General features: G+C 63.2%; 54 protein-coding genes (2 of these 54 running past the window's edge). 16 read left to right on the plus strand and 38 right to left on the minus strand.

Annotated features, from left to right (window positions below):
* Both GJ699_RS05230 and GJ699_RS05235 read right to left on the minus strand, forming a co-directional pair.
* Positions 1–97: the 5' end (the start) of a DUF2271 domain-containing protein gene (locus GJ699_RS05230; RefSeq protein WP_154373773.1), read on the minus strand. 413 nt of this gene lie to the left of the window's left edge; the window shows 97 of its 510 coding nt (coding positions 1–97); the start codon lies at positions 95–97; its stop codon lies off the left edge, out of view.
* Between the two features lie 18 nt (positions 98–115).
* Positions 116–763 carry a PepSY-associated TM helix domain-containing protein gene (locus GJ699_RS05235; RefSeq protein WP_371867462.1) on the minus strand — a complete coding sequence of 216 codons (648 nt, stop codon included), beginning with the start codon at positions 761–763 and terminating at the stop codon, positions 116–118.
* Positions 764–915: 152 nt separating this feature from the next.
* Between GJ699_RS05235 and GJ699_RS05240 the strand changes: the two genes are divergently transcribed.
* Entirely contained in the window at positions 916–1,350 is a 435-nt protein-coding gene (locus tag GJ699_RS05240; RefSeq protein ID WP_154373776.1) for a pyridoxamine 5'-phosphate oxidase family protein, read from the plus strand.
* 15 nt (positions 1,351–1,365) lie between these two features.
* On the opposite strand, the gene GJ699_RS05245 is transcribed toward GJ699_RS05240, so the two are convergent.
* From GJ699_RS05245 to GJ699_RS05270, 6 genes are all read right to left on the minus strand, one after another.
* Complete coding sequence (locus GJ699_RS05245; protein WP_154373778.1) at positions 1,366–1,761, minus strand: KGG domain-containing protein; 396 nt, start codon at positions 1,759–1,761, stop codon at positions 1,366–1,368.
* A gap of 144 nt (positions 1,762–1,905) precedes the next feature.
* Positions 1,906–2,553: a ligase-associated DNA damage response endonuclease PdeM gene (gene pdeM / locus GJ699_RS05250; RefSeq protein WP_154373780.1), complete on the minus strand. Its 648-nt coding sequence runs from the start codon at positions 2,551–2,553 to the stop codon at positions 1,906–1,908.
* The gene (locus GJ699_RS05255; RefSeq protein ID WP_154373782.1) at positions 2,550–4,949 is read right to left on the minus strand and encodes a ligase-associated DNA damage response DEXH box helicase; all 2,400 of its coding nucleotides are present in this window, start codon (positions 4,947–4,949) and stop codon (positions 2,550–2,552) included. Before GJ699_RS05255 ends, pdeM begins: the two co-directional genes overlap by 4 nt.
* Complete coding sequence (locus tag GJ699_RS05260) at positions 4,946–6,565, minus strand: ATP-dependent DNA ligase (RefSeq protein ID WP_154373784.1); 1,620 nt, start codon at positions 6,563–6,565, stop codon at positions 4,946–4,948. Before GJ699_RS05260 ends, GJ699_RS05255 begins: the two co-directional genes overlap by 4 nt.
* On the minus strand, positions 6,558–7,559 hold the full coding sequence (locus tag GJ699_RS05265) for a ligase-associated DNA damage response exonuclease (RefSeq protein WP_195763463.1): 1,002 nt from the start codon (positions 7,557–7,559) through the stop codon (positions 6,558–6,560). The genes GJ699_RS05260 and GJ699_RS05265 overlap by 8 nt, the downstream gene beginning before the upstream one ends.
* A gap of 75 nt (positions 7,560–7,634) precedes the next feature.
* The gene (locus GJ699_RS05270; protein WP_154373786.1) at positions 7,635–7,817 is read right to left on the minus strand and encodes a hypothetical protein; all 183 of its coding nucleotides are present in this window, start codon (positions 7,815–7,817) and stop codon (positions 7,635–7,637) included.
* A gap of 167 nt (positions 7,818–7,984) precedes the next feature.
* Between GJ699_RS05270 and msrC the strand changes: the two genes are divergently transcribed.
* Entirely contained in the window at positions 7,985–8,488 is a 504-nt protein-coding gene (gene msrC, locus GJ699_RS05275) for a free L-methionine (R)-S-oxide reductase MsrC (RefSeq protein ID WP_154373788.1), read from the plus strand.
* 53 nt (positions 8,489–8,541) lie between these two features.
* On the opposite strand, the gene GJ699_RS05280 is transcribed toward msrC, so the two are convergent.
* The 4 genes from GJ699_RS05280 to GJ699_RS05295 are packed head-to-tail and all read right to left on the minus strand — an operon-like array spanning position 8,542 to position 11,573.
* Positions 8,542–9,798 carry an RNA polymerase sigma factor gene (locus GJ699_RS05280; RefSeq protein ID WP_154374137.1) on the minus strand — a complete coding sequence of 419 codons (1,257 nt, stop codon included), beginning with the start codon at positions 9,796–9,798 and terminating at the stop codon, positions 8,542–8,544.
* A 31-nt stretch (positions 9,799–9,829) separates the two neighbouring features.
* Positions 9,830–10,642, minus strand: a complete 813-nt coding sequence (locus GJ699_RS05285) for a YciI family protein (RefSeq protein ID WP_154373790.1) — start codon at positions 10,640–10,642, stop codon at positions 9,830–9,832.
* Between the two features lie 37 nt (positions 10,643–10,679).
* Complete coding sequence (locus GJ699_RS05290) at positions 10,680–11,093, minus strand: YciI family protein (RefSeq protein WP_154373792.1); 414 nt, start codon at positions 11,091–11,093, stop codon at positions 10,680–10,682.
* 9 nt (positions 11,094–11,102) lie between these two features.
* Positions 11,103–11,573, minus strand: coding sequence for a VOC family protein (locus GJ699_RS05295; RefSeq protein WP_154373794.1), 471 nt, complete (start codon positions 11,571–11,573; stop codon positions 11,103–11,105).
* Positions 11,574–11,906: 333 nt separating this feature from the next.
* Between GJ699_RS05295 and GJ699_RS05300 the strand changes: the two genes are divergently transcribed.
* From GJ699_RS05300 to GJ699_RS05315, 4 genes are all read left to right on the plus strand, one after another.
* Positions 11,907–15,128: an efflux RND transporter permease subunit gene (locus tag GJ699_RS05300; protein WP_371867463.1), complete on the plus strand. Its 3,222-nt coding sequence runs from the start codon at positions 11,907–11,909 to the stop codon at positions 15,126–15,128.
* A complete protein-coding gene (locus GJ699_RS05305; RefSeq protein WP_154373798.1) occupies positions 15,121–16,278 on the plus strand; it encodes an efflux RND transporter periplasmic adaptor subunit in 1,158 nt (385 codons plus the stop codon). Before GJ699_RS05300 ends, GJ699_RS05305 begins: the two co-directional genes overlap by 8 nt.
* Entirely contained in the window at positions 16,275–17,690 is a 1,416-nt protein-coding gene (locus GJ699_RS05310) for an efflux transporter outer membrane subunit (RefSeq protein ID WP_371867464.1), read from the plus strand. The genes GJ699_RS05305 and GJ699_RS05310 overlap by 4 nt, the downstream gene beginning before the upstream one ends.
* 72 nt (positions 17,691–17,762) lie before the next feature.
* Entirely contained in the window at positions 17,763–18,251 is a 489-nt protein-coding gene (locus GJ699_RS05315) for a Dps family protein (RefSeq protein ID WP_371867465.1), read from the plus strand.
* 17 nt (positions 18,252–18,268) lie between these two features.
* Here the strand turns inward: GJ699_RS05315 and GJ699_RS05320 are convergent, their stop codons facing one another.
* Both GJ699_RS05320 and GJ699_RS05325 read right to left on the minus strand, forming a co-directional pair.
* Positions 18,269–19,843, minus strand: coding sequence for a sensor domain-containing diguanylate cyclase (locus GJ699_RS05320; protein WP_154373800.1), 1,575 nt, complete (start codon positions 19,841–19,843; stop codon positions 18,269–18,271).
* Positions 19,844–19,929: 86 nt separating this feature from the next.
* Entirely contained in the window at positions 19,930–21,645 is a 1,716-nt protein-coding gene (locus GJ699_RS05325; protein WP_308495502.1) for a methyl-accepting chemotaxis protein, read from the minus strand.
* 244 nt (positions 21,646–21,889) lie between these two features.
* Between GJ699_RS05325 and GJ699_RS05330 the strand changes: the two genes are divergently transcribed.
* Positions 21,890–23,128, plus strand: a complete 1,239-nt coding sequence (locus GJ699_RS05330) for an MFS transporter (RefSeq protein ID WP_154373804.1) — start codon at positions 21,890–21,892, stop codon at positions 23,126–23,128.
* A 274-nt stretch (positions 23,129–23,402) separates the two neighbouring features.
* Here the strand turns inward: GJ699_RS05330 and GJ699_RS05335 are convergent, their stop codons facing one another.
* Positions 23,403–23,888, minus strand: coding sequence for an IQM protein middle domain-containing protein (locus GJ699_RS05335; protein WP_154373806.1), 486 nt, complete (start codon positions 23,886–23,888; stop codon positions 23,403–23,405).
* A 223-nt stretch (positions 23,889–24,111) separates the two neighbouring features.
* Here GJ699_RS05335 and GJ699_RS05340 point away from each other — a divergent pair, with 223 nt between their 5' ends.
* Positions 24,112–25,731, plus strand: a complete 1,620-nt coding sequence (locus GJ699_RS05340; protein ID WP_154373808.1) for a diguanylate cyclase domain-containing protein — start codon at positions 24,112–24,114, stop codon at positions 25,729–25,731.
* A gap of 12 nt (positions 25,732–25,743) precedes the next feature.
* On the opposite strand, the gene GJ699_RS05345 is transcribed toward GJ699_RS05340, so the two are convergent.
* The 8 genes from GJ699_RS05345 to GJ699_RS05380 form a co-directional block, all read right to left on the minus strand.
* Positions 25,744–27,447: a subtype B tannase gene (locus tag GJ699_RS05345; RefSeq protein WP_229261949.1), complete on the minus strand. Its 1,704-nt coding sequence runs from the start codon at positions 27,445–27,447 to the stop codon at positions 25,744–25,746.
* Between the two features lie 137 nt (positions 27,448–27,584).
* Positions 27,585–28,604, minus strand: coding sequence for a glycoside hydrolase family 53 protein (locus tag GJ699_RS05350; RefSeq protein WP_229261950.1), 1,020 nt, complete (start codon positions 28,602–28,604; stop codon positions 27,585–27,587).
* Positions 28,605–28,679: 75 nt separating this feature from the next.
* A complete protein-coding gene (locus GJ699_RS05355) occupies positions 28,680–30,203 on the minus strand; it encodes an HAL/PAL/TAL family ammonia-lyase (RefSeq protein WP_154373812.1) in 1,524 nt (507 codons plus the stop codon).
* The gene (locus GJ699_RS05360; RefSeq protein ID WP_154373814.1) at positions 30,200–30,940 is read right to left on the minus strand and encodes an ABC transporter permease; all 741 of its coding nucleotides are present in this window, start codon (positions 30,938–30,940) and stop codon (positions 30,200–30,202) included. The genes GJ699_RS05355 and GJ699_RS05360 overlap by 4 nt, the downstream gene beginning before the upstream one ends.
* Positions 30,937–31,920 (minus strand): ABC transporter ATP-binding protein, encoded by a 984-nt coding sequence (locus GJ699_RS05365; protein WP_154373816.1) that lies wholly within the window; start codon positions 31,918–31,920, stop codon positions 30,937–30,939. The genes GJ699_RS05360 and GJ699_RS05365 overlap by 4 nt, the downstream gene beginning before the upstream one ends.
* Positions 31,917–33,065, minus strand: coding sequence for an ABC transporter permease (locus GJ699_RS05370; RefSeq protein WP_154373818.1), 1,149 nt, complete (start codon positions 33,063–33,065; stop codon positions 31,917–31,919). Before GJ699_RS05370 ends, GJ699_RS05365 begins: the two co-directional genes overlap by 4 nt.
* Complete coding sequence (locus GJ699_RS05375; RefSeq protein WP_154373820.1) at positions 33,062–33,994, minus strand: glycine betaine ABC transporter substrate-binding protein; 933 nt, start codon at positions 33,992–33,994, stop codon at positions 33,062–33,064. Before GJ699_RS05375 ends, GJ699_RS05370 begins: the two co-directional genes overlap by 4 nt.
* A 1-nt stretch (position 33,995) precedes the next feature.
* Entirely contained in the window at positions 33,996–36,248 is a 2,253-nt protein-coding gene (locus GJ699_RS05380) for a TonB-dependent receptor (protein WP_154373822.1), read from the minus strand.
* A 141-nt stretch (positions 36,249–36,389) separates the two neighbouring features.
* Here GJ699_RS05380 and GJ699_RS05385 point away from each other — a divergent pair, with 141 nt between their 5' ends.
* Together GJ699_RS05385 and GJ699_RS05390 are read left to right on the plus strand one after the other, a co-directional pair.
* Complete coding sequence (locus GJ699_RS05385) at positions 36,390–37,244, plus strand: ion transporter (RefSeq protein ID WP_154373824.1); 855 nt, start codon at positions 36,390–36,392, stop codon at positions 37,242–37,244.
* Positions 37,245–37,488: 244 nt separating this feature from the next.
* Positions 37,489–37,824 (plus strand): helix-turn-helix domain-containing protein, encoded by a 336-nt coding sequence (locus tag GJ699_RS05390; RefSeq protein ID WP_154373826.1) that lies wholly within the window; start codon positions 37,489–37,491, stop codon positions 37,822–37,824.
* A gap of 6 nt (positions 37,825–37,830) precedes the next feature.
* Here the strand turns inward: GJ699_RS05390 and GJ699_RS05395 are convergent, their stop codons facing one another.
* Positions 37,831–38,814 (minus strand): MBL fold metallo-hydrolase, encoded by a 984-nt coding sequence (locus GJ699_RS05395; protein WP_154373828.1) that lies wholly within the window; start codon positions 38,812–38,814, stop codon positions 37,831–37,833.
* Between the two features lie 63 nt (positions 38,815–38,877).
* Complete coding sequence (locus tag GJ699_RS05400; protein ID WP_154373830.1) at positions 38,878–39,870, minus strand: alcohol dehydrogenase catalytic domain-containing protein; 993 nt, start codon at positions 39,868–39,870, stop codon at positions 38,878–38,880.
* Between the two features lie 110 nt (positions 39,871–39,980).
* Between GJ699_RS05400 and GJ699_RS05405 the strand changes: the two genes are divergently transcribed.
* Positions 39,981–40,913, plus strand: coding sequence for a LysR family transcriptional regulator (locus tag GJ699_RS05405; protein WP_154373832.1), 933 nt, complete (start codon positions 39,981–39,983; stop codon positions 40,911–40,913).
* On the opposite strand, the gene GJ699_RS05410 is transcribed toward GJ699_RS05405, so the two are convergent.
* From GJ699_RS05410 to GJ699_RS05420, 3 genes are all read right to left on the minus strand, one after another.
* Positions 40,905–42,113 carry a sensor histidine kinase gene (locus GJ699_RS05410; RefSeq protein WP_154373834.1) on the minus strand — a complete coding sequence of 403 codons (1,209 nt, stop codon included), beginning with the start codon at positions 42,111–42,113 and terminating at the stop codon, positions 40,905–40,907. The two genes, GJ699_RS05405 and GJ699_RS05410, sit on opposite strands and share 9 nt — an antisense overlap.
* A 103-nt stretch (positions 42,114–42,216) precedes the next feature.
* Complete coding sequence (locus GJ699_RS05415) at positions 42,217–42,519, minus strand: hypothetical protein (RefSeq protein ID WP_154373836.1); 303 nt, start codon at positions 42,517–42,519, stop codon at positions 42,217–42,219.
* A 4-nt stretch (positions 42,520–42,523) separates the two neighbouring features.
* Positions 42,524–42,766: a hypothetical protein gene (locus GJ699_RS05420; protein ID WP_154373837.1), complete on the minus strand. Its 243-nt coding sequence runs from the start codon at positions 42,764–42,766 to the stop codon at positions 42,524–42,526.
* A gap of 143 nt (positions 42,767–42,909) precedes the next feature.
* On the opposite strand from GJ699_RS05420, the gene mutS reads away from it, so the two are divergent.
* Positions 42,910–45,591 (plus strand): DNA mismatch repair protein MutS, encoded by a 2,682-nt coding sequence (gene mutS / locus GJ699_RS05425; protein WP_154373840.1) that lies wholly within the window; start codon positions 42,910–42,912, stop codon positions 45,589–45,591.
* The gene (locus GJ699_RS05430; protein ID WP_229261951.1) at positions 45,588–46,565 is read left to right on the plus strand and encodes a hypothetical protein; all 978 of its coding nucleotides are present in this window, start codon (positions 45,588–45,590) and stop codon (positions 46,563–46,565) included. Before mutS ends, GJ699_RS05430 begins: the two co-directional genes overlap by 4 nt.
* A gap of 3 nt (positions 46,566–46,568) precedes the next feature.
* Here GJ699_RS05430 and GJ699_RS05435 read toward each other — a convergent pair whose 3' ends face one another.
* Complete coding sequence (locus GJ699_RS05435) at positions 46,569–47,114, minus strand: FKBP-type peptidyl-prolyl cis-trans isomerase (RefSeq protein WP_154373842.1); 546 nt, start codon at positions 47,112–47,114, stop codon at positions 46,569–46,571.
* Positions 47,115–47,214: 100 nt separating this feature from the next.
* Between GJ699_RS05435 and GJ699_RS05440 the strand changes: the two genes are divergently transcribed.
* The 3 genes from GJ699_RS05440 (at position 47,215) to GJ699_RS05450 (ending at position 49,343) form a co-directional block, all read left to right on the plus strand.
* On the plus strand, positions 47,215–48,336 hold the full coding sequence (locus tag GJ699_RS05440; protein WP_154373844.1) for a cupin domain-containing protein: 1,122 nt from the start codon (positions 47,215–47,217) through the stop codon (positions 48,334–48,336).
* A 16-nt stretch (positions 48,337–48,352) separates the two neighbouring features.
* A complete protein-coding gene (locus GJ699_RS05445) occupies positions 48,353–48,829 on the plus strand; it encodes a DUF7931 domain-containing protein (RefSeq protein WP_154373846.1) in 477 nt (158 codons plus the stop codon).
* A 271-nt stretch (positions 48,830–49,100) separates the two neighbouring features.
* Entirely contained in the window at positions 49,101–49,343 is a 243-nt protein-coding gene (locus GJ699_RS05450; protein WP_154373848.1) for a hypothetical protein, read from the plus strand.
* A gap of 138 nt (positions 49,344–49,481) precedes the next feature.
* Here the strand turns inward: GJ699_RS05450 and bamC are convergent, their stop codons facing one another.
* The 9 genes from bamC to GJ699_RS05495 all read right to left on the minus strand — a co-directional run.
* Positions 49,482–50,612, minus strand: a complete 1,131-nt coding sequence (bamC, locus tag GJ699_RS05455; RefSeq protein ID WP_371867473.1) for an NlpB/DapX family lipoprotein — start codon at positions 50,610–50,612, stop codon at positions 49,482–49,484.
* Between the two features lie 149 nt (positions 50,613–50,761).
* Positions 50,762–51,637: a 4-hydroxy-tetrahydrodipicolinate synthase gene (dapA, locus tag GJ699_RS05460; protein WP_154373851.1), complete on the minus strand. Its 876-nt coding sequence runs from the start codon at positions 51,635–51,637 to the stop codon at positions 50,762–50,764.
* 84 nt (positions 51,638–51,721) lie between these two features.
* Positions 51,722–52,270, minus strand: a complete 549-nt coding sequence (locus GJ699_RS05465) for a class I SAM-dependent methyltransferase (protein WP_154373853.1) — start codon at positions 52,268–52,270, stop codon at positions 51,722–51,724.
* A gap of 19 nt (positions 52,271–52,289) precedes the next feature.
* A complete protein-coding gene (locus GJ699_RS05470; RefSeq protein ID WP_154373855.1) occupies positions 52,290–53,492 on the minus strand; it encodes a tryptophan--tRNA ligase in 1,203 nt (400 codons plus the stop codon).
* 8 nt (positions 53,493–53,500) lie between these two features.
* Positions 53,501–54,175, minus strand: coding sequence for a site-2 protease family protein (locus tag GJ699_RS05475; protein WP_154373857.1), 675 nt, complete (start codon positions 54,173–54,175; stop codon positions 53,501–53,503).
* Positions 54,176–54,254: 79 nt separating this feature from the next.
* The gene (locus tag GJ699_RS05480; RefSeq protein ID WP_154373859.1) at positions 54,255–54,878 is read right to left on the minus strand and encodes an L-threonylcarbamoyladenylate synthase; all 624 of its coding nucleotides are present in this window, start codon (positions 54,876–54,878) and stop codon (positions 54,255–54,257) included.
* On the minus strand, positions 54,875–55,765 hold the full coding sequence (gene htpX, locus GJ699_RS05485; protein WP_154373860.1) for a protease HtpX: 891 nt from the start codon (positions 55,763–55,765) through the stop codon (positions 54,875–54,877). Before htpX ends, GJ699_RS05480 begins: the two co-directional genes overlap by 4 nt.
* Before the next feature lie 96 nt (positions 55,766–55,861).
* Positions 55,862–56,701 (minus strand): 3',5'-nucleoside bisphosphate phosphatase, encoded by an 840-nt coding sequence (locus GJ699_RS05490; protein WP_154373862.1) that lies wholly within the window; start codon positions 56,699–56,701, stop codon positions 55,862–55,864.
* A protein-coding gene (locus GJ699_RS05495; protein ID WP_154373864.1) for a threonine ammonia-lyase crosses the window boundary here: on the minus strand, positions 56,698–56,874 show its final stretch. The gene runs 861 nt beyond the window's last position; 177 of the gene's 1,038 nt are visible here — the last part of the coding sequence; its start codon lies beyond the right edge, outside the window; its stop codon occupies positions 56,698–56,700. The genes GJ699_RS05490 and GJ699_RS05495 overlap by 4 nt, the downstream gene beginning before the upstream one ends.

Genomic DNA, 56,874 nt, shown 5'->3' on the forward strand with positions numbered 1-56,874 from the left:
TCAACTGCGGCACGTCGAGTTTGAGGGCCAGATCGGCAGCCATGGCCGAGGCACTGGCAAGTGGCAGAGTGAGCGCGATGGAGTAGCGTAATTTCATGGAGTACCTGTCGTGAGATTAATGGATAAACAGCAGTGCAATTACTACGGGAATCAGCACACCCAGCCCCACCATCGGCCAGGTGGACGGGCGATTGGTCGCGTGGAATTTGAGGATCAGCAGGCCGGTGATGCAGAACACCAGGCACAGCACGGCAAAGATGTCGATGAACCAGTTCCAGGCCGGGCCGGTATTACGGCCCTTGTGCACATCGTTCAGCCAGGAGATCCAGCCGCGATCGGTATTCTCGAATTCGGCCGCGCCGTCTTCCAGGCCGATGCGCACCCAGGCGTCGCCGCCGGCCTTGGGCATCGGCAGATAGACTTCATCGGGCGCCCATTCGGCGTTGCGGCCGCCGGGCTGGACGTGGAAAGTGTCTGCCAGCCATTGCTCGGCCGCAGCCGGCAGCGGCTGCTTGTCGCCATCATGCTGCTCAGCGTAGCTGCGCAACTGCGCGGCCAGCGCCTGCGGCACCTGGGCCTGCTTGCGCACAATCTGGGGTTTGGCCTCGATCTGCGAGGCGTGGTTCAGCGTGATGCCGGTGATCGCGAACAAAAACATGCAGAGCAGGCACATCGCCGAGCTGACCCAATGCCACTGATGCAAATGCCGCAGCCACACAGCGCGGCTGGCATTGCGGGCAGGGTTGGCGGTGGATGCGCTCACAAGTTTTCCTTCGACGAAAAACATAAATGATAATGATTATCATTTGAAGAGTCAATCCATGTTGTGTATCTCGTATGTAAAGTTGCGCACAGTGCGTGCGCGCAGACCGGGCTAAGGTGGCGTCATCACCCGCTTTATCATGGAGGACCATCATGCCGCTGTATTCGCAGGACCAGATCAACGCCATCGCCGCCAGGATCAAGGACGTGCGTTTTGGCATGTTCACCACGCTGGGCGATGATTATGTGCCCAGCAGCCGCCCGCTGGCCGCGCAGCGGATCGACAATGAGGGCAATCTGTGGTTCCTGGTGTCGGACGAGGCGCCGTTTGTGGAGGATGTGCGGCAGCATCCGGACGTGAATGTCAGTTTTGCCAACCCTGAGCAACAGATCTACCTGTCGCTGACCGGACTGGCCTACCTGGTGCGGGACAGCCCGCATCCGACGATGCTACGGGTCAAAATTCAAACGGCGGAATATTGGGATGCGAGCACCAGCAAGATGCAGCAACTGGTGCTACTGGCGCGCTCGGCGCTGAGCGGCCGCGCGCCGGTGGAAATGGGCAGGCATACCACCATATGCCTCTAAGCGTCCAATAAAGAATCAGGACTTGGAACGCGCACCGGCGCCGCCAGAACGGCTGCCGCCGCTGCCACCACTGCTGCTGCCACTGTTATCGGCGTCCGCATCCTGCTCCGCCTCGTCCGCCTTGGCGCTGCCCTTGTTGCCGCCGGAGCCGCTACGCGAGCTGGTGCCCGGGGTGGCGCTCTGGCTGCTACGCCCCGGATCGTTCTTGTGGCTCATGCTACCGGCGCGGCGCGCTTCCTCCGACGTGAACTCGTGCGCTGTGCCTTTCTCGTGCGCGGCGCGGCCGCCCTCGGCAGCGATTTCGCGCTGCTGGTCCGGATCCATCGAGGCGAAGCCGCGTTTGCTGGTGTCGCCGCTTTGCTGGCTGCCGGACTTGCCGCCCTGCTTGTTGCCTTGATCGTTGGTTGCCATGATCGTCTCCTGAAGTTAAATAGACCTGCTTACATCACAGGAGCAGTCATCGTAGTGCACAGCCGAGGGGCACAATATAGGACATGCACAGCAAGCGGCGTAGGACGAATCCGTCGACTGGTGGCACATTGCCACCAAGTGTCGTTATGGGATGGCCAGCACCGCCTCGCCGCTGGTGACGAACAGGCGCTGGCCCGGCTGCGGCGTCACCACATGGCCACCGGTGAAGGCGCCAAACGATGGCAGCAACAGCCGGTCCGCCGCCGCCACAAAACACGGCAGCATCACCGCCTCCCATCCCGACCGCAGGTAGTAGACCGGATGCACATGCCCCGCCAGCACAAAGGCCGGCGCGGCCAGATCCGGGTGATGGCAGAACGCGAACGGCCCATAGCCATACGGCTCGTCCACCACGTCGATGCGCAGCGCCGCCGGCGGATCGCCGGCATGCACATCATGATTGCCGCGCACCAGCGTTAGTTGCAACGATGGATGACGCGCGCGCCACGCCTGCATCGCCGCCAGCGTGGCCGGCGCGCGCGCGGTCCGCGCGTGCAGAAAGTCGCCGAGAAACATGATGTGGCACACTGGGTAGCGCGCCATCAACTGGTCCAGCGCGCCCAGATTGGCGCTGGTGGTGCCGGCCGGCACCGGCACGCCCTGAGCGCGGAACGCCGCCGCCTTGCCGAAATGAATGTCGGCCACGATCAGCATCCGCTCGCGGGGCCAATACACCGCTTTCTGCGGCAACAGCAGCAGCGCTTCGCTGGCGACGGTCAACAGCTGGCTCATGGTCCAGCCGCCTTTTCCAGTGCGCGCACCAGCCGCGCCACGCGGTCCGACAGTTTCTCGGTACTGAGCTTTTCACGGAAGCGCTCCACCATCAAGGCGAAGCCAAACGGCGTGGCGCGCTTGATCGCATGGAAACGCACGCTGCGCGCCTGCAATTCCAGCAGCGTCGCGCGCAGGCGGCCGAGTTCCAGTTCCTGCTCCAGCACCTCGCGCTGTGCCTGCGTCAGCAGCAGGTTGCCGGCGTCGTGCTGGCTGAACACGGCAAAGAACAACGATGACGAAGCCTGCAACTGACGCGCACTCTTGCCCTGCCCCGGATACCCCTGGAACACCAGCCCGGCAATGCGGGCGATTTCACGGAAGCGGCGCTGCGCCAGCTCGGTCGCATTCAAGCTGGCCAGCACGTCCTCCAGCAGATGATCGGCGCTGAACAGGCCGGCATTCACCAGCGCCGACCAATCCAGCTCCTGCGCCGACAGCAGCTCGAAGCCATAATCGTTGACGGCAATCGAAAACGTCACCGGCGCCAGGCGGCCGACGCGATAGGCCAGCAGCGACGCCAGCCCCACGTGCACCGAACGCCCGGCAAACGGAAACATGAACAGATGCCGCCCCTCGCGGCTGTGCATGGTTTCGATGACGATGCTGTCTTCGGTTGGCAGCGATGACCAGCGCTGCTGGATCGCCAGCAATGGCTCGATGGCGCGCATCTCCGGGCTGTCGTAACGGCCTTGCGTGGCCCGCCGCAGCTGCTCCAGCGCCGCGTGCGCCAGTTCGGACGACATCGGCATCCGCCCGCCCTGCCAGCGCGGCACCGCGCCGCGCGCACCGGTGGCGCGGCGCACGTAGGCGGTCATTTCGTGCAGGCGCACGAATTCCAGAATGCGGCCGGCAAACAGAAAATGATCGCCCTTGCGCAGCCGCGAGAGGAACGATTCCTCCACGCTGCCCAGCCGGCCGCCGCTGACGTACTTCACCTGCAACGAGGCATCCGAGACGATGGTGCCGATGCCCATGCGATGACGCCGTCCCAGCGCCGCGTCCGGCACACGGTAGACGCCCTGCTCATCTTGCAGCACGCGCCGGTATTCCGGGTACGCCACCAGCGACTGGCCGCCGCGCGCGACGAAATCCAGCGCCCACTGCCACTCCTCGTCCGTCAGATCGCGGTAGGACCAGGCGCTGCGTACCTCGGCCAGCAGCTCGGCCGCGCGGAAGCCGCCGCCCAGCGCGATCGTCACCAGATGTTGCACCAGCACGTCCAGCGGCTTATGCGGCACCGGCCGCGCCTCGATATCGCGCGCCGCCACGGCGTGAATGGCGCCGGCCGCCTCCAGCAGTTCCAGGCTTTGCGTCGGCACCAGCGTCAGGCGCGACACCCGACCCGGCGCGTGGCCGCTGCGGCCGGCCCGTTGCAGCAAGCGCGCGATGCCCTTGGCGCTGCCGATCTGCAGCACACGTTCGACCGGTAAAAAGTCGACGCCGAGGTCCAGACTGGAGGTACACACCACCGCTTTCAGCTGCCCTTGCTTGAGCCCCTGCTCTACCCAGGCGCGCACCTCCTTGTCGAGCGAGCCATGGTGCAGTGCGATCAATCCGGCCCAATCCGGCCTCGCATCCAGCAAATGCTGATACCACAGCTCTGCCTGCGAACGGGTGTTGGTGAACACCAGCGTGCTGCCGTGCCGCTCGATTTCTGCCATCACCGGCTGCAGCATCTGCATGCCCAGATGCCCGCCCCACGGAAAGCGCGACGGATGGTCGGGAATTAAGGTATCTACCAGAATCTGCTTGCTGACGTGGCCTTCGATGATGACGCCATCCGGCGCTAGCACATCGCGCGCCTGCGCCAGATTGCCCAGCGTGGCCGACAGCCCCCACACCGGCAGCGCCGGATTCCAGCGCCGCAAGCGCGCCAGCGCCAACTGGGTCTGCACGCCGCGCTTGTTGCCGATCAGCTCGTGCCATTCGTCGATGACCACCATCGCCAGCTGCGCCATGCGGGTGGCGGCGTCCGGATGACTCAGCATCAGCGTCAGGCTTTCCGGCGTGGTGATCAGCGCGTCGGGCAGACGCTGGTTCTGGCGCGCGCGCTGGGCCGAGGTGGTATCGCCGGTGCGCGCCTCCACGCGCCATGCCGGCGCCGCTTCCTGCAGCGCGCGTAAAGTATCGGCCGCCAGCGCGCGCATCGGCGTGATCCACAGCACGCGCAGGCCGGCACGACCGCCGATAGCTGCGGCACGCTGCATGGCAGCGAACCACACCGCGTAGGTCTTGCCGGCGCCGGTGGTGGCGTGCAGCAGACCGGAGCTGCCTGCGGCGGCGGCCTCCCACACCGCGCGCTGGAATGGGAACACCGTCCAGCCGCGCGCGGCAAACCAAGCGTCGGCGTTCATGGCGCTGCCAGCAGGCTTTTCAGCGAAGCCAGCGTATCCGCATCCTCAATCGCCTTGTCCTCGCGCCGGCGCAGGATGCGCGGGAAACGCACCGCGATGCCGGACTTGTGGCGCGGCGAATTGGCTATGCCCTCAAAGCCGATTTCAAACACCATGCTCGGCGTCACGCTGCGTACCGGGCCGAATTTCTCGATCGTGGTCTTGCGGATGGCTTGATCGACCTGGGCGATTTCCGCATCGGTCAGGCCGGAATAGGCTTTGGCGAACGGCACCAGCTTGCGTTCCTCATCCCACACCGCGAACGTGTAGTCGGTGTACAGCGAGGCGCGGCGGCCATGGCCGGCCTGGGCGTAGACCAGCACCGCGTCCACGCTGTAGGGATCGATCTTCCATTTCCACCAGGTGCCCACGCTCTTGGTGCGGCCGACGCCGTAGCGCGCATCCACCGCCTTCAGCATCATGCCCTCGACGCCACGCGCGCGCGACTCGTTGCGGATTTCGGCCAGTTGCGGCCAGCTGTCCGCCACGATCAGCGGCGACAGCCGCAGCTGCTTCGCATCCGCCAGACTGGCGGCCAGCTGTTCCAGCAGCATGCGCCGTTCGGCCTGTGGCAGATCGCGCAGATCGCGGCCATCCAGCTCCAGCAGGTCGTACGCCACCAGCACCGCTGGCAACTCGGCCAGCAAGCGCGCCGACACCTGCTTGCGGCCCATGCGCTTCTGCAAATCGGCAAATGGCGCCGGCGCGGCGCCGCCGTGCCAGATCAGAATCTCGCCGTCCAACACCACGCCATCCGGCAACGGCAGCGCGGCAAGTTCCGGGAAGCGCTCGGTAATCAAATCCTCGCCGCGCGACCACAGCCAGCTCTGGCCGTCGCGCCGCACCAGCTGCGCGCGCATGCCGTCGTATTTCCATTCCGCCTGCCATTGCGCCAGATCGCCCAGCGCGGCCGGCTCACGCTCCAGCTGGTGCGCCAGGAAAAATGGATAGGGTTGACCGCCACGCTGCGCCAGCTCTTCCGGTGCATGGGCGGCGATCAATTGCTGAAAGCCTTGCGCCGTGGGGCTGACGCTGCCGTCGGTCCAACCCATCAGGCGCTGCGCGACCAGCTTGCCATCCACAGCGGCAAGCGCGCTCAGCGCCCGCGTCACCAGCAACTTCGAGACGCCGACGCGAAAGCCACCGCCGATCAGCTTTGTCAACAAAAAGCGCTCGCGCGTCTGCAATTGATTCCAGTAGTCGAACAGCGCCGCCCGCACCGCTTCCGGCGCCGCACCACGCAGCGGCGCGATGCGCAACTCGATCCAGTCCGCCAGACCGAGCGCATCCGGCTGGCCGGGTGGCGGCAGCACCAGCGCGATGGTCTCCGCCAGATCGCCCACCGCGTGATAGCACTCGTCGAACAGCCAGTCCTCCATGCCGGCGTATTCCATCGCATACTGACGCAGCAGCTTGGTCGGTACCGCCTGGCGCGGCTTGCCGCCAGCGAGGAAATACACTGCCCAGGCCGCATCGCGCGGCGCCGCCGTGGTGAAATAGGATTGCAACGCCGCCAGCTTGCGGCTGGTCGACGTGGTCTCGTCCAGCTCGGCATAGAGACGGGCAAAGTCACGCATGCTCTTCCGCCTCATCGTCGCCATACTCGGTGTCGAAGCCGCTGGCCTGCAAGCCCTGCTGCTGCAGCCAGCGCACCAGCACCGCGATCGAACCATGGGTGACGATCACGCGCTGCGCGCCAGTGGCAGTGATCGCTTCCAGCAAGCCCGGCCAGTCGGCGTGATCGGACAGCACAAAGCCGCGATCGACGCCACGCCGCCGGCGCGCGCCGCGCAGTTGCATCCAGCCGCTGGCAAAGGCATCACTGAAATCACCAAAACGTTTGATCCATGGCGAGCCGCCGGCAGAAGGCGGCGCCAGCACGATGGACTTGCCCAGCGCAGTCTTGTCGACGTCGCCCACCATCAGCGTCGGCGGTAACTGGATGCCATCGTCGCGATACACCTGATTCAGGCTCTGCACCGCGCCATGGCAAATGATGGGGCCGATCTCCGGGGCCAGCCCGCTCAACAAGCGCTGCGCCTTGCCGAAGCTATAGCCGAGCAGCACGCTGGCGCGGCCCTGCGCCGCGTTCGCGCCCCACCAGGCATTGACCTCGTCGAAAATGGTTTGCTGCGGCTGCCAGCGGTAAATCGGCAGCCCGAACGTGGATTCGGTGATGAAGGTATGACAACGCACCGGCTCGAACGGCGCACAAGTGCGGTCCGGCTCGACCTTGTAGTCGCCGGACGCCACCCACACCTCGCCGCGATATTCCATCCGCACCTGCGCCGAGCCCAGCACATGGCCGGCCGGATGCAGCGACACCGTCACGCCGTTGTGCAGCACCGTCTCGCCATAGGCCAGACCGGTGATATCCACCTCGCCCAGGCGCGACTTCAGTACATTGACACCGGCCGCCGCCGTCAGATAATGGCGATGGCCGCCGCGCGCATGGTCACCGTGCGCATGGGTGATGACGGCACGCTCCACCGGCCGCCACGGGTCGATATAAAACTGGCCGGGCACGCAATACAGCCCTTCCCTGCGGACGATCACCATATCTGCGGACATAACAACGGCTTTCGGATAGCGATAACCGATTCTGCCGCGGTACAGTGTGGGCGTCTGTCAGGCAGCGCACCCAGCTCAGCGCGGATCCACCACCTCCGCCATAAAGGCGATGTTATCGTCTTCCTCACGGTCGATATGCATGCGCTCCTCGCCGATCATCAGGAGCACGTCGACATCGACGGTGGCGGGTATGGAAGGCCCAGCTGGCCTGTTTTTTTTCTGACGCGGAGGCTCAGCGTTCTTTTTTCTGATCGACATATTTCCCCCATTTCGGTGACACGCTGCCAACCAGAGTAGCGCGCGCGTCGTCCCAGCGCTATCGGATACGGCTTACAAACGGGGTAGGACAGGATCGGAAAATCACTAGGAGCGCCACAATGCGCTACCATATAGCCCCTCTGCGCACTTTTACAGCACTCCAGATCATGACATTCACCATCAGCGACACCGTCTACGGCACCGACAGCGCCGACGCCAAACACACCATGTATAACGACCTGCTGCCACAGCTGACCGGTCTGGTACATGGCGAAACCGACCTGATCGCCAACACCGCGAACTTCAGCTCGCTGGTGTTCAACAGCATGCCCGGTCTGAACTGGGCCGGTTTCTACTTCCTCAAAGGCGATGAGCTGGTACTGGGCCCCTTCCAGGGCAAGCCAGCCTGCATCCGCATCAAAAAAGGCCGTGGCGTTTGCGGCACCACCGTGGTTGAAGGCAAGGCCATCGTCGTGCCGGACGTGCACGCCTTCCCCGGCCACATCGCCTGCGACGTCAACTCGCGATCCGAGCTGGTGGTGCCGGTGCGCGGACCGGACGGCGCCATCATCGGCGTATTCGACCTCGACAGCCCACAGCCAAACCGCTTCGACGACGTCGACGCCGAAGGCATCACCGCCCTGCTCAAAGTACTCGAAGCGACGCTGTAATTGTATCCGGGGTCAATCCTCCCAAAGCTACACGGGCTCTGCCGTAGCGTACGCTACGGCAGAGCCCGTGTAGCTTTGGGAGGATTGACCCCGGATGCGCGGGCTTGCAGCAGTTGGCGCTCGCGCTCGTTGTTGGTGAGCGCGGCGGCGCGTTCGAATTCGATGCGGGCTTCGGTGTGACGGCCCAGCTTGGCCAGCAGGTCGCCGCGCACGCTGGGCAGCAGGTGATAGTTTTTTAACGCCGGCGCGTCCAGCAGGCTGTCGACCAGCTCCAGTCCGGCCTGCGGCCCGTAGGCCATCGATAACGCCACGGCCCGATTCAATTCCACGATCGGTGACGGCGACAGCTGCGCCAGCGCGTCGTACAAGGCGGCGATGCGCTGCCAGTCGGTATCCTCGCCGCGCCGCGCCCTCGCGTGACAGGCTGCGATCGCGGCCTGTAGCGCATACGGTCCCAGGCCATCCAGCGCCATCTGTTCGGCGCGCGCCAGTGCTGCCAAGCCGCGCCGTATCAGCAGTTGATCCCAGCGTGACCGGTCCTGATCCAGCAACAGAATCGGCTCGCCTTGCGGCCCCAGCCGCGCGCGGGCACGCGAGGATTGAATTTCCATCAGCGCCACCAGCCCATGCACCTCGGACTCCTGCGGCTGCAAACCGGCCAGCACGCGCCCCAGCCGCAGCGCTTCTTCGCACAGCGCCGGCCGCATCCAGTCGGCGCCGGCGCTGGCGGCATAGCCTTCGTTATAGATCAGGTAGATGACTTGCAGTACCGAGGCCAGCCGCTCGCCCAGCTCGTGCGCGCGCGGCGCCTCGAACGGCACTTGGGCTTCGGCCAGCGTGCGCTTGGCGCGCACGATGCGCTGCGCCACGGTCTTTTCCGGCACCAGGAAGGCGCGCGCGATTTCATCGGTGCTGAGCCCGCCCAGCATGCGCAAGGTCAGCGCCACCCTGCCATCGGTGGACAACACCGGATGACAGGCCACAAACACCAGCCGCAGCAAATCGTCGCCGATATCGTTTTCCAGCGCGTCGGCCACCGCCGCGTCGAGATCCGGCGCGGCATCCTGCAACTGCAGGTCGATTTCGTAGCTGAGTTCGGATTCTTTTTGCTGATGCAGCTGGCGCCGCCGCAGCGCATCCAGCGCGCGGTTTTTGGCGACCGTGGTCAGCCACGCGGCCGGCTGCTCCGGCACGCCGCTATCCGGCCAGCGCTCCAGCGCCAGCACCATGGCGTCCTGCGCCAGTTCTTCCGCCTGGCCAACGTCGCGCAGCATGCGCGCCAGCACGGCGATGATGCGGGCGGACTCCATCCGCCACACCGCCGCCACGATTTTGTGGACGTCAGCCGCCACGGGCCGCTTTGCTGAAGGCGTTGCGCAAGCCCGCCTCCAGCATGTCGGCGCGCATCCGTTCTTCGGCCGCCACCATCTCCGGCGTGAATTCGGCATGCGCCTTGCGTTCGCACGCCTCGCGGATTTCCAGCGTCAGGTCGCCAGGCTGCGGATACGGATATGCCTTGGCCCAGGCGATGGCTTGCTCGCGCGAGGACGCCTGCAACATCCAGTAGCCAGCGATCAATTCCTTCACTTCGGTGAACGGGCCATCCACCACCGAGGTTTTCGAATTGGCGTAATGCACCCGCACCGCCGAGCCGGTGCCTTTCAAGCCTTCGCCGGCCAGCAGCACGCCCTGCTGCACGCCGGCCTCGTTGTGTTCATTCATGACATCGATGACTTCCGGCGGCGGCACCGCGTCGGACTCGGTATCGCCGTCCGAGCGCAGGAACACCACGTAACGCGTCAGTTCTTCCTTGCGCTGCGGGATGGTGCCGGCCGCCGTGCCGCGCTCGTCGAAGCCGACGCAGTTGCCGGGGCAGCCCGCATCGCGGATTTCATATACCGCGCCGCTGTCGAACAAGGGCCACCAGCGCACCTGCTCGACGATGTCGTCGCGCGACGCGGCCTCCAGCAGCACAAAGCCGGCCACCAGCTCGCGCGGCGGGAATGGCCCACGCTGCTCGGTCCAGACACCGTCACGGCGCTGCAGCCGCACCGCTTCCACGCTCGGGCGCAGAAAGGTGCCCGGCTCCAGCGCCGGCGGTTGAACTCCTCGTTCCGTGCTCTGATTGGCGCGGCGCAGTACCATGAATTCCATTACATCGTGCTCCCGACTAGGCTGAGCCAGTAAGGTATCACAAGCGCGCCCGCAAAGCCTCTTCCTGGGCCACCAATTCCGCTGTCGCCACCTCGCCGAAGTCGCTCATTTCATACACCTGGCGGATTTCGATCTCGGATGGCACGTCGAACGGGTTCGGGCAGCGCCGCATCCACTCGATCGCCTCTTCCTTCGAGGCCACCTGAATCAGCCAGAAACCGGCGATCAACTCCTTGGTTTCGGCAAACGGCCCGTCGATCACCGTGCGGCTGGCGCCGTCGTAACGGATGCGCGCGCCTTTCGCACTTGGATGCAGCCCCTCGCCGGCCAGCAGCACGCCGGCGTTGACCAGCTCCTCGTTGAACTTGCCCATCGCCGTCAGCAGTTCGGTGCTGGGCATCTTGCCGGCTTCGGAGTCGGCGGTGGCTTTGACTATCACCATGAATCGCATGCTGGCTCCTTATTGGCAATCGGATTGTTGCTGCATCGCCGCCATCATTTCTTCCGGCGTCAGATCCTTGATATGGGTGGCGATCGACCAGTGATGCCCGAACGGATCGGTCACCTGGGCGTAGCGGTCGCCCCAGAACATGTCGGCCGGCGGCATCCGCACCGAGGCGCCGGCATCCACCGCCTGCTGGAAGGCGGCGTCGGTATCGAGCACATACAGATGCAGCGTGACCGGACTGCCTTTCAGCGCCTTCGGCCCCAGCCCGCCGTACTCCGGAAAGTCGTCGGCCAGCATGATGGTCGAATCGCCAATCTTGATGCCGGCGTGCATGACGCGGCCGTTCGGACCGGGCAGCCGCATCAGTTCGACGGCGTTGAAGGCTTTTTTGTAAAATTCGATGGCCGCCGCCGCGCCCTCGCAAACCAGGTGCGGGGTGACGGTGTGCATATCTTCAGGGATGGGTTGAACTTTGGCATTCATGCTAATCTCCTCAGCTGTGTGGTGGTAGAACCGAGTGCTTTGTCACTCTACCTCTACGACGTGGCAGCACCTCAGAAATCGACACGCATTTCAAAAAAAATATCAGTTCTGCGGCCTCCGATACACAGTGATACATTGCAGAAACAATTCTTAAGTCAACTATAACCGTTATGACGATAGAATTATTCACTAATGTAGCAATCTGCTGCGCCACAACATCGCTGACCGACGGCATTCATTAGCCAGCTTCATAAGGTCATGCGATTCCGCCGCATTAATCAAAATGCTGCACCGCGCTATATTGTCCGGTCAGTCAGTCCTGGGGGTAACTTTGTGTTAGTTGAAATCGTCCGCGTGGCGCTCCGGCGTCCCTATACATTTGTGGTCATGGCGTTGCTGCTATTGATCATCGGTCCGCTGTCGGCCCTGCGCACGCCGACCGACATCTTCCCGGATATTAAAATTCCGGTGATCGCCGTGGCCTGGCAGTACACCGGCCAGCCGCCCGACCAGATGGCCGGCCGCGTCTCGACGCTGTTCCAGCGCGCGCTGACCACCACGGTCAACGACATCGAGCACATCGAGGCCAACACCCTCACCGGTGTCAGCATCGTCAAGATCTTCTTCCAGCCGGGCGTCAACGTGGCGGTGGCCAATGCCCAGGTGACGGCGATCTCGCAGGCGCTGCTGAAGCAGATGCCAGCCGGTATTACGCCGCCGCTGATCATCAACTACAACGCCGCCACCGTGCCTATCCTCCAGGTAGCACTGTCCGGCAAGGGCCTGACCGAACAGCAGTTGTCCGACCTTGGCACCAACACCGTGCGTACGCCGCTGGTCAGCGTACCGGGCGCGGCGATTCCGCTGCCCTACGGCGGCAAGCAGCGCCAGGTGCAGATTGACGTCGATCCGGCGCTGCTGCAAGCACGCGGCCTGTCGGCGCAGGACATCGCCAACGCGCTGGCGGCGCAAAACGTGCTGACCCCGGTCGGTACGCAGAAAATCGATTCGCTCGAATACACCATCCAGCTCAACAGCGCACCATCGGCCATCGCCGACCTGGCGCGCCTGCCGGTCAAAGTGGTCAATGGCGCCACCATCTACCTCGGCGACATCGCCAACGTCCACGACGGCAACGCGCCGCAGACCAACGTGGTGCACGTCGACGGCAGCCGCTCGGTGCTGATGTCGGTGCTGAAAAACGGCTCGACCTCGACGCTGGCGATTGTCGACGGCATCCGCAACAAGATCGACACGCTGAAGGCCGGCTGGCCGGATGCGCTGAAAGTCACGCCGATCAACGACCAGTCGGTATTCGTGCGCGCCGCGATTAAAGGCGTGGCGTCGGAAGGCGTGATCGCCGCCGCGCTGACCAGCCTGATGATCCTGCTGTTCCTCGGCAGCTGGCGCTCGACCATTATTATTGCGGTGTCGATTCCGCTGTCGATTCTGGGCTCGATCATCGCGCTGTCGGCGATCGGCGAGTCGCTCAACCTGATGACCCTGGGCGGCCTGGCGCTGGCCGTGGGTATTCTGGTCGACGATGCCACCGTGACCATCGAAAACATCAACTGGCACCTGGAACATGGCAAGTCGGTGGAAAACGCCATCATGGACGGCGCCGCGCAGATCGCCACCCCGGCCTTCGTCTCGCTGCTGTGTATCTGTATCGTGTTCGTGCCGATGTTCTTCCTGGACGGCGTATCGCGCTTCCTGTTCGTGCCGATGGCCGAGGCGGTGATCTTCGCCATGATCTTCTCGTTCCTGCTGTCGCGTACGCTGGTGCCGACCATGGCCAACTACCTGCTGAAACCGCACGACACCGGCGAGGGCCATGCCCACGGTCACGGCGGCGCGGCCACGCTGCCGCCATCGCGCAATCCGCTGGTCAACTTCCAGCGCGCCTTCGAAGCCCGCTTCGAGCGCCTGCGCGCCGGCTACTACGGCATCCTGGAGTCGGCGGTGCTCAACCGCAAGACCTTCATCATCGGCTTCATGGTGGTGGTGCTGGCCTCGTTCTCGCTGGTGCCTTTCCTGGGCAGTAACTTCTTCCCGTCGGTTGACGCCGGCCAGGTACTGATCCACGTGCGCGCGCCGATCGGCACCCGCATCGAGGAAACCGCCGCCCGCTTCGCCAAAATCGAGCAAGCCATCCGCCGCGTGATTCCGGCCAACGAAATCGTCACCATGACCGACAATATCGGCGTGCCGGCCAGCTCGATCAACATCACGTACAACAATACCGGCATGATCGGCAGCCAGGACGGCGACTTCCAGATCGCCCTGGGCGAAGAGCACGCGCCAACCGCCGAATATGTGCGCAAGCTGCGCAAGGTGCTGCCGGAAGAATTCCCGGACACCACCTTCTCGTTCCCGCCAGCCGACATCGTTGGCCAGATCCTGAACTTCGGCGCCCCCGCGCCGATTGACATCCAGATCCGCGGCGCCAAGATCGATGACAACTATGTTTACGCCGACAAGCTGCTGAAACGCATCCGCGCCATTCCGGGCGTGGCCGATGCCCGTATCCAGCAGTCGAACAAGGCACCGGTGTTCAACGTCGACGTTGACCGCACCCAGGCGCAGCAACTGGGCCTGAACACGCGCGACATCACCAACAGCATGGTGGTCAACCTGGCCGGTTCGTCGCAGGTGGCGCCAACCTTCTGGCTGAACCCGGCCAACGGCGTCAGCTACCCGATCGTCATGCAGACCCCGCAGCCGACCCTGGATTCGCTGTCGTCGCTGGCCAACCTGCCGGTCGGTAACGGCACCACCACCGGCACCGCCACCCTGGGCGGCGTCGCCAAGTTCCAGCGCGCCACCCAGTCGGCCGTGGTGAGCCAATATGACATCGCGCCAATGGTGCAGATCTACGCCACCACCCAGGACCGCGACCTCGGCGCCGTCGCCAAGGACATCAACAAGGTACTGGAAGAAACCAAGGCCGAGCTGCCGAAGGGCTCGTCGGCGCAGATGCTGGGCCAGGTGAAAACCATGGACCGCGCCTTCGCCGGCCTGCTGTTCGGCCTGCTGGGCGCCGTGGTGCTGATTTACTTCCTGATCGTGGTTAACTTCCAGTCGTGGCTGGACCCGGCGGTGATCGTGTCGGCACTGCCGGCCGCGCTGGCCGGCATCGTCTGGATGCTGTTTGCCACCAACACCACACTGTCGGTACCGGCCCTGACCGGCGCCATCATGTGCATGGGCGTGGCCACCGCCAACTCGGTGCTGGTGATCTCGTTTGCGCGGGAACGCCTGGACGAACTGGGCGACGCCACCAAGGCCGCGCTGGAAGCCGGCTCGGTCCGCTTCCGTCCTGTGCTGATGACCGCGCTGTCGATGATTATCGGCATGCTGCCGATGGCACTCGGCCTGGGCGACGGCGGCGAGCAAAACGCGCCGCTGGGCCGCGCCGTGATCGGCGGCCTGATCTTCGCCACCACGGCCACGCTGCTGTTCGTGCCGGTGGTGTTCAGCCTCGTCCACAAAAAACATGCGCCTAAAATCCAATCCAACGACCAACCTATCTCCGGAGCACCTGTCCATGTCTAATCCATCTCGCACGGGTCACAAGCCACTGGCCCTGGGTCTGATCGTCGTCGCCGCCGCGCTGGTGGCCGCCGGCGTACTGAGCCGCCGCTCGCAAGCCGAACAAGTCAAGGAAGCCAGCACCCCGGTGGTGCCGACCGTCAGCATCCTGGCCGCCACCCAAATCACCGGCGCGCCGCTGGAACTGTCGGCGCGCATCGAACCGTGGCAGCGCGCGCCGATCTATGCCCGCGTCAGCGGTTACCTGAAAAGCTGGAGCGTCGACATCGGCGCCCAGGTTAAAAATGGCCAAACCCTGGCCGACATTGAAACGCCCGACCTCGACCAGCAACTGCTGCAAGCCAAGGCCGAGCTGGCCACGTCGCGCAGCAATCTGACGCTGGCCACCAGCACCGCCAAGCGCTGGCAGGGTCTGCTGCAGGCGGACGCGGTGTCGCATCAGGAAGCCGATGAAAAAGCCGGCGACCTGGCGGCCAAGCAATCGGCCGTCAGCGCCATGCAGGCCAATGTCGACCGGGTGCAGGCGCTGCAGCGCTACACCCGCCTGGTGGCGCCGTTCGACGGCGTGATCACCGCCCGCAACACCGACGTCGGCGCGCTGATCAACGTCGGCGGCGCACCGGGTTCGGAACTGTTCGTGGTGTCCGACATCAGCCGCTTGCGCGTGTATGTCAACGTGCCGCAGCGCCAGGTGGCTGCGATCAAGGTCGGCGACAAGGCCGAGTTGAGCGTGCCTGAGCGTCCGGGCAAAGTGTTCACCGCCACCGTGCAATCGCTGTCGCAGTCGATCAACGCCAGCTCCGGCGCCATGCTGGTGCAGCTGACCGTGCAGAACGACAGCCGCGAGCTGCTGCCAGGCGGCTACGCGTCGATCCACTTCGACGCGCCGCTGGCCAGCGCCGCGCTCAGCATTCCACCGAGCGCGCTGATCTTCAACAAGGCTGGCACCCAAGTGGCCACGCTGGGCAAGGATAACCGCGTGGTGGTCAAGCCGATCACCGTCGGCCGCGACCTCGGCAACGTGGTCGAAGTCGCTTCCGGCATCGACCGCAACGACCAGGTGATCGCCAATCCACCGGATGGCGTCAGCACCGGCGACCAGGTCAAGGTTGCCGCCGCCAATGCCAATAACAACGCCAAGGCCAAGCTGTGAAAAAAGTCCTTTACGCCACTACCATAGCCATGGCGCTGGCCGCCTGCGCGCAAGCGCCGGTGCAGCCGCCGCCGGCGGTGCCGCTGGCACACAACTTCCGCGACATTCCAGCCGGCTGGGCCGACGCCAACGCCCAGGCGCCCGCCCTGCCCGCCGACTGGTGGACCATGTACAACGATGCCCAGCTGAATACGCTGGAGCAGCAGTTGATCGCCAACAGCCCGGACCTGGCCAGCGCGCTGGCGCGCTACAAGCAGGCCCAGGCCGCCACCGGCGTGGCGCGCTCGGCGCAGTCGCCCACGCTGGGCATGTCGCTGAACGGTCAGCGCGACCGTCAGTCCGACCTGAAGCCGCTGCGCGGATCGCTGGCCACCTCGCCGGCCGAGTACAGCAGCGGCACGCTGCAGTTCGACCTCGGCTATGAGGTCGATCTGTGGGGCCGTGTCGCAAAAACCGTCAGCGCCGGCGAGGCGCAGGAGAAAGCCGCCGGCGCCGATCTGGCCGCGGCCCGCCTGTCCTTGCAAATCCAGCTGGCCGATACGCTGCTGGCCCTGCGCGGCGCCGACGCCGACATCAAGCTGTTGCGCGAAACCGAACAAGCCTATCAGCGCCAGGCCGATCTGGTGACGCGCCGTCACGACGGCGGCAGCGCCTCCGGCCTCGATCTGGCGCGCGCCGAGAACCAGGTGGAATCGACCCGTTCGATGTTGCGTCAACGCCAGGCACAGCGCAGCGTGCAGGAACACGCGATTGCCGCGCTGGTCGGCGCCAACGCCGCCGGCTTCACGCTGGAGCCGGCCAGCGACGCCGGCTTCGTCACGCCGCCGCTGCCGCTGGGCGTGCCGTCGCAGCTGCTGCAGCGCCGGCCGGACATCAGCGCCGCCGCGTTGCGCGTGGCCGCCGCCAGCGACCAGGTCGGCATCGCCCGCAGCGCGCTGTTCCCAGCGCTGACGCTGGGCCTGACCGGTGGTTTCCAGTCCAGCGACTTCGGCCGCTTTGCTCAGGCCTCGAATATGTTCTGGGCGGTTGGTCCGACGCTGGCAGTCAATCTGCTGGACGGCGGTCGCCGCCGCGCCCAGATCGCTGGCGCCGAAGCGCAGCTGGATGAAGCCGGCGCGCACTACCGCTCGGTGGTGCTGACCGCGTTCCAGCAAGTGGAAGATCAGCTGACGCTGCTGAACAACTACGATGAGGCCTCCAAGTTCGACCACAAGGCCGCCGACGCCGCCGGCCGCGCGCTCGATCTGGCCAAGAAGCGTTACGACCAGGGCGCGGCCAGCTATCTGGAAGTGGTGACGGCGCAGACCGCCTACCTGCAGTCACGCCGCAGCGAGCTGGATCTGAGCACCCGCTACCGCCAGGCCGGGGTACAGCTGGTCAAGGCCATCGGCGGCGGCTGGCAGGCGGGTTAAGCCGAACGAGACAGGCGGATTCTGCAACATAACGCTACAATGGTCGGGTCGCATCACCAACCAAGGAGCTAGATGATGGCAGTTAAACCGCTGAAGATCGACATCGGTCTGACCGAAAAGAGCCGCGCGAAAATCGCGGCTGGCCTGTCCGGCCTGCTGGCCGACAGCTACACGCTGTACCTGATGACCCACAACTTCCACTGGAACGTTAAAGGTCCGATGTTCAACTCGCTGCACCAGATGTTCATGACGCAGTACAGCGAACAATGGACCGCGCTCGACCAGATAGCCGAACGCATCCGCGCGCTCGGCTATCCGGCGCCGGGCACCTACGCCCAGTTCGCCAAGCTGGCGACCATCAAGGAAGTGGAAGGCGTGCCCGTCGCGCTGGACATGGTGCGCCATCTGGTGGCGGCGCAGGAAGCCACCGCCCGCACCGCGCGCAAGCTGCTGCCGGTGGTGGACGAGGCCGACGATCAACCGACCGCCGACCTGCTGACCCAGCGCCTCGACGTCCACGAGAAAACCGCGTGGATGCTGCGCAGCCTGCTGGAAGAGTAAGTCCGCCGACCTGACCGTCAACGGTCAGGCAGCACTGCGGCGCCGGGCCGACCACCGGACCGGCGCGCCGCCTTGGCCTGATACATGGCTTGATCGGCCGCCTCCAGCAAACGCTCCAAATCGTCCCCATGTTGCGGATACAGCGCCACGCCGATGCTGGCGCCCGCGCGCAACTGCAGCTCGCCGATGCGATACGGCTGCGCCATCACCCCGTCCAGCTTGTCGACCACGCGCGCGGTTTCCGCCTCGCCCGCATCCACCAGCACCACCGCAAACTCATCGCCGCCCAGCCGTGCCGCCATGTCGGCCTTGCGCAGCTGCGAGGTCAGGCGCGCCGACGCCTCGATCAACAACTGATCCCCCACCGCGTGGCCATGCGTATCGTTGATGGTCTTGAAGTGATCCAGGTCGAGGTATAGCACCGCCAGCGTGCCCTGGCTGCGCTGGCTGATGGCCAGTTGGCGCGCCAGGAAATCGCCGAACATCACGCGGTTGGCGAGACCGGTCAACCCATCGTGGCTGGCCTGGTGCTGGGTCCGCTGCAACATCTCCGAAGCCTTGACCAGCGCCGCCGCCACTTCGTCCGATTCGCGCACGCCATACGATACCGGCACGACACGTTCGCCCGCGCCCAGCGCCAGCGCCGGCGCGATCAGCCCGTGCATCGAGCGGCGGATGCGGGTGCCGATCTTCCACGCGATCAACAGCCCGGCGCCCAGCAGGCCGATGGTGACCAACACCAACGACCACAGCTTGCGCCACATCTCATCCTTCAGGTTCGCCAGCGGAATGCCGATCGCCACCGTCCAGCCGGAGTTGGCGGCGCGCGCCATCACCGCCAGAATCGGCTTGCCATCCAGTGTTTCGGTTTCAAATGCGCTTTCGCTCTGCTGGCGCATGCGTTCGCGCACTTGCGGCAGCGCCTGTGTACCGACGAAGCGCTGCATGTCGACGGTGCGCGCGACGATCCGGCCGCCACGGTCGATGATGCTGGTGACCCAATGTTCAGGATAATGCTGCTGGTGCAGAATAGTGCCGAAGCGCTCGACCGCGATGGTGGCGGTCAGCGCGTACCAGGTCCCATTGCGCGCGGTGACCGGAATGCCGACCGCCACCATCTGGCGCTGTGCCACCGGGCCAACGAACAGGCTGGAAATAAAGGTGCGGTCTTGTTCGCGCAGAAAGCGCAGCGAGGCGGAGCCGGCTTCGCGCGGCAGCGGCACGCCCCATGGGCGGAAGGTGTTCACCAGTTGCTGGCCGTCGGCATTCTCCAGCACCAGGTTAAAAATATTCTGCCGCGCGCTCAGTTGGCGGGCTTGCGCATCGAACGCTTGCAGGTCGCCCCGGCTCAGATGGGGCGAGGTCGCAATGCCGACCAGCGCCGACTCGACGATCGCCAGTTCCTTGTCCACCTCCATCGCGTTGGCATGGGCGGTCGCCAAGGCACTGCGAATGAAGTTATCGTAGGTCAGCCGATAATCGTAGTTAATCAGCAGCACCGCCAGCAACGCCGCTGGCAGGATGCAGGCCAGCACCAGCAACATGAGTTTGGAACGTATCGATGGTGCGTATTCCAATTTCCTGCGCGGCATGCTGGTCCTGATCGAGGTTGCTGAACTTTATTCAATTTTACAATAAAGTAACCTCTTGCCAACTAGTCGGGGCGGTGTCGAAGGGCTTAGAACTCTTCCCACTCGTTGTCGGCCGGCTTGCCGGCAGATTTGGCGGCCGGCTTGGCCGCCGTCTTCAATGCTGGACGGCGCAATGGTTCGGCTGGTGCCGCCACCGCGCGCGCTGCCGGCTTGGCCACAGGCTTGGTGGCGGGCTTGCGCGGCGCCGCGCTGCGGCTTGCGACGTTGCTGCCTTCGACCTGGAATACCGCCACCATCTCGGCCAGCTTGGCGGCCTGTTCCTGCATCGCTTGCGAGGCGGCGGCGGCCTGTTCCACCAGCGCCGCGTTCTGCTGCGTCACGGTATCCATCTCGGCCACCGCCTGGTTGATCTGCTCGATGCCGATTTCCTGCTCGCGGCCGGCTTCGCTGATCTCACCGATGATGTCGGTCACACGGCGCACGCTGGTGACGATCTCGTGCATCGTGGTGCCGGCTTCGTTGACCAGCGCGCTGCCGCTGCCCACCTTGTCCACCGAATCGGTAATCAGCGCCTTGATGTCCTTGGCCGCCGCCGCCGAACGTTGCGCCAGCGTCCGCACCTCGGACGCCACCACCGCAAAGCCTCGGCCCTGCTCGCCGGCGCGGGCGGCTTCCACCGCCGCGTTCAGCGCCAGGATATTGGTCTGGAAGGCGATGCCGTCGATCACGCCAATGATGTCGGCAATTTTGTCCGACGATTCGGTAATCGAGCCCATGGTGTCGATCACGCGCGTCACCAGCTCGCCGCCCTTGATCGCGATTTCGGACGCCGAGCTGGCCAGCGTATTGGCCTGCCGCGCATTGTCGCTGTTCTGCTTCACGGTCGAGGTCAGCTCTTCCAGCGAGGATGCGGTTTCCTCCAGGCTGGCGGCCTGCTGCTCGGTGCGGCGCGACAGGTCCAGATTGCCGGCCGCGATTTCGCTGCTGGCGGTGGCGATCGCATCGCTGCCCTCGCGCACGCTGCGCACGGTGCCGGCCAGCCGTTCCTGCATCTGCTCCAGCCCTTCCATCATCGCGCCCATTTCATCCTTGCGGCCGCGCTCGATGTGGTTGGAGAGATTGCCCTGCGCCATGGCCTGGAAGTGCGACAGCGTCTGGTTCAGCGGCTGCATCACCGCGCGCAGCAACAGCAGGCCTGACACCACCGCCACCACGATGCCGATCACAATCGCCACCACTGACAACAGCATATTGCGTTCATACGCCGCCTGGCTGGCTTCGTATTGGGCCTGGGTGGCCTTCAATTGGTAGGTCGACAGCTTTTCCGAACTGTCGGTGTACAGCCGGAACAGACGCGTGATCTCGCTCAGCATCAGGCGATCGACCTCCGGCTTGTTCTTGTCGTTGAGTGCCTTGATGGCGTTTTGCAGACCGTCGTTGACCAGCGCCTTGCGCTGCGCCTCCACCTGGTCGGCCAGTGCTTTTTCGCCATCGCCGAACGGCAGCGCCAGATAGCTCTTCCAGTACTTCTCATTGCCGTCGATGAAATCTTGCGTTCTCTTTAAAGTTTCCTGCGCATTGGCGGCGTCCGGGCTCAGCGCCACGCGGTCCAGCGACAGGCGGGCGCGGTCAATCTGGATCTGCGCCTCGTAAATCGCCTTCATCGACACCATGGAATTGCTGTACACATCCTTCAGTACAGCGTTGGTTGTTTGCAACGCGAAAATGCCGCGTACACCGATAAAGATAATGAGGATGCCCAACAGGGCCATGGTGCCGATGAGCCGGGTACGAATAGTCAAGTTAGCGAACATGATGGAATAAGGGGCTAAAAGTGGAGTTCGAACACACGGCGGGGCTGGGGCCGTTCGAATCTGCCAGGCAGCGGGGGCTGGCAGCGATAGGTTGAAATTCAGCTTAACTGAATTATTTCCTTATAACAAGAAGTTCATGCATCTTAAAAATCCCAGCGAAACTGCGATTTGTCTAGAGACGCGCGGCTGGCCATCCACTATGCTGCCCGGATAGCAACCACAAAAGATTTCAATGGAGACAATTCGCGAACGCCGCTGGCTGGTCGTCGTGCTGCTGGCGCTGGGCCTGATGATTTCCTTTGTCGACCGCACCAGCCTGTCGTCGGCGCTGGCGGACCGGGCCTTCATCCGCGAATTCGGCTTGAACAGCATCGAGCGCGGCTGGCTGAATTCGGCGTTCTTCTGGTCGTACGGCCTGGTGCAAATGCCGATGGGCTGGCTGGTCGACCGTTACGGCGTCAAGTGGCCATACACCATCTGCTTCACGCTGTGGTGCGGCGCGGCGGCGGCCACCGGCATGGTTGGCACGCTGTGGGCGCTGATCCTGATGCGCTTGCTGATCGGCGTGGCCGAGGGCGTGGTGGTGCCAGCCACCTACCGCTACCTGGCCAACAACTTTGCCGAAAGCGAGAAAGGCACGGCGCTGGGCATCTTCTCCATCGGCGGCAAGATGGGGCCGGCGCTGGGTGCGCCGATCGGCGCCTGGATCATCGTCCACCACTCGTGGCAGGCGATGTTCATCGCCACCGGCCTGGCCGGGCTGGTGTGGTTGTGGCCGTGGCTGACGCAGGTGAAGAACGACTTCCCCAGCCAGCAGGAACTGGCCGAACGGGTGCAGCGCGCGGCATCGGTGCCGCTGCGGAATCTGCTGGCCAGTCCGGTGGTGTGGGGCGGCCTGCTGAACAACTTCTGCTACGCCTATTTCAATTTCTACTGCATGACCTGGATGCCGGCCTATCTGGTCGAACAGCGCGGACTGTCGCTGGAAAAATCCGGGCTGTACACCTTCTTCAGCTTTGCCGGCATTGCCGTGGTGGCCGCATTGGCGGGCTGGGCGGCGGACCGCCTGATCGCGCGCGGCCGCGACGCGGTGATGGTGCGCAAAACCTTCATCGTGGCCGGTTTCATTGGCGCCACCACCGTGCTGCTGGGGGCGTATGCGCAGACGCTTGAAATGGCCTTGTTCTGGAATGTCGCCTCGCTCTCGCTGCTGGGGCTGGTCACCGCCAACAACCTCGCACTGTGCAAGCTGACGCTGATTCCCAAGCCGGCGGTGGGCCTGAACACCGGACTGCAGCAAGTGGCGACCAGTCTGGCGGGCGGCGTCTCGGCCAGCCTGTCCGGCTGGTTGCTGCACACCAGCGGCAGCTACGAAACGCCGATGAAAGCCATCTTCATCTTCCTGCTGCTGGGCGCCGCCAGCACCATCATCCTGTTCCGCCGCCAATGGGCACCCAAGATCAGTGGCTAGCATGGCAACCTGGCCAGGGTCCGATGCAAGTGCGAGAACGCTCGGCGCAACGTCAGATTGGAATGCGGCTGCGGCAAAAGTCGTTCGATCTCAATGTCGGGATGCAGCTCCAGAAACTGCAAGGCACGCCGGGTTTCGCTGATGGTAAAGGGGTAGATTGTTTGGTACCAAACAATCTTGAATAATTTATGCCTCTCCAGCACGCTCTCAGGGTCGGCAGAAAACTGCATCGCATACTCAAGCGCTGTAACGACAGCGCGCCAGGACGGATTTCTCACGACTGAAAATCTCCATCAAAGTTTTCTACATCAGGACATTCAATTCCCATCGAGCGCAAGTATTCGCAAAACTGGCGCAGTTGAAGGGTAGATGGCAAATAGTGACCGCTTCTATTGTTAAGATAAATGAGCATGCCACTAAGCACGTCGATTTCACCGGCACAGGCTACCGGCGCGCCTGCAACGAATGATGAGTGATGAAATCTGTAGTACTGATGAACACCAGAGCAGTAAAGGTTTCCCATCGCATCCAATACATAAATTGCGTGCCCCATCGCGTCGCTGCCCAATCCCCCATTGGAAGTATCCAACTGCGTTCCGGTCACATCCCACAACAACCCACCTGCAATGCGGATACGGTACTGTAACCGCTCTATCGCATCAAGATAGCGAACCGGCCCATTTCCAGCGTGCCACTGAGCGCGGTCGTCAAACTGCTCGCCTTGATATAGTTGGATCAATTTCGAGGTAATTAGTTCCATTTTGGAGCCCAATCCAAACATCCCGACGTGGAAAAAGTCAGGATGGGCGGGCGCTGGGGAGCCGCACTTGAGGCCGCGCAAGAGTGTGCTGACAACACAGCCCAATGCATCAAAATTTCCACTTTGCCATGGGGATTTCCGGCTCGCCGTCGCAGGCGGGCGCGTGCCTGTTAATGGCTGCGCTATACTGGGTCATGATGGCCTTGCATGTCCGGGAGACAGCATGCGGCGTTTCTCCAGTTTTTTCTACAGCTTCAAATTCAAGATCACGGCGCTGGTCATTACGCTGGTGCTGTTTGCTGGTATCGGCGCCGGCGGTATTTCGCTGCTGATCGCGGAAGCCGAATTGCGCGAGGTTATCGCGCGCCAGGAGTTGTCGCTGTTGACCGGCGCCGCCGCTTTCATCGACAACGATATCCAGAACAAGCGCAATCTGCTGAAAGTGGTGGCGGAGGAAATCAACGGCCGCCAGCTGTCGCTGTCACAAATCCAGACCATGCTGGAAGCGCATGAAACCCTGCGCGACACCTTCTTCAACGTCAACGCCTTCGACCGCGCCGGCAACCTGGTGGCCAATCTGCACGACCGTCGCCTCAAACAAGTCAACATCGTCGCCCGCCCCTATTTCCAGCAAACCCTGCAACTGCACGAGGGCGTGATCTCGGCACCGCTGCGCAGCGCCATTTCCGGCCAACCGGTGGTGGTGCTGACCCAGCCGCTGCTGGATGCCAACGGCAATATCATTGGCATCCTGGTCGGCGCGATGGAACTGCTGCGGCCATCATTCTCGGCACAGCTCGACGCGCTGCGCCAAGGCGCCGATGGCTATCTGTTCATCGTCACCAGCAAAGGTGTGATGGTGCACCACCCGGACAAAAAGCGCATTCTGGAACAGGGCGACGATAGCGAGGGCAGCCTGCTGGAAGCCGCGCTGCTACCGGACGACGGTTGGGAAGACGGCGTGCTCGACGACGGCGTGCCAGTGCTGCTGGTGCACAAGCGCCTGCGCGAAGTGGACTGGACCATCGCCCTATCCTACCCGGTGCGTAGCGCGTTTTCTTCGATGCTGAGCGTGCGGCTGCGCGCGCTGCTGGGAGCGATGCTGGTGACCTTCTGCGCCGGCCTGTTCGGCTGGCTGATCACCAAGCAGTTGCTGCGGCCGCTGCGCCGCCTGCACCAGCACGTGGAAGACATCAGCGCCGGCCGCGCCGACATCAACGTGTTCGACATCGTCCGCCGCGACGAGTTCGGCCACCTGAGCCGCGCCTTCTACGGCCTGTCGCAACGGCGCGCCCAGGCCGAGCTGGAACTGCAACAGCTGGCCAGCACCGACGTGCTGACCAGCCTTCACAATCGCCGCATGTTCGACGCCTTCCTGCCGCTCGCGCTGGCGCGTGCCGGCCGCGCCGGCCAGCCGATGGCGCTGGCGATACTGGACGTCGACCACTTCAAGGAAATCAACGATACGCTGGGCCACGCGGCGGGCGATCAGGTGCTGGTTGAGTTCGCGCGCCGCCTGAAGGACGCGGTGCGCAACACCGACACCGTGGCGCGGCTGGCGGGCGACGAGTTCGTCATCGTGTTTGAGCAGTTGGCGTCGAATATGGAGATGGATGTGCTGGGCAAAAAAATCCTGCAAGCGATGCAGCCGCCGTTCCTGATCGGCGGCGTGCCGCGCCAGGTCACCAGCAGCATCGGCATCGCCATCACGGTCGATGCCGACACCAACAGCGAAGAGATGATGCGCGCCGCCGACCAGGCGCTGTACCGCGTCAAGGCGGCGGGACGCAACAGCTTTTCGATACACACCGTCGGCACCGCGATGGTGCTGCGCGCGCGCTGACGGTGATCCTGCTTACAGCCCTTTGGCGGTGGCCGCGTTAAGGGTCTTGGCGATCCACGCCATCGCTTCCGGCACGTCGTAGTTGCCGGCGTGCGGCTGGTTCCAGGCCAGGCGATAATTCAGGTCCGACACCTTGGAATCGGCGGCCAGCGCACGGCTCAGGTTGAGCGACACGGGGAACGCGGTATCGCGATCGCGCGTGCCATGACGCACGTACCAGTAAGGCGCGGTGCTGGCGTTGCCGATGTAAGCCATCGGGTTAATCAGCTTGATCTGCTTGACCAGCGGCGTGGTCGACAGCGCCGAGTACTGGGTCCACGAATAACCAGTGTCCAGATAACCGATGCCGTCGCCCGCGACATCGTTGTTATCCCAGCTGTACTCGGTAAAGTTGGAATACACCTGCGCGGTGGTGCCGAACATATTGGATTCGCCGCTGGACGCGGTGATGGTCAGCCCGGTCTGGTCGAACGCCGGCGTGTTCTTCAGCACCTTCTGGGTCGCGACGAACTTCAGGTACTTCTCCATATCCAGCGCCGTGACCTTCTTGGTCGAGTTGTCGATCGTGATCCAGTCATTAACGTAGCTGCTGACGACCGACGCCGAGCTGGCATCGAAGGTGAAGGTCTCGCCGTAGTTGGGGATCGTGCCGCCGGCGGCCAGATAAGTCTCGGCCGAGCGGATCACTTCCGCCTTGATGGCAGCCAGCATGGTGGTCGCGTCCAGCGTGGTGCCGCTGGACGTCTTCAGGCCCAGACCGGCCTGATAGGCGACAAACTTGGCCATCAGCGAACTGCTGCCGGTCGGGTTCGGATAGCTGCCCACCGTCGAGCGCGTACTGAGGATGTTGTACATCCATTCGTAGGCCAGGTCGGCGTTGCCCAGATCGGTGATCGGGCAGTAGGCGTTAATCGCCAGCACGTCGTCGCGCAGCGTGCTGGTGGCGCCATCCGACGTCACGCCGGCAGCGCCGATCGCGGCCAGGTAGGACAGGTAGTCGGTGCTGTTGCCCGAGGCGCCGATGATCGACGACAGGCCGCCACCACCGCTGGTGCCGTTGACCACGATGTGGTTGGCGTTGCCCGGCATGACGCTATCGTTCAGGCGCAGGTAACGGATCGCCGCCTTGGCGTCGACCACCGCCGCCGGTGCTTTGCCGGCGTAGGTGCCATCGGCCGCCGTCATGCCGCGGCCGCGCGTCGCCACGTCGATGTAGACATAGCCCGCCTTCAACGCAGCGCCAACGTTGCTGGTGCTGCTGTTGAAGGTGCCTCCATCGGCCACGCTGGCGGTGATGTAGCTCGACATCCAGCCGGCGTTGTTGACCGCGAAGTAGATCGCCGCGTCCTGGCTGGAAGCCACGCTCTCCGGCACGAAGATGTTCATGCTCTGATAGCCGCAGGCGGTGTTGCTGATGGTGGTGGTGCCCATCAAGCCACTCTGGGTCGCGGCCGCCGCGATCGGCTTGGCGACGTAGCACACCTCCTTGTACCAGCGTACCGGCGTCTTGACGCCGTCGATGGTGACGTTGATGGTGGTGTAGTTGGATTTGTCGAACGCCAGCGCGCTGTCGTAGGCGCCGGTGGTGGCCGTGGTTGTCGTAGTGGTGCTGGTCGAACTGCTGCTGGTGCTGCTGGTGGAACTGCTGCTGTTATTGTCCGAGCCGCAGGCGGCCAATGCCATCAGCACGCAAGTGCCGAGCAAGGTGCGTTTCATAGTTAAGTCTCCAGTGTAGTCAAATCCGGTTTATTTTTTCGCCGCTGGCCAGGCGGACTCGGTACCGAAATGTTGACTGGAGTATAGGCTTGCTCAATCCGCACACCATTGCCTTTCACAGCAGATGGTGTACGCTTTTACTTATCGCCCAATTTGACGCGAAACGCTTCCATTGCCTTGGTCGGACGGCCGTCGGCACCCCAGGCACTGAGCTCATAATGGCTCCAGCTGCGGGCTCCCTGCGGTTCCCAGTAAATCACACCCAACCCTTTTCCGCCCGGTACATCAGCCACTTTGCGTTGTACGGCGAGCAGCATGTCGTAGGTGTTTTGTGGTTCCGTGTCCACTCCCCCGACCTCCACCACCATCACTTCCTTGTCGTAGCGCGCCGCCATATCGTTCAAATTGGCGCCGAGATCACTTATCGACTCGCTATAGTCCGGGCGGCCGTCCAGCCAGAACGGATAGTAGGACATGCCGATCACGTCGTACTTCGCGCCGTACTTTTGGGCGTTGTCGAACCAGGTGCGGAACCAGGCATTGTCGTTGCCGCGATCCAGATGCAGCACCACTTTCGAGCTCGGGCTGACCGCCTTGATGGCGTCGTAGCCGCGATTGATCAGCTGCGCCAGTTGCGGCCAGTTGTCGGTGTGGCCCTCGGGGTAGATCATGCCGGTGCGGGTCTCGTTCCCGACTTGCACCCACTCGGGCGTGACGCCGGCCTGCTTCAGTGCCTGCATCACTTCGTGGGTGTAGTTGTAGACATCGTCCAGCAGTTGCGGGAAGTCGTGGCCCTCCCAGGCGGCCGGCTTGCGCTGCTGCTGCGGATCGGCCCAGCTGTCGCTGTAGTGGAAATCGATCATCACGCGCATGCCCCAGCGCTGCGCGCGCAAGGCCATCGCCACCGTCTCGTCCTTGCTATTGTGGCCGCTGGCGCGGTCATTGGACGGATGCACCCAGGTGCGCAGGCGGATGGTGTTGATGCCGTGATCCTTGAGGATGCGGAAGCAGTCCTCTTCCTTGCCGTCGCTGTCGTAGAACTTGTAGCCGGTGGCTTCCATCTGCGGCAGCCAGCCGATGTCCGCGCCCTTGGCGAATACCTCGGCGTGGGTGGGCGCGGCCACCGCCATCATCAGCGCAATCAGTAGTTTTTTCATGCCCGCCATGCTAGCCCAAAGGGCGGCCGCGCAGGCATGCGGAAACTGCGGCCAGCTATGCGCTTTCGATATGGATCACAGCACGATGCCCAGTTGCGTTTCGATGCGGCGCAGGCTGGCGTTGTCCTGGATGATGCGGGTGACGGCGGCGATGTCCGGCGCCAGGATGCGGTCTTCGCTGTACACCGCCACCTGCTCGCGCAGCAGTTGCAGCGCGGCGCGCGTGCCGGCCGCCAGTGCCGCCGGCGGATGGAAGGACAGCGCCTGACCGGCGGTCAGATATTCCAGCGCCAGAATGCGCTCACTGTTCTCGATCACCTGCAGCGCTTTCAGCGCGGCCGGCGTGGCCAGGCTCAGATGGTCTTCCTGCAGCGCGGAGGTGACGTAGTTATCGACCACCATCGGTTGCGACAGCACCTTGTTTTCCGCCACCAGCGAGGCCGCCACGTACTGCACGATCATCAGGCCGGAATTGACGCCGCTGTTCTCGACCAAAAACGCCGGCAGGCCGCTGACCAGCGGGTTCACCAACCGGTCGATGCGGCGCTCGGCGATGCCGCCCAATTCCGCCTGGGCGATGGTCAGCAGGTCGGCCGCAAACGCCAGCGACTGACCGTGGGGATTGGCTTGCGACAGCACGCGGTAGTTATCCGGCGTGCCGAGTACCAGCGGGTTGTCGGTGGCGGAAGCCAGTTCGATATTGACCTGCGCCGCCACATGCGCGCTCTGATCGCGGCTGGCGCCATGCACTTGCGGGATGGCGCGCAGGCTCAAGGCGTCCTGCAAGCGCGTGCCCTGCGCCGCCTGCAGCAGCGCGCTGCCGTCCAGCAGTGCGCGCAGGTTGCGGCCCACCGCCTGCGCGCCGGCGTGCGGCTTGAGCGACAGCGCGTCCGGATCGAAGGCCACGGTCTGGCCGCGCAGCGCTTCAAAGCTCATGGCGGCGACGATGTCGGCCCACTTTTGCAAGCGCTCGGCGCGCGCCAGCGCGATGCACAACAGGCCGGTCATGCAGGGCGTGCCGTTGACCAGGCTGAGGCCGTCCTTGGCGCCCAGCGGCAGCGCTTGCAGGCCGGCCGTCGCCAGCGCAGAGCGGGCATCCTGCTCGACGCCGTCGACACGCAACTGCCACAGGCCGGCCAGCGGCAAGCCGATATGCGCCATGTGCGTCAGATAGCCCACCGAGCCGCGTGCCGGCACCACTGGTATCAGCTGGTGGTTGAGCAGCGCTACCAGACCGTCCACCAGCGCCGGGCTGATGCCGGATTTGCCGTGGCTGTAGTTGGCCACCTGTGCGCACATGATGGCGCGCACCAGTTCATCGTCCAGCGAGGCGCCGACGCCGCAGGCGTGGCTTTTCAGGGTGTTGAGCGAGAGCGCGGACAGCGAGGCCGGTTCCAGTATCTCCTCACACAACGCGCCCAGGCCGGTGTTGATGCCGTAGGCGCGCACGCCGTCGGCCACCACGCGTTCGACGATGTGGCGCGCCGCCTGCAGGCGTTGTTGCGCAGCGGCGCCGAGGTGCAGTGTCGCGCCGCCGGCCACCTGGGCCACGGCGCGCCAGTCCAGCGTGTGTTCGTCCAGCGTGATGGCTGCGCTCATGTGCGCCACGGCGTCAGGCGACGCTGCAGCACGCGCATCGAGTAATCGCAACACAGGGCCAGCAAGGCCACGGCCAATGCGCCTTCCATCACTTGAGAGGCATTGTCGACCGCCAGACCGGAGACGATGGGCGTGCCGAGACTGACGCCGCCAGTCACCGGCGCCAGCGAGGCGGTGGCCACCGACAATATGAGACTAGTGCGCACGCCGGCCAGGATGCCGGGCAGCGCCAGTGGCAGCTCGACGCTGAACAGCTGCCGCCATGGTCCCATGCCGATGCCTTCGGCGGCGCGGCGCACGTCGGCGTCGATTTCGCGCCAGCCGGTGAGCGTGGCCTGCACGGTGGGCATCAACCCGTAGGTGAACAGGGCGATCATCATGGCCTGCGGGCCGAAGCCGATGATGGGGGTGACCAGGAATAGCACCGCGACCGGTGGCAGGGTTTGGCCTATGGTGGCGGTGTTGGCGATCAGCGGCAGCAACGGCTTGCCGGCGCGGCGCGTGGCCAGGATGGCGAGCGGGATGCCGATGCCGATCACGCCGGCCATCGCGGTCAGCACGATCAGCAGATGGTTCTGCGCGGTTTCCAGCAGCGAGATGCGTTCGTACAGGACCGGTTGATCGTAGCCGGCCAAAGGCGCCAGCAGCGCGCGCCACCAGTCTTCGCGACTGTACAGCAGCCATAGCGCGGGCCACAGCAGCAATGCCAGCACCGCCTCGAAGCGCGCCCGCGTCATGCCGCCAGCTCGTCGCGGGCGGCGGGCGATTCGGCCAGCGTGAGATCGACCAGCGTCACCAGGCCGGCGATGGCGCCGGTGGTATCGGTCACGGCCAGCAATGGCAGGCCGCCCAGCAGTTTGCTGAGCGCCGCGCGCGCGCCTGCATGCAGTGGCACGCTGTCCGCGCCGGCCGCCACGGCGGCGCTGGCGGCAGCCACACTGGCCGCATCAATCCGCACAAAATCCGCGACGCTATAACGCGCCAGCCGCTTCAGCACCGGCTCCTGACCAAAGAACCGCGCCACAAACTCATTCGCCGGATGCCGCAACATGGTGTCCGGGTCCGCATACTGCACCACCGCCCCATCCCGCAACAGGCAAATCTTGTCCGCCAGCCGTATCGCCTCATCGATATCGTGCGTAACGAACAGAATGGTCTTGCGCACATCGCGCTGAATCCGCAACAGCTCTTCCTGCAACTGCTCACGCGTAATCGGATCGACCGCACTGAATGGCTCATCCATCAACAGCAGCTGCGGATCCGCCGCCAACGCCCGCGCAATCCCCACCCGCTGCTGCTGCCCGCCGGACAACTGCCCCGGATACCGTCCGCCAAACCGCGCCGGGTCCAAGCGCACCAGCGCCAGCATCTCGTCCGCGCGTTGCAGACGCTTGGCCTTGTCCCAGCCCAGCAAGTGCGGCACCACCGCCACATTCTCGCGCACCGTCAAATGCGGGAACAAGCCCACATTCTGAATCACATAACCAATCGAGCGACGCAACAGCACCGGATCACTGGCCAGCGCATTTTTGCCGTCGATGATAATCTGCCCGCCATCCGGCTCCGTCATGCGGTTCACCGTGCGCAGCAAAGTCGACTTGCCGCAGCCCGAAGGCCCGATCAGCACCACCAGCTCACCGCGCGCAATCTCCAGATTGACCTGATTCAGCGCCGCCACGCCACCATAACGCTTGTCGATATTCCGCAAACTAATCATGCCGCCCTCCCCTTGGCCGTCAGCGCCCAGGCCAACAAACGCATCACCACATCCGCGCCGAGCGCCAACGCCACCACCGGCAAAGTCCCCAGCAACACCAGATCCGGCACCGCCTGCTCCGTGCCGCGCAACAGAAAATATCCCAGCCCGCCGGCATTCACCAGCACCGCCACCGTCGCCAGCCCGATCAACATCAGCATCGCGCCGCGCACGCCCTCGATGAAGAACGGCGCCGCCAACGGCAGCTCCACGCGCCAGAACATCTGCCAGCCACTCATGCCGACGCCGCGCGCCGCATCCAGCATCGCCGCCGGCACACCGGTCAGACCGGTGTGGGTATGCACCACAATCGGCCACAAGCCGTACAACACCATCGCCAGCAAGGCCGGCTTGATGCCCAGCCCCAGCAACGGCAACAACAAACCAAACAGCGCGATCGACGGAATCGTTTGCAGCAGACCGACAGCGCCCAGCAGCACCGTCTCAAACGCGCGCTTGCGCGCCGCCAGCAGACCAATCGCCGCCCCCAACACCATCGCTGGTGGCAGCGCCACCGCCACCAGCAGCAGATGACGCAGTAGTTCCTCATGAAACGTGGCAGCCGCAATCCGGTACTCCAGCACCACGCCCAGATGCTGATACGGCGCCAGCGACGCCAACACCGCCAGCACGGCAACCGGCAGCACCAGCCAGCGCGGCGCCTCCGCGTACAGCGCAAAGCCGGCGATATACACCGCCGCCAGCGTGCCCCAAGCACCTGTCGACAACGCGATACGCGACCAATCCTGCCCCGTCACCAGCGTGGATGCGCCCCAGGTCAGCGCCGCATAACTGGATGCCGCCGCCAAGGTCAACGCCAACGCCAATAACGGCGCGCGCACGCGGCCGCGCGCCAGCCAAACGGTCAGCGCCAGCAGCAGCCAACCACCCGCCGCCAACGCGCCCCAGTGCACGCCCAACGCCAGCAGCGAGAAAGGCTCGCCCTCCGGCGCCACGCGATTGGCGCGCAGCACCGCAAACGGCAACTGCTGCGACAACAAGCCCAGGGCCACCGCCGACAGCGCGATCGCGTTCGGCCGCGCGCCCGCTTGCGGCCAGCGCAGGCCAGCCTTGTCGGCCAGAGTCAAAGGAAGTACGGCACTCATTTGATGAATCCTTTCTGGCGCAGATATTGTTCCGCCACCTGCGCGCCTGGCAGGCCGCCGACCACGATCTGCGCGTTAAGCCGCGACAGCGTGGCCGTGTCCAGCGTGGCGAACACCGGATCGACAATGGCCGGAACGGCCGGATATTTTTTCAGCGCTGCGCTGCGGATGGTCAGCAGCGGTTGATAGATGTCGGCTGCAGCCCCGCCGTCGCACAGGCTCACCAGCCCAAGCGCGGACAACTGACCGTCGGTGCTGTACGACATGGCGGCATTGGCGCCACTGGTGCCGCGCGCGGCGGCCGATTCGGTTTGCGCGGTATTCCCGCCGGGGAGAATGATCAGCTGCGATGGTTTCAACTGAAAGCCATACGCATGCTCAAAGGCTTTCAAGCCATCGGCACGATCGACAAACTCCTGGCTCACCACCGCCTTGAATGGCTTGCCGGCGTTGATGTAGGCCGCCAGCTGCGCCAGCGTAGCGATGCGCTCCGCCGCTGCCAGCCGAGCCGGAATCGCAAAGCCGTAGGTGACATTGGCCGGCGCCGGCTGCAGCCAGACGATGCCGTTCTGCTGCAAATCCGCCGCCGCGCCAGCCGCGTGGCCACGCAGCGGATCGCGGAACGTGCCCGGTGCGAAGCGCACGTTCTTGATCAGATATGGCGCGTTGCCGGTGTATTCCGGATAGGCGTCGATCTCACCCGCCAGCAGCGCCTTGCGCACCACCTGGGTGGCGCCGGTGCCGCATTTTTCAATCACCGGGATGCCGTGCGCCTTCAGCGCGATGCTCACCAGAGGACACAACAGCGCGCCCTCGGTATCGATCTTGGAGCCGACCACGATAGCATCGGCCGCCGTGGCAGGCTGCGACGCTAGCCACATGACAGCCGCCAGCGCCGCGCTACGTTGCTTGCGCCAGCGGCCAGCCATATCAGAACCGCGCCTTGGCGCGCAGACCCACCGTGCGCGGACGGATCATGTACAGATTGTCGCCCGGCTGAATCGCGATGGTGTTGGTGGTGACATCACTGATCTTGGCGCCGTTGGTCAGGTTGGTACCGAACAGGCCAAATTCATACTTGCCGGTCTTGTACACGATGGTCGCGTTCAGCGTATTCGACGACGGAATGCGCGAGTAGCTGCCCTGCGACGCCGCGAAGTTGGTGTACGACTCGCCGCGATGCGCGAAGTTGGCCGACAGCGCGATCTCTTCGGCACCCGCCAGCGGAATGCTGTAGTTGGCGGTGATCACACCGGCAAACTTGGGCGAATACGGCACACGCGCATCGGCCGGGATGTTCTGCGCGGCGATGCCGGTGACGACGGTATCGACCGCATACGCATGGTTGTACGATGCACTCACGCCAATCGACGCCTGGCGCGACAGCTTGAACGCGCTCTCCAGCTCCACGCCTTCGCTGCGGATCTTGCCAGCGTTCTGCGTGAAGTAGTAGGTGCACGGCAGCTTGTCGAACACCTGCACGTCCTTCCAGTTGATCAGATAGGCGCTGGCGTTCAGCACCACACGGCGGTCCAGCAGCGTGTTCTTGGAGCCGACTTCAAAGTTCCACAGGCTGTCCGGCGAGAAGGTCGACGGCGCGTTCACACCGCAGAAGGCGTATGGCACCGGTTGATTATTGCCGCCGTAGCGGAAGCCCTTGCCGGCCGATGCGTACACAGTATGTTCCGGATCGATGCGGTAAGCCGCCGCGAAGCGCGGATTGGCGCCCTTAGAGGTCTCACTGCTGGTGCTGACTTCCGGCTGGCTACTCTGCGGCGCCGATGGCGTCGAGTTGACCAGATTGCCGAACAAGCCGCTGAACTTCAGATCGAAATCCTGCGTGCCTCGGAACAGACGCAGGCCGGCGGTCAGATCCAGCTTTTCCCACACGGTGTAGGTGGCTTCAGCAAACAGCGCGGCTTCGCGCGACTTGATGTTTTGCGTGCCGGAGAAGTAATCATCGGCGGTGAAGGCGTTGTCGTTCAGCTGCGAGTTATAGCCGGGGAAGCTGTGCGTCGCCGCGAAGCGCGCGTCGAAGCCTGGTGTCGGCTGGTCCTGGCGCAGATTGCGCTTGCCCGATTCGAAGAAAGCACCGGCGGTCCACTTCAGCGGGCCGCCCGGTTTCGACTGGAAGCGGAACTCCTGCGCGAAGTCCTTGATCTCATTGCCGATCACATAGGAAGAGGCGATCAGCGGCAGCTGGCCACTGAAGATGAAGGCCGTAGCTTTGTACTGGCCCGAATTCACGTAGCGCGTGTCGCGATCCAGATAAGAGCTGGACGACACGAAGTTGGCAAAGCCGGCGTCGTAATTCAGCGTCAGGTTATACAGCTGCAGATTGTCCTTGCTGGTCTGGTCGATCAGCGAATTGGTGGTGTACGGCGCCAGGCCGGAATAGGCGTCGTTGATGCCGCCCTTGACGTTGGAGGCGATCACGCTGGCGTCGATCAGCAGGTCCGGCGTGGCGCGCAAGCGCGCGGCGACGCGGCCCTGGTTGGTGGACACCGCATTGATGGTCTTGCCATTCACCTCGTTGCGCACGTAGCCCGAATCGTTGCCGGTGTAGCCGGTGATGCGCAGCGCCAGCGTGTCATCCTTGACCGGCACATTCACGGTGCCACGGAAGTTGTGGTTATTGCCGCCAAAGCCGGAGGTGCGCGAACCTACCGCCTCCACCGAACCAAAGAAATCGTTGAACTCGGGCTTCTGCGTAATCTGACGCACGGTGCCGGCCATGGAACCAGCGCCGAAGAGCGTCCCCTGCGGGCCTTGCAACACCTCGATGCGTTCCAGGTCCAGCACCTTCAGATCGGGATTGGAGGACTTCAGCGTGACCGGCATTTCATCGATATACACCGCCACCAGCGAAGCATCCTGCACCTCGGACGGCACGATGCCGCGCACCACCAGGCCGCGCATGGTGATGTTGTTGACGCCCGGCCCCTGCTCCTGCACCGTCATCGCGGGCACCAGGTTGGCGATGTCGCTCAGATTGCCCTGGCCGTATTTGGTCAGATTGTCGGGCTTGATGACCGTGATGGCGGCCGGCACCTGCTGCACATCCACCGCGCCGGTGCGGGTGGCGGTGACTTCCACCTTTTCAATCTTGTCGCTAGCGTTGTCCTGCGCATGCGCCACAGCCAGCGCACCGGCCGACAACACAGCAATCCACTGTTTGCTCATCTACGATCCCTTGGTTATTTTGATTGAAAAAAAGTATATACAACTTGAAAATCACTGAACACGAAGATAATCACGCTTATTTATATGAAAATGGCTTAAGGGGACGCCCTGTTGGCAAAGCTGCGGTTAAGATAAGCGCCCATGAATACCCCGCTCTCCACTGATCCGCACGACCGCCTCGGCAAGCCCGCCGGTGGTTGGCGCGCGCGACTTTACGCAATTATTTTTGAATCCGACACTGCCAAAGGAAGGGCTTTCGATCTGCTACTGATCGGCGCGATTCTGCTTAGCGTACTGGTGGTGGTGCTGGCCAGCGTGCAGCCGATCGCGCTGCACTACAGCGAAGAACTGGAGTGGGCCGAATGGTTCTTCACCATCCTGTTCACGATCGAGTACGTGGCGCGCTGCCTGTGCGTGCGGCGGCCGGCGCTGTATGCGCGCAGCTTCTTTGGCGTGATCGACCTGATGTCGATACTGCCGAATTATGTGGCGCTGTTTTTCCCGGCGGCGCACGTGGTGCTGGGCTTGCGCATTCTGCGCCTGCTGCGCATTTTCCGGATTCTGAAGCTGACGCTGTACATCCAGGAATACAGCATGCTCGGCGACGCACTGCTGGCCAGCCGGCGCAAGATCTTCGTGTTCCTGTCGGTGGTGTTCCTGATCGTGTTCCTGCTGGGGAGCGTGATGTACGTGGTGGAGGGGCCGGAGAACGGCTACACCAGCATCCCGGTGGCGGTGTACTGGGCCATCTCGACCATGACCACGGTCGGCTTTGGCGACCTGGTGCCGAAGACCGACACCGGCCGCACCATCGCCTCCTTCATGATGCTGCTGGGCTGGGGCATCCTGGCGGTCCCGACCGGCATCATCAGCTCCGAAATCAGCCACCGCCGCAGTCAGGGCGCCACCCCGCCGCGCATTTGCCCACACTGCCTGAGCGGCGGCCACGAACCCGACGCGCGCTATTGCAAGGATTGCGGCGGGGCGTTGTCTTAAACCACTAGCGCGCCCCAGCCCGAATGATCTCGCGCAAGTAACCCTGTGTTTGATCCAATGCCCCCAGCAAGGCCCGCTATCATGCCTCACCGTCACCCCACGCCATCTATTGCACCAAGTGCTATGGTAGACTCCCATGGTCCGCAAGCGCATATTCAAAACCAAGACTTTTGCACGCTGGGCAAAAAGACTTTTAACGGATTCAGCGTTGTACCAGGCATGACATCTGTTGATGGAGATGGGCATGAAAGTGAATCAGATTACTGAAAAACAAAGGGTGCTAAGCGAAATGCTGGAAACAGCGAGCGATCTTAATGCACATGGCTTACTGTCTAAAAACCAGTTGGCACAAATTAGCGCGCTCTGCGTTCCACCTCCTGACTATTCACCTGCCAGAGTACAGTCCATTCGTATCAAGAAAGCGAAAATGAGCCAGGCGACATTTGCTGCGTTTCTGAACGTCAGCGTATCGGCTGTTCAAAAATGGGAGTCGGCAAGTTCAGGAAAACGTCCCAGCGGTCCAGCAGCAAAGCTTTTGCAATTGATAGATAGCAGGGGCATAGAAGCTGTGTTGGTCTGATCACCATTAACGCCAGTGCAGGCGCATGCCCTGCTCCGGCAAGATGAATCGCACACCGAGGTCGTTGCCGTTCTCCAGTTCCGCCATGATTTGCTGCTGCGGTTGCACGCTGGTCAGCGAGTATTTGATGTGGCTGACCAGCACCGGCAAGCCGCGCAAGGCGTTGCCGCCGGCTTGACGGTCCAGCGTGCGCAGCGATTGCAGCAGCCACTTCGGCGTCAGATGGCCGAACAGTTGCTGGTCCGGGCGATCGTTGGCGTACGAGGTTTCAATGATAATGCCCTTAAGCTGCTTGCGCGCCACGCGCTCGGCCACGGCCGTCCAGACGTTCTGCAGGTTGGACACCTGCTGCACCTCGTCGGGGCCGGTATCTCCGAAGTACAGCACGGCGTCGTCGCCGCTCTCCAGCAGGAAGGCGGTGGACTCCACCGCGTCATGCCGCAGCGGGAAGGCGGTGACGCTCATGCGTGTGCCCTGCAGCGGCGTAGCAGCGGATGGCGTCAGACTGGTCATCGCGTATTTTTTCAACGCCGGCGCCGCGCCGTGATCGGCAAAGTTGGGCCAGGCCTTCCAGTTGAAGTAATTGGCCTCGATCTCGCGCAGCACCGAGGGCAGCCCGTACACCGGCTTGGCGCTGTCATCCGGCGAATCGACGATCAGGCCGGCAACGTGATCCAGATGCGCATGGCTGATCAGATAGCCCTTGATATCGTGCGTCAGCACATAGCCAGGCCGGCTGAGCGCAGCGCCGGGCGGCGGCAACACACCGTCCAGACCGCCCTTGCGCTCGGCCGCCAGCAGGCCGTTGACCAGCGTACCCGCATCGCACACCACCGCCGCTGGATCGCCATGCGGGTGCACCATGTACGCGCTGAGATTCCCTTCCTGCATACCGCCTAGCGCGCCCAGCACGACAATATCAAAGCCCTCGCCGGCATGCGCCAGCGTCGCAGTCACGGCAAGGACCGCTGCAATCCATTGTTTCTTCATCGTTATTCCACAGTCAATGTGCGCCGTTACTCTACCAGACCATGGCTCAGCGCGAATGCGTCTTTAAACGAGAATGGCTTTGCGGCCGTCAGGTGATGCATAGGCCATCGCTTCATCTATCTGCTGGTAGCTGAACTCCGCTCCCAGTCTGGTGGCGAAGGCGGGATGGTCGATGATGCCGGCCAGCGCATTCAGGGCGGCGATCAGCCGCTCGCGCTCGCGTACTGTCGCGCTTTCAAAATTACTAAAGCGGCGAATGGTCAGGTCGCGCTTCATCAGCTCCGCGGTGTGCAGCGTGACCGGCACGGCGCCGCCCAGGAAGCCGAAGCAGTAGACGGTGGCATGCATCGGCAGTACCGGTATCAGCCGGGTCAGCAACTCACCACCAACACCATCAAACACCGCCGTGGCACGCAGCTCGGCAGCCAGTTCGCCCAACTGTCCGGTGAAACCGTCGGTGGTGACGATCACATGCTCGAAGCCCTGGCTACGCAGGTTCGCGCCCGCCGCTTCGTCGCGCACGAGCAGAATGGTTGGTATGCGGCGCTGCCTGGCCAGGACCGCCAGCGCCAGGCCGGTGGCGGCATTCCCCGCCGTCACAATGATGCCTTGGTGACCCGCCGCCATCGCTTCCTCCAGAAAGGCGTAGGCCGTCATCGCGTTGACCAGCGAGCCGCAATAATCCTTGGCGCGCACATGATCCGGCAGAATCAGGCAACTGGTGAACGGCACCTCCGCCGTCTCGCACCACAGCCCCAGCGTGTGTGGCGTTCGGCCCAGCGAGCGGTAGATGGCCACCTGCTTGCCCGCATATTCGTCTGGCACGCCTTCCCCTACGGCAATCACTGTGCCGGCTCCCGAAGCGCCCCACACATCAAAGCGCGTAGTGCCCAGCGCGAGGCCGGCTGCGGCGGGCTGCTGCAAAAAGACCTTGTCGCCGTGATTGATGGCGGACGCCGCCATCCGCACCAGCAGATGATCGGGCGCCGGGTTGGCTGGCGCCGGGATATCGCGTGCTTCCAGGGTACGTTCAGGGGTGACGCAAATTGCTTTCATTTCAGTTCCTTGACGAGAGAGATGCGTCATCATAAGAAAGCCGATGGATTGACGAAACGCATGCCAGCGGCATACCATCAATTCCATTTCGGAATAAATGGAATCGGCACATGGATCGTCTGGATGCAATACGACTCTTCGTCCGCTTGGTGGAATGCGGCAGTTTTTCCGCCGTGGGGCGGGAGGAGGGCATAGGCCAGCCAGCGGTCAGCAAGCAGATCGCCGCGCTGGAACGGCAGCTCGGCGCGCAACTGGTGTTGCGCACCTCGCGCCAGGTGGCCATCACCGACGCCGGCCAGGCTTACTATGAGTCGGCCAAACGGCTGATGGATGAATTTGACGCGCTTGAATCCTCGGTCGGCGAGCGCCAGCATGCGCCGCGCGGCCTGATCCGGGTCAGCACCGCGCCGGCCCATGGCCGGCTGTGCATCACCCCGCTGCTGCCCGCGTTCCTGCGACAATATCCCTTGGTGCAGGTGGAGTTATCGGCCTCGGAGCGGCCGCTGGATCTGGTGGCCGACGGCATCGACGTCGCCATCCGCCATGGCCGCCTGCTGGATTCGTCGCTGACCGCACGCCAGTTGTCCGAGACCGAGCTGGTGCTGGTGGCCACACCGGACTACCTAGCACGCAAAGGCAGCCCCGCCCGCTGGTCCGACCTCGACCAGCACGATTGCATCGTGTTCGCGCACGAACGCCTGCGCCGTCCGTGGCAGTTGAAGGTCAACCGGCAGCGCACCGCCTACCTGCCGCAAGGCCCGTTGCTCACCGGCGATGCGGAGCATTTGCGCGCCGCCGTGCTCAACCATCTCGGCGTCGCACAGGCACCCGCCTGGCTGTTCACCGACGAGCTGCGCTCCGGGCAGGTGCAGGCGCTGCTGCCGGAGCTGCAATGCGAACGGCTGCCCATCAACCTGGTCTACCCCGCAGGCCGGCGCGTGCCGATGCGCGTGCGGGTGTTTATCGAGTTCCTGCTGGCTGCCGCCAAGGATGGCGCGTTTTCATCAGCAGGCGCAATCCAACACCTGCCTGCTTCAAAGTAAGCGGGTAGATTCCCGGCGCTCGACAAACGCGGCGGTGCGTGCGCGATAGGTGAATGTTGTCGCCGCGTCCGAGGACGCCACTTCCAGCGTTCCGCCATGCGACAACGCAATCTCCGAAGCGATGAACAGCCCCAGCCCTAATCCCTGGCTGGCATTACCTGTCGGCGACTGCCAGAACGGCTTGAACAGCTGTGCTTGAATCTCTTTAGGAATCGGCTGCCCGCTATTGGTGACGGATAGCTCAAAAATGCCGTTCGTTTCTTTCACGTTGACGAACACCGGTTCACTATCGCTCCCATGGACAATGGCATTTTTTAACAGGTTCGACAAAAGTTGCCCCAGGCGTGGCGCGTCGCAAAAGAGGGCCAGCCCTTGCGGGAAATTTGTGAGGATTTGACGCTGAGGATAAACGTTACGCAATTCGTCCACCGGGTGCTGGAGCAGCCGGTCCAAATTAGTCTCATGTCGCAAATTAAGCGAGATGCCGCCGCCCATGCGTCCCCTCGTGAAATCGGTGACGTCGTCCACCATCGACGCGATTCGCAGCACGCTCCTCTTCATGACATCCAGTAGCGGTGTGAGTGCCGCCGGAGCTTTCTGACGCAATATCTCCACGCCATTTGAAAGCGTGCTGAGCGGCGTCCTGATGTCATGGCCCAGCATGGCAATAAACTGTTCCCGAAGCTTGGACGCTTCTTTCTCATCGCTGAGCGCGGTCTTGGTGTCGCGCAGTACGACTTCGCTCGCAAGCTGGCGGCTAATCAATTCCGCGAACAGGATCAGCGTGTTTCGGGTGGCAAGGCGCGTCAGGTCCGCTTTCTCCGGGTCCAGCCCACACAAGGTGCCGAAGTACTCGCCGCTCGGGCGATATAACGGAATGGAAAAGTAGCTTTGAAAGCCGTACATCTGCGGCGTCCGATGATCGCAGTATTGCTCGCTGTCGCGCACCGAATCAATGATGATGGCCGCATTGGTTTCACGCACCTCATCGCAAAGTGTGGTCGCGACATCCAGCGGATCGCCCACCTTGAGTCCAAAATTTAGCTTATCCAACACGGCGCAGGAATGCCAGGAATTCGACGTCACGCGGGCAATGCACACGAAACGAAGGCCGGTGAGCTCTGTGACCGCCTCAAGTATCGTTGGTACGGAACTGATCTTCTCGATGACGGCGATGTCGTTGTCTAATGTAAGCTTCATCCTATCCTCATGGCAATAACGCGCCAATGGCGAGAACCGATAGCTTACAGCACCTAGCGCCAAGAGCGCGACGTCCGGCGATTCTGAGACGTGATGAAGTGATCTACGTCTCAGTAACGCTGTAACTCATATGTGGCGATGTGGCGCAAAAATCCTCCAGCGCCTGCCAGGCGATTTCATGCAAGACCTTTCCATTTTCCGCCTCGACATGCCATGCAGAGCTGCTTGAGACATACGCCTTGGCTTCTCCCAGCGTATAAAATTTAGACATCGTCAAAGCAATAATTGCATCCGTGATCGACAACCCGCGCTGCTTCATCTCCAACAGGATTTGCTCTCTCGCTGTCTCATCCGCGTCGCGCCACCTTGACTTTACGAGTACGAGGCCCAGTTCTGATTTGCTCATTTCTTCATCCTGCGCCGGATATCCACAATTTTTCCTGCCTTGGCAGAACTACTGCCTGCAACCCGAATCCCCTGAACGCGTATCTCATCGTAGCCACGTCTTTACAAAGAACCACATTGCCTTCGACAACAATCTGCGCAAAAAAGTTCACTTTTCCGGACGGTGTGTCGAAGGTAGATAGAAAATAGCTTTCATCGCCATCTGCGGCATTCTGAATAGCCTGTTGCAACGACTCTTCGACGCTCATTTGGGCTGACTCCAGTGTACTCCAACCGGATCGGGACACGTTTTCGCAGTATCGCCGCCGAAAGCGGTAGAATGATGGGTTACGCGCGGGGGTGGTTTGTGCCTCCGTAAAACCAGACTCATCGCATCGCCTGAATAGAACCAATGACCACCGCTCCGAAAGAAATCAACGCCGCCGCCGTCAAGAACAGTCCCACCGAAAAGCTCACGCCAATGATGCAACAGTACATGGCGATCAAGAGCCAGCATCCGGACATGCTGGTGTTCTACCGCATGGGCGATTTCTATGAGCTGTTCCACGAAGATGCGGAAAAGGCGTCGCGCCTGCTCGGCATCACGCTGACGGCGCGCGGTTCGTCTGGCGGGCAGCCGATCAAGATGGCGGGCGTGCCGTTCCATTCGCTGGAAGGCTATCTGGCCAAGTTGGTCAAGGTCGGCGAGTCCTGCGCCATCTGCGAACAGATCGGCGATCCGGCCACCAGCAAAGGCCCGGTCGAACGCAAGGTGATGCGCGTGGTCACGCCAGGCACGCTGACCGATGCCGATCTGCTGCCGGAAAAAGCCGAACGTCCACTGCTCGCGCTGTGCATCATCAGCCAGCGCAAGGTGGCCACCGCCGGTCTGGCGTGGCTATCGCTGGCCAGCGGCGCGCTGCGCTTGATGGAGTTCTCGGGCGATGCGCACACGGTCAATACCCGCATCCAGCAAGAGCTGGAACGCATCTCGCCGGCCGAGCTGCTGCGCGGCGATAACGGCGAGCTGTTTGAAGAGTACACCGCCTGCCACGTCAACCGCGTGCCGGAGTGGCACTTCGATGTGGTGGGCGGCCACAAGGCGCTGCTGGATCAACTGGCGGTGGCCACGCTGACCGGCTTCGGCGCCGATGGCCTGGGCGCGGCGTTCGGCGCCGCCGGCGCGCTGCTGCGTTACGCGCAGTCGACGCAAGGTCGCGGCCTGCAGCACGTGCGCACGCTGACCACCGAAACCGAAAATGAATTCATCGGCCTCGATGCCGCCACCCGCCGCAATCTGGAGCTGACCGAGACCATCCGCGGCCAGGAGTCGCCTACCCTGTTCTCGCTGCTGGACCACTGCCGCACCGCCATGGGTTCGCGCCTGCTGCGTCACTGGCTGCACCACGCGCGCCGCGATCAGGACATCGCCCGTTCGCGTCATCAAGCCATCGCCGCGTTGGCGCAGGCCGATGCCACCGGTTCGCTGTCGCACACGCTGGCGCAGGTGCCGGACATCGAGCGCATCACCACCCGCATCGCGCTGCTGTCGGCGCGCCCGCGCGATCTGGCCAGCCTGCGTGACGGCTTGAAGCAGTTGCCGGCGCTGCGTCACAGCATGCAGCGCACGCTGACCGACGTGGATGGTCTGCTGGCCGGCATCCACGCCGACCTGGCGACACCGGAAACCTGCCTGGATCTGCTGGAACGCGCGGTGATGCAGGAACCGGCGGTGATGGTGCGCGACGGCGGCGTGATCGCGCGCGGCTTCGACGCCGAGCTGGATGAGCTGCGCGGCCTGTCGGAAAACGCCGGCCAGTATCTGGTCGATCTGGAGACGCGCGAACGCGCCCGCACCGGCATCGCCAATCTGCGCGTGGAGTACAACAAGGTACACGGCTTCTATATCGAAGTCACCAACGGCCAGGCCACCAAGGTGCCGGACGATTACCGCCGCCGCCAGACGCTGAAGAACTGCGAGCGTTACATCACGCCAGAGCTGAAGGCGTTTGAAGACAAGGCACTGTCGGCGCAGGACCGCGCGCTGGCGCGCGAGAAGATGCTGTACGACCAGCTGCTGGGCGACCTCGCCCCGTTCATCGGCACGCTGCAGGCGATCGCGCGCGCGCTGGCGCAACTGGACACGCTGACCGCCCTCACCGACCACGCGCTGCGTCACAGCTGGTGCGCGCCGGAGCTGGTGGCCACGCCCTGCATCAACATCAAGGAAGGCCGCCACCCAGTGGTGGAGAACCAGATCGAACGCTTCATCGCAAACGATTGCCGCTTCGTCGATGAACGCCGCCTGCTGCTGATCACCGGTCCTAACATGGGCGGTAAATCGACCTTCATGCGCCAGGTGGCGCTGATTACGCTGCTGGCCTACATGGGCAGCTACGTGCCGGCGCAAAGTGCCGTCATCGGCCCGATCGACCGCATCTTCACCCGCATCGGCGCTACCGACGATCTGGCCGGCGGCCGCTCGACCTTCATGGTGGAGATGACCGAAGCCGCCGCCATTCTGAACGGCGCCACCGAACACTCGCTGGTGCTGATGGACGAAATCGGCCGTGGCACCTCGACCTTCGACGGTCTGGCGCTGGCGTGGGCGATCGCGCGTCATCTGATCGAAACCAGCCGCAGCTTCTCGCTGTTCGCCACCCACTACTTCGAACTGACGCAGCTGCCGGACAACCATCCAAGCGCCGCCAACGTGCACTTGTCGGCGGTGGAGCACAAGGACACCATCGTGTTCCTGCACGCGGTGCAGGACGGCCCGGCGTCGCAGAGCTACGGCTTGCAGGTGGCGCAGCTGGCCGGCGTGCCGCAGCCCGTGATCAAGGCCGCGCGCAAGCATCTGGCGCGACTGGAAGCGCAGGCACTGGACGCCACGCCGCAGCTGGACCTGTTTGCCGCGCCAGCAGTCGACGCCAACGACGAGGAAGTGGAAGCGCCGGCACCAGCCGCCTCCAGCCCGGCCATGCGCGAGCTGCTGGACGCGCTGGACGATCTGGATCCGGATGCGCTGACGCCACGCGAAGCGCTGGACCGTTTGTATCAGCTGAAGCGCCTGACCGAGTCGGCGCAGGCATGATGCGCGGCGCGCGCTCCCGTGCCGCACTGCTCGGCGCCGCCATGGCGCTGACAATGTTTGCGGCGTCGGGGGCGCACGCAGCGCAGATTACGCCGGCCACGCCGGCACCCAAGGCTTTCGTGTTTGGCGTGATCGGCCATCCGCTGCAGCATGGCCGCGACGAGGCGACGCTCAAACACGCGATCGAGGAAGCATCGCAATCCAATCCGGCCTTCATCGTCGCCACCGGCATCAAGGCCGCCAGCGAGCCTTGCAGCGACAAGCTGTACGCGCAGCGGCGCGCGCTGCTGGATGAACCGCAAGCGCCAATGATCGTGTCGCTGGCCGGCAGCGACTGGGCCGCGTGCATGAACTCCGCCGGCCGCTCCAACGCCATCGAGCGCCTGAACCGGCTGCGCGAACTGTTTTACGTCGACAGCGAATCGCTGGGCGCGCGCCGCCTGCCGCTGACGCGCTTATCGTCCACCGCCAAGTTCCGCAGCTATGCGGAGAACGCCCACTGGGAGCATGGCAAGGTGCTGTTCGCCACCATCAACCTCCCGGCCAATAACAACCACTACCTGCCGGCGGCGGGCCGCAACAGCGAATATGAAGACCGGCTGGTGGCCAACCGCGCCTGGCTGCATCGCTTGTTCACGCTGGCCGAGCGGCAGAAGATGCACGCGCTGGTGCTGTTTTCGGACGGCGATGCGGGTGTGACGGCGGAAGAAGGCTTTTCGCTGCTGCCCTCATTCCAGAGCAAACAGGACGGCTTTGCCGAAGTGCGCAAGCAGGTGCGCGCGATGGCGGAGAAGTACAAGGGCAAGGTGCTGCTGATCGATGCGCAGAAAAGCGCGGGTGGGGAGCCTGCCATTCAATGGCGCGGCAATGTGGGGCACCTGAATCTGGGCGCCGACTGGGCCGAGATTCAGATCACGCCCGGCGCCGCCGCCCTGTTCTCAGTCAAGGCAGGCAACGCCGAAGCGCAACAGTAAAGCTTAGTGAATCGGGTGGATGGCGACGTGATCGCCGTCTTCGCCTTCATCATCCTCATCGCCGTGGTGATGGCCATGGGCGCCGTGCACATGACCGTGGGCGATTTCTTCATCGGAGGCTTCGCGCACATCCACCACGTTCAGCGAGAAACGCAGCGCCATGCCGGCCAGCGGGTGATTGCCGTCCAGGACCACTTTGTCGTCAGCGATATCGGTCACGGTGAAGATCATGGCCTCTTCCTCGCCAGCGTCGCCGTCCGGCATGCCTTCGAACTGCATGCCCACTTCCAGCGGTTCCGGCAGGCGGTTGCGTGGCTCCACTTTCACCAGCGCGGCGTCGTAGTCGCCGAAAGCATCTTCCGGCTCGATCTGGATGATCGACGAGTAGCCGACTTCTTTGCCATCCAGTTCTTCTTCGATTTTCGGCAGGGTGTTCTCATAGCCACCGTGCAGGTAGACCATAGGTTGACGGCCGTCCTCGATCAGATTGTCCTGGGCATCGGACAGTTTATAGTTAACAGTCACGACTGTATTCTTGGCAATCTTCATGGTGTGCATCCTTTCTATAATTAGCCCCGGATTATACCTTGGATCGCGGCACGGGCCGGCTTAACACCGCCAGCCGGCCGATGGCTGGTTATAATGTGGCATGAAAAAATTACCTCTCCTCGGCGACATCACGCCAGCGCAGTTTTTGCGCGAATACTGGCATAAAAAACCATTACTGATTCGTAATGCGATTCCGGGCTTCAAGCCCCTGCTGAGCTTTGACGCGCTGGCCAAGCTGGCCTCGACCAACCACGCGGAATCGCGCCTGGTCACCGGTTTCGATGGCGAATGGGCAATGCAGCACGGCCCGCTGGAAACCCTGCCGCCGCGTGACAAGAAGGAATGGACCATGCTGGTCCAGGGCGTCAACCTGTTCGACGCCAAGGCCGACGAGCTGCTGCGCCAGTTCCGCTTCCTGCCGGACGCCCGCCTGGACGATCTGATGGTCAGCTTTGCCACCGATGGCGGCGGCGTCGGTCCACACTTCGATTCCTACGACGTATTCCTGCTGCAAGCGCAAGGTCAGCGCCGCTGGCAAATCGGCCCGCAGAAAGACCTGTCGCTGATCGACGGCCTGCCGCTGAAGATCCTGGCCAACTTCAAGCCGAACGAGGAATTCGTGCTGAATCCGGGCGACATGCTGTACCTGCCGCCGCACTACGCGCACGACGGCATCGCCATCGGCGACTGCCAGACTTATTCGATCGGCTTCCGTTCGCCGTCCTACCAGGAGTTGGGCGAGAACTTCCTGCAATTCATGGCCGATTCGATCGACCTGCCGGGCCGCTACGCCGATCCGGAGCTAGAAGTGAGCAACAAGCCGGCCGAGATCCCGCGCCAGATGCTGACCGCGCTGACCGACGAGCTGAACAAAGTCCGCTTCACCGAGGAAGACATCACCATCTTCTTTGGCGAATACATGTCCGAGCCCAAGCACAATGTGTTCTTCACCGGCCCGGCCAAGCCGCTCACCGTCGGCAAATTCGGCGAAGCGGTGCTGAAAAAGGGCTTGGCGCTGTCGCGCAAGACCCAGATGCTGTACCGTGGCAAGCACGTGTTCATCAATGGCGAATCGTTCGGCGTTGGCAAGGCCGACAAGGCCACGCTGGAGTTGCTGGCCAATAATCGCCGGCTGGAGGCCGCCGAGTTCGCCACCGCCTCGGACGACGTGCTGGAAGCGCTGTACACCTGGTATCAGGATGGTTGGGTAGAGCTCGGTTAATCAAGGAGACGGCAAGATGGACAGACTGGTCATTCCCTTCACCACGCGGGCGGAATTTCAGCAGCACCTGGCCACTTGCCTGTCGCGCGCGGAGCAAACCCTGCAGATGTTCGACCCGGATTACAGCATCTGGGAACTGGGCAGCAGCGCCACCGACGCCCAACTGCGGCGCTTCCTGCACGGCGGCGGCCGGCTGCAACTGGTGGCGCACGATGGCAAGCACGTCGAGCGCAGCGCGCCGCGCTTTTTACGCCTGCTGCAGGACTATGGCCACCTGATTGAGGTGCGCCGCACCAATGCCCAATTACGCCAGCTGACCGACTCGTTTTGCATCGGCGACCAGCGCGATATTGTGCGCCGTTTTCATGCCGATCATTTCCGTGGTGAAGCCGTATTTAACGGCCCGCAAGACCTGCAAATCAGCCTGGAACGTTTCCTTACAATTTGGATAGAGTCCGGACCCGGTTTGTATGCAAACTCAACGGGATTATGAGTAAAATGCTGGGCAGCACGGTCGTGTTCGGACATGCTGCAAGATTATGCGTAAACGAAATGTTGCGATATCGCAAAATAGTTATGCGTTAGCCTTGTTGTCCTATTGCGATGCACTAAAAATCGCTATAATATTCGGCTAGGAAGTTTCCGTTGTCTAGTAGGCACCTTTTAGGTACGAAAGCCTTCGACGACTACCTAATGAGCGATAATTACCGGTAATTATTAATCGCAACACTGTGTTTAATTTTTGAATTAACTAAGGAAAATCCATGAAAAAATCCCTGCTGATCGCCTCCCTGCTGGCTGTTGCTCTGGCTGCTTGCTCGAAAAAAGAAGAAGCTCCTGCCGCTCCAGCTCCAGTAGCTGCTCCAGAAGCTGCTGCTCCAGCTGCTGCTCCAGCACCAGCTCCAGCTGCTGACGCTGCTGCTCCAGCCGCTTCGGCTGCTGCTCCAGCCGCTTCGGACGCTGCTGCTGCTCCAGCCGCTTCGGCTGCTCCAGCTGCTTCGAAGTAATATCAGCTGTGATAAAAAAGCCGGCCCTCGGGCCGGTTTTTTTACGCCTGCAGATTCGCCGCTTTTAAAGCGGCCATAAAAAAACCGGCTGTAACGCCGGTTTTTGTTTATAAGCCGCCGCATGGCGGCTTATTTCTATTACTTCAACTGTTCGTGCAGCAGGGTGATGATCTTCTCGCCAACCGGGCTGGTTTCCGGCTGACCGGCATTGCTCAGCACCTTGACCACGCTGGTATTGCCTTCGTTGGCCTTGACCGAGATGCGGTAGCGCTGCGCTTCCTTCTCCGCCTCGTCCGACGAGCCCCAGCTGAACAGCTTGCTGAAGAAGCCCTTGGTTTCGGTGGCGTCGTTGATGTAACGCACGAAGTAAATACCCTGGGTACGGTCGCGGTCTTCAACCGTGAAGCCAGCGCGGTCCAGCGCCAGGCCGACACGGCGCCAGGCGCGGTCGAAGCCCTCGTCCACCTGCACGGCGCGGTCGGCGCCGGCGCCCACCAGCGAAGCGTGCTGCGGCTGCACCGCAGCGCCTTCGACGGCGGTCTTGGCTTGCGCCAGCTGTTCCGGACCATTGCCCAACTTGTTCATCAGACGGGCCAGGAATTCAGCTTCCAGGCCTGGATCGTTAGGACGCGGCGTCCACTTGGTGGTTTCCTTGTCCGAACCGGTGGCGACTTCCTGCACGCCGCGATGGCTGATGTAGATCTCGCTGGCGCCATCGGCACGACGCTCGATGCGGGTGCGGAACTTGTCGCGCTCGCCGCTGGAGTACAGCGAATCGAACACCTTGCCCACCGTGTTGCGGATCCAGTCTTGCGGGATCTTGGCGCGGTTCTCGTTCCACTCGGTTTCCATGATGCCGGCGGTCTGCGACTCCTGCGCCAGCGTGAAGCCCGAATCTTCCCAGAACTGCTTCAGTTGCGGCCACAGCTGTTCCGGGGTCTGCTTGATGACCAGCCAGCGCTGGTTGCCGTCGCGCTCGACCTTGATGTCGTTCAGCGAGGTCGGCACCACGGTGCCGGCGGACGGCTGGCCCGGCACGATCACGGCGTTCTGATTCAGCGCGCCCGACTGCGCGGCCTTGGCGGCGTTGTAGCCGGAGGCGGTGGCCACGCCGTTGTTCGAGTCCGGCAGCGAGTAGCGGTTATCCTTCTGCAGCTGGGTCAGGTCGGGCGGCACGTCCAGCGTGCTGGCCTTCTTGGCCGACTTGTAATCGACCTTGTCGTTACCAACCACCGAGCCGATCATGCCGCAGCCGCTCAGGCTGGTCACGGTGGCTACCATGGCGCCCAGCACCAGCGCGCGCTGCGGGGAAATAAAAGCTGTCTTGCGAATAGTCATGTCGTTACTGTTTAAGAAGCTGAGGTGCAGCAGTATATGATCCGACCGGGGCCGGGGCTTATGCTTTTTGCTACGGGATGTTACAGCACGCCGGCTTCGCGCAGGGCCGAGCGGACGGTCTCATGGTAACCATCGGCCAGCGGGACCAGCGGCAGGCGGATGCCGGCCGGCATTTTGCCCATTTCCGCCAACGCCCACTTGACCGGCACCGGATTCGGTTCAACGAACAGTTTCTGGTGCAGCGGGAAGACCTTGTTGTTCAGCTCGACGGCGGTGGCGATGTCGCCCGCCATCGCCGCGCGGCACATGTCGGCCATGGCGCGCGGGGCGACATTGGCGGTCACGGAAATGTTGCCGGCGCCGCCGGCCAGCATCAGCGCCAGCGCGGTCGGATCGTCGCCCGAATAGACGGCGAATTCCTTCGACACCATACGCAGCAGGTCGTAGCCGCGGCCGATGTTGCCGGTCGCATCTTTGACGCCGATGATGTTTTTGACGCCAGACAGACGCAGGATGGTCTCGTTGCTCATGTCGGCCACGGTACGGCCAGGCACGTTGTACAGAATGATCGGCAGATCCACCGCTTCGGCAATCGCCTTGAAGTGCTGGTACATGCCTTCCTGGGTAGGACGGTTGTAGTAAGGAACCACTTGCAGCGTAGCATCGGCACCCGCATCCTTGGCGTAGCGGGTCAGCTTGATGGCTTCGGCAGTCGAATTGGCGCCGGCGCCGGCGATGACCGGGATGCGGCCATTGACGTGGGCCACGGCGGCCTTGATCAGCGCGCAGTGCTCTTCCACGCTGACGGTGGCCGATTCGCCGGTGGTGCCCACGATCACGATACTGTCCGTGCCTTCGGCGATGTGCCAGTCGATCAGCTGATTCAAACCCGCATAGTCCAGACTGCCGTCGGCGTGCATGGGGGTGACAATTGCTACGATGCTGCCCTTAATCATAGGAAATCACTGCGTAAAGTATTAAAACAACGATTGTAGTCGATAGGTCGGGCCCGTGGTGCATTCGGCTCGACAAATCGGCGCTCAAAATGGCGGTAATAGAGCCGCTTCTCGGGGAAATTCCGGCTTTACCGCGCACAGTCGTTGCACCATGGCAGCTTTTGGCGCTGTAATCACCCCATCCTCGAAGGCTACCACACGCAGACCATGCTGCTGGGCAATTTCCAGCAGTTCACCGGGTTGTAGCAGGAAGGCCGGATTTGACGGTTTGCCGAACTGGGCGTTACCGTCCGCGAAGGTTTCGTAAATCAGCACGCCGTTCGGCGCCAGGCTGGCCAGCATGCCGGCAAATAGCGGCCGATGCAGGTAGTTTGTGACCACGATGCCGGCAAAACGGTGCGGGCCGAACGGCCAGGCGGCGCCCTCCTGCTCCAGGTCGATGGCGCTGGTGGTGATGCCGAGGCCGGCCGTGGCGGCCAGCGCCGCCGGATCACGGTCGACCGCCACCACCTCGTGGCCCAGCGCCGCCAGATGGCGCGAATGGCGGCCGTTGCCGCAAGCCAGGTCCAGCACCGCGCCGCCTGGCACCAATGGTGCATACCGCTGCACCCAGGGAGAAATCTGATCGTTCATGGTTTTTACCCGGATTTACTTAGCTATAGGCCAAACCCATGGCCTCGCGCACGTCGCGCATGGTTTCCAGCGCCAGCCTGCGCGCCGCGTCATTGCCGTCGGCCACGATGGCGCGCACCAGCGACGGATCGTCCAGATACGGCTGGGCGCGCTCGTGCATGGGTTCCTGTTCCTTGATGATGGCGTCAATCACCGGCTGCTTGCACTCGATGCAGCCGATGCCGGCCGACGTGCAGCCCTTGACCACCCATTCCTGGGTCGCGGTGTCGGAATACACCTGGTGAAATTGCCAGACCGGGCAGCGCACAGGATCGCCGGCGTCGGTGCGGCGCACCCGCGCCGGGTCGGTCGGCATGGTGCGGATTTTCTTGTTGACCGACTCCTTGTCCTCGCGCAGCGCGATCGCATTGCCGTAGCTCTTGGACATCTTGCGGCCATCCAGCCCCGGCAGACGCGAGGCCTCGGTCAGGCGCGCCTGCGGCTCGACCAGGATCAGCTTGCGGCTGCCCTCCAGGTAGCCGAACAGGCGCTCGCGGTCGCCCATCGACAGGCTTTGGGCGTCGTCCAGCATGGCCTTGGCCTGCGCCAGCGCCTCGTCCTTGCCATCCTGCTGGTATTCGGTGCGCAGCTCGTTGTACAGCTTGGCGCGCTTGCTGCCCAGCTTTTTCACCGCATCCTGCGCCTTCTCCTCGAAGCCCTTTTCTTTGCCGTACAAATGATTAAAACGGCGCGCAATCTCGCGCATCATCTCGATGTGCGGCACCTGGTCCTCGCCTACCGGCACCTGGCTGGCGCGGTAGATCAGCACGTCCGCCGCCTGCAGCAGCGGATAGCCGAGGAAGCCGTAGGTTGCCAGGTCTTTATTGGCCAGATTGTCGATCTGGTCCTTGTAGGTCGGCACCCGCTCCAGCCAGCCCAGCGGTGTCGCCATCGACAGCAGCAGATGCAGCTCGGCGTGCTCGGGCACGCGCGACTGGATGAACAGCGTCGATTGCGAGGGGTCGACGCCGGCCGCCAGCCAGTCGACCAGCATGTCCCAGGTGCTGCGCTCGATGACACTGGGGTCATCGTAGTGCGTGGTCAGCGCGTGCCAGTCCGCCACGAAGAACAGGCATGGCAGCTCGGTCTGCATTTTGATCCAGTTTTTCAGGGCGCCATGGTAGTGGCCCAGGTGCATGGAACCGGTGGGACGCATGCCGGATACGACGCGATCGGGATACATAGATAGGCTCAGCTAAAAAGGAGTTGCAATGGATAGACCATGATGTGCCAGATCTCGCCCAGCAAGTTCATGCCACCAAGCATGAAGCCATTCAGCAAGCCATACTGTATGGCCAACACCAGACCGAAGAAAATGAACACGCCGTAGCGCTCGATACGGGCATACGGCCGAGCCAGCCACATCGGCAACAGGCCGGTGACGATGCGGCCGCCATCCAGCGGCGGCAGTGGGATCAGGTTGAAGATGCACATGGCGGCGTTCACCACATAGCCTGCATGCGCCATCTTGACGAAGAAATCCTCGCCGTCCAGGTTAAACACCTGCACCAGCACCACCCAGAACGCCATCCAGGCCAGGCCCATGAGGAAATTGGCGGCGGGACCGGCTGCGGCCACGAACGCCATCTGTTTTTTCGGGTTGCGCAGGCGGTCGAAATCGACCGGCACCGGCTTGGCAAAGCCCAGCGGCGGGGCTTGCAGCAGCCCCAGTATCAGCGGCAGCAGAATGGTACCGAACGGGTCAATATGCTTGAGCGGATTAATCGAAAGCCGGCCTTCATCGGCGGCGGTGGAGTCACCGAAGTAACGGGCGACATAACCATGTGCGGCTTCGTGCAGGGAGATTGCAAAAAGAACAGGAATGGCGAAGACCGTGGCGGTCCGAACAATGCTATCTATATCCATGGGCGGGATTCTACCAGAGGCGGTCGCGCTGCTTGCCGCGCGCCGTCGAAGGCCGGCGCGCTTGCCTTGTTGACGGGATTCAGAGTCCGAATGCGGCTGCGTCGCCACGGCCCTGGCGTACCAGCACCGCTTCGTCGCCAGTCAGGTCGATGACGGTGGTCGGCTCCATGCTACAGGCGCCGCCGTCGATAATCAGTTCCAGTTGCTTGCCCAGGCGCGTACAGATTTCATCGGCGTCGTTCAGCGGCTCGTCTTCGTCCGGCATGATCAGCGTGCTGCCCAGCAGCGGCTGGTCCAGCTCGGCCAGCAAGGCGTTGATGATGGTGTCTTCCGGCACCCGCAGGCCAATGGTCTTGCGCGAAGGATGGCTGAGCCGGCGCGGCACGCACTTGGTGGCTTCCAGAATGAAGGTGAACGGCCCCGGCGTCGCCGCTTTCAGCAGGCGGAACTGGCGGTTGTCGACGCGGGCGTAGACGCCCAGCTCGCTCAAGTCGCGGCACAGCAGCGTCAAATGGTGTTTTTCATCGATGCCGCGTATGCGGCGCAGGCGCTCGACCGCGCCCTTGTCGTCCAGGTGACAGACCAGCGCGTAGCAGGAATCGGTCGGCACGGCGACGATGCCGCCGCCGTGGATGATTTGCGCCGCCTGCTTGATCAGGCGGGCTTGCGGGTTGACGGGGTGGACCTGGAAGAATTGGCTCATACACCCGATTGTACGCTACGCAGCGCGGCGATGCGCTGCTCGAACGGGGGATGGGTCGAGAACAGCGCGCCCCAGCCGCCGCCGTTGGTGATGCCGGACGCCGCGAACGACTGCGGCAGCGCGCCCGGCTCCATGCCGTTCAGGCGCGCCAGCGCGTGCTGCATCGGCACGCTGCTGCCCAGCAGCTTGGCCGAGCCGGCGTCGGCGCGGAATTCGCGCTGACGCGAGAACCAGGCCACGATCAGCGACGCCAGCAGGCCGAACACGATCTCACAGACAAACACGGTAATCATGTAGCCGATGCCGGTGCCACGGCGCTCGCCGTCGCTGTTTTTATTCAGCATATTATCGACAAAGAAACCGACGATGCGCGCCAGGAACACCACAAAGGTATTGGTCACGCCCTGGATCAGGGTCATGGTCACCATGTCGCCGTTGGCGATGTGCGCCACCTCGTGGCCCAGCACCGCTTCCACCTCGTCGCGATTCATGCTGTCCAGCAGGCCGGTGGATACCGCCACCAGCGCCGAATTCTTGAACGCGCCGGTGGCAAACGCATTCGGCTCGCCCGGGTAGATGGCCACTTCCGGCATGCCGATGCCGGCGCGCTCGGACAGCGCCTTGACGGTATTTACCAGCCACAGCTCATTGGCTGAAGAGGGATGATCGATCACCCGCGCGCCGGTCGACCATTTGGCCATCGGCTTGGAAATCAGCAGCGAGAAAATGGCGCCGGTAAAACCAACCACCAGCGAAAACGCAAGCAGACTGCCCAGCTGCAACTCACTGCCCGAGCCGGGACGGCCGATGCCCAGCAGCGACAGCACAATCGACAACACCAGCATCACAGCCAGGTTGGTGGCGATAAACAGGACGATGCGTTTCATGATTTCCCTCCGGAACAGCTAGTTTGCCGAAACCATAAGGTAAGACTGCATCAACGCAAAATCAATACGCGGCCGGACGGTAATCGGCCGCAGAAATTACCACCAGTCGTGCCAGACCGGCGTCACATTGGCCGGCAGCGGCGGCAAGGCGGCAAAGTCGACCCGCGACTCGCCCGGCGCGTGAAAATCGGTGCCGCGCGAGGCCAGGAAGCCGTAATGGTTGGCCAGCTGCGCGTACACCGGATACTGGTCCGGCGTATGGCTGCCGGTCACCACCTCGATGGCGGTGCCGCCCAGCTGCTTGAATTCATCGAACAGCGCGCCTTGCGCCAGCTGGGTGAAGCGGTAACGGCCCGGATGGGCGATCACGGCGATACCACCGGCGTCGCGAATCCACTTGACCGACTGTTCCAGCGAGGCCCAGCAGTGGGCCACATAGCCGGGCTGGCCTTCGGACAGATATTTCTTGAACACCTCGCCGGTATTGGCACAGGCGCCGATTTCCACCAGATAGCGCGCGAAATGGGTGCGCGACATCAGGTCCGGATTGCCCACGTACTTGAGCGCGCCCTCGTAGGCTCCCTCGATGCCGACCAGCTCCAGCTGCTTGGCGATCTCGCGGCCTCGGTTGTCGCGGCCGGAACGGGTGGCGGCCAGGCCGTCCACCAGCGCGCGGTTGTGCTCATCGATCTGCAGACCGACGATGTGCACCGTCTCCTTGGCCCAGGTGATGGAAATCTCGACCCCGGTGACAAAGCGCATGCCCTGCGCCTCGGCGGCAGCGCGCGCGGCGGCAATGCCGCCGACTTCGTCGTGGTCGGTCAGCGCCCAGACATCGACACCCGCCTTGCGGGCGTACTCGGCCACGGCGGGTGGCGCCAGGACGCCGTCGGAAACGTTGGAGTGACAATGCAGATCGACTTTCATAGCACTCATTGTACGCTGCCTTGCACCATTTCTGGCAAGGGTGCGTCAAACCCGGCGTCGCGCAGCCAGGCGCCGCGCGCCAGCAACTCGGCAAAGCGGGCCGGATCGATATTGGAACCGCACACCAGCACGCCGACGCGCTTGCCCTGCAAGCGCTCGCGCAACGGTCCCAGCAAACCGGC

This window comes from Duganella guangzhouensis (assembly GCF_009674535.1).
In the GTDB taxonomy this organism is placed as follows: domain Bacteria; phylum Pseudomonadota; class Gammaproteobacteria; order Burkholderiales; family Burkholderiaceae_D; genus Rugamonas; species Rugamonas guangzhouensis.

Bases quoted from the DNA above. Each gene is read 5' to 3' on its own strand.
- GJ699_RS05355 (WP_154373812.1), bottom strand. From the start codon at position 30,203: ATGAGCGCAGCCATCACGCTGGACGAACACACGCTGGACTGGCGCGCC.
- GJ699_RS05390 (WP_154373826.1), top strand. From the start codon at position 37,489: ATGAAAGTGAATCAGATTACTGAAAAACAAAGGGTGCTAAGCGAAATG.
- GJ699_RS05270 (WP_154373786.1), bottom strand. From the start codon at position 7,817: ATGTCGATCAGAAAAAAGAACGCTGAGCCTCCGCGTCAGAAAAAAAAC.
- htpX (WP_154373860.1), bottom strand. From the start codon at position 55,765: ATGAAACGCATCGTCCTGTTTATCGCCACCAACCTGGCTGTGATGCTG.
- GJ699_RS05480 (WP_154373859.1), bottom strand. From the start codon at position 54,878: ATGAGCCAATTCTTCCAGGTCCACCCCGTCAACCCGCAAGCCCGCCTG.
- GJ699_RS05385 (WP_154373824.1), top strand. From the start codon at position 36,390: ATGAATACCCCGCTCTCCACTGATCCGCACGACCGCCTCGGCAAGCCC.
- GJ699_RS05465 (WP_154373853.1), bottom strand. From the start codon at position 52,270: ATGAACGATCAGATTTCTCCCTGGGTGCAGCGGTATGCACCATTGGTG.
- GJ699_RS05340 (WP_154373808.1), top strand. From the start codon at position 24,112: ATGCGGCGTTTCTCCAGTTTTTTCTACAGCTTCAAATTCAAGATCACG.
- GJ699_RS05440 (WP_154373844.1), top strand. From the start codon at position 47,215: ATGAAAAAATTACCTCTCCTCGGCGACATCACGCCAGCGCAGTTTTTG.
- GJ699_RS05450 (WP_154373848.1), top strand. From the start codon at position 49,101: ATGAAAAAATCCCTGCTGATCGCCTCCCTGCTGGCTGTTGCTCTGGCT.
- mutS (WP_154373840.1), top strand. From the start codon at position 42,910: ATGACCACCGCTCCGAAAGAAATCAACGCCGCCGCCGTCAAGAACAGT.
- GJ699_RS05260 (WP_154373784.1), bottom strand. From the start codon at position 6,565: ATGCGTGACTTTGCCCGTCTCTATGCCGAGCTGGACGAGACCACGTCG.
- GJ699_RS05240 (WP_154373776.1), top strand. From the start codon at position 916: ATGCCGCTGTATTCGCAGGACCAGATCAACGCCATCGCCGCCAGGATC.
- GJ699_RS05305 (WP_154373798.1), top strand. From the start codon at position 15,121: ATGTCTAATCCATCTCGCACGGGTCACAAGCCACTGGCCCTGGGTCTG.
- GJ699_RS05475 (WP_154373857.1), bottom strand. From the start codon at position 54,175: ATGGATATAGATAGCATTGTTCGGACCGCCACGGTCTTCGCCATTCCT.
- GJ699_RS05265 (WP_195763463.1), bottom strand. From the start codon at position 7,559: ATGTCCGCAGATATGGTGATCGTCCGCAGGGAAGGGCTGTATTGCGTG.
- GJ699_RS05315 (WP_371867465.1), top strand. From the start codon at position 17,763: ATGATGGCAGTTAAACCGCTGAAGATCGACATCGGTCTGACCGAAAAG.
- GJ699_RS05330 (WP_154373804.1), top strand. From the start codon at position 21,890: ATGGAGACAATTCGCGAACGCCGCTGGCTGGTCGTCGTGCTGCTGGCG.
- GJ699_RS05375 (WP_154373820.1), bottom strand. From the start codon at position 33,994: ATGGCTGGCCGCTGGCGCAAGCAACGTAGCGCGGCGCTGGCGGCTGTC.
- GJ699_RS05360 (WP_154373814.1), bottom strand. From the start codon at position 30,940: ATGACGCGGGCGCGCTTCGAGGCGGTGCTGGCATTGCTGCTGTGGCCC.
- msrC (WP_154373788.1), top strand. From the start codon at position 7,985: ATGACATTCACCATCAGCGACACCGTCTACGGCACCGACAGCGCCGAC.
- GJ699_RS05290 (WP_154373792.1), bottom strand. From the start codon at position 11,093: ATGCGATTCATGGTGATAGTCAAAGCCACCGCCGACTCCGAAGCCGGC.
- GJ699_RS05370 (WP_154373818.1), bottom strand. From the start codon at position 33,065: ATGAGTGCCGTACTTCCTTTGACTCTGGCCGACAAGGCTGGCCTGCGC.
- GJ699_RS05410 (WP_154373834.1), bottom strand. From the start codon at position 42,113: ATGAAGCTTACATTAGACAACGACATCGCCGTCATCGAGAAGATCAGT.
- GJ699_RS05350 (WP_229261950.1), bottom strand. From the start codon at position 28,604: ATGAAAAAACTACTGATTGCGCTGATGATGGCGGTGGCCGCGCCCACC.
- GJ699_RS05285 (WP_154373790.1), bottom strand. From the start codon at position 10,642: ATGGAATTCATGGTACTGCGCCGCGCCAATCAGAGCACGGAACGAGGA.
- GJ699_RS05430 (WP_229261951.1), top strand. From the start codon at position 45,588: ATGATGCGCGGCGCGCGCTCCCGTGCCGCACTGCTCGGCGCCGCCATG.
- GJ699_RS05415 (WP_154373836.1), bottom strand. From the start codon at position 42,519: ATGAGCAAATCAGAACTGGGCCTCGTACTCGTAAAGTCAAGGTGGCGC.
- GJ699_RS05405 (WP_154373832.1), top strand. From the start codon at position 39,981: ATGGATCGTCTGGATGCAATACGACTCTTCGTCCGCTTGGTGGAATGC.
- GJ699_RS05445 (WP_154373846.1), top strand. From the start codon at position 48,353: ATGGACAGACTGGTCATTCCCTTCACCACGCGGGCGGAATTTCAGCAG.
- GJ699_RS05435 (WP_154373842.1), bottom strand. From the start codon at position 47,114: ATGAAGATTGCCAAGAATACAGTCGTGACTGTTAACTATAAACTGTCC.
- GJ699_RS05245 (WP_154373778.1), bottom strand. From the start codon at position 1,761: ATGGCAACCAACGATCAAGGCAACAAGCAGGGCGGCAAGTCCGGCAGC.
- GJ699_RS05470 (WP_154373855.1), bottom strand. From the start codon at position 53,492: ATGTATCCCGATCGCGTCGTATCCGGCATGCGTCCCACCGGTTCCATG.
- GJ699_RS05400 (WP_154373830.1), bottom strand. From the start codon at position 39,870: ATGAAAGCAATTTGCGTCACCCCTGAACGTACCCTGGAAGCACGCGAT.
- GJ699_RS05490 (WP_154373862.1), bottom strand. From the start codon at position 56,701: ATGAGTGCTATGAAAGTCGATCTGCATTGTCACTCCAACGTTTCCGAC.
- dapA (WP_154373851.1), bottom strand. From the start codon at position 51,637: ATGATTAAGGGCAGCATCGTAGCAATTGTCACCCCCATGCACGCCGAC.
- pdeM (WP_154373780.1), bottom strand. From the start codon at position 2,553: ATGAGCCAGCTGTTGACCGTCGCCAGCGAAGCGCTGCTGCTGTTGCCG.
- GJ699_RS05420 (WP_154373837.1), bottom strand. From the start codon at position 42,766: ATGAGCGTCGAAGAGTCGTTGCAACAGGCTATTCAGAATGCCGCAGAT.
- GJ699_RS05320 (WP_154373800.1), bottom strand. From the start codon at position 19,843: ATGCCGCGCAGGAAATTGGAATACGCACCATCGATACGTTCCAAACTC.
- GJ699_RS05335 (WP_154373806.1), bottom strand. From the start codon at position 23,888: ATGGAACTAATTACCTCGAAATTGATCCAACTATATCAAGGCGAGCAG.
- GJ699_RS05295 (WP_154373794.1), bottom strand. From the start codon at position 11,573: ATGAATGCCAAAGTTCAACCCATCCCTGAAGATATGCACACCGTCACC.
- GJ699_RS05365 (WP_154373816.1), bottom strand. From the start codon at position 31,920: ATGATTAGTTTGCGGAATATCGACAAGCGTTATGGTGGCGTGGCGGCG.
- GJ699_RS05380 (WP_154373822.1), bottom strand. From the start codon at position 36,248: ATGAGCAAACAGTGGATTGCTGTGTTGTCGGCCGGTGCGCTGGCTGTG.
- GJ699_RS05280 (WP_154374137.1), bottom strand. From the start codon at position 9,798: ATGGAGTCCGCCCGCATCATCGCCGTGCTGGCGCGCATGCTGCGCGAC.
- GJ699_RS05255 (WP_154373782.1), bottom strand. From the start codon at position 4,949: ATGAACGCCGACGCTTGGTTTGCCGCGCGCGGCTGGACGGTGTTCCCA.
- GJ699_RS05345 (WP_229261949.1), bottom strand. From the start codon at position 27,447: ATGAAACGCACCTTGCTCGGCACTTGCGTGCTGATGGCATTGGCCGCC.
- GJ699_RS05395 (WP_154373828.1), bottom strand. From the start codon at position 38,814: ATGAAGAAACAATGGATTGCAGCGGTCCTTGCCGTGACTGCGACGCTG.